General features: G+C 59.4%; 54 protein-coding genes and 4 tRNA genes (2 of these 58 running past the window's edge). 20 read left to right on the top strand and 38 right to left on the bottom strand.

What is annotated here, in order from left to right:
* Positions 1 to 509: the 5' portion of a 23S rRNA pseudouridine(955/2504/2580) synthase RluC gene (gene rluC / locus ACZRJ6_RS12805; protein ID WP_149413507.1), read on the bottom strand. The gene continues 451 nt to the left of window position 1, outside the view; 509 of the gene's 960 nt are visible here — the first part of the coding sequence; its start codon is at positions 507 to 509; the stop codon falls past the left edge of the window.
* 758 nt (positions 510 to 1,267) lie between these two features.
* Here rluC and rne point away from each other — a divergent pair.
* The gene (gene rne, locus ACZRJ6_RS12800) at positions 1,268 to 4,432 is read left to right on the top strand and encodes a ribonuclease E (protein WP_463968394.1); all 3,165 of its coding nucleotides are present in this window, start codon (positions 1,268 to 1,270) and stop codon (positions 4,430 to 4,432) included.
* Positions 4,433 to 4,497: 65 nt separating this feature from the next.
* On the opposite strand, the gene ACZRJ6_RS12795 is transcribed toward rne, so the two are convergent.
* The 12 genes from ACZRJ6_RS12795 to ACZRJ6_RS12740 form a co-directional block, all read right to left on the bottom strand.
* Positions 4,498 to 5,082 (bottom strand): nucleotidyltransferase family protein, encoded by a 585-nt coding sequence (locus ACZRJ6_RS12795; RefSeq protein ID WP_463968393.1) that lies wholly within the window; start codon positions 5,080 to 5,082, stop codon positions 4,498 to 4,500.
* On the bottom strand, positions 5,079 to 6,065 hold the full coding sequence (locus ACZRJ6_RS12790) for an XdhC family protein (RefSeq protein ID WP_463968392.1): 987 nt from the start codon (positions 6,063 to 6,065) through the stop codon (positions 5,079 to 5,081). The genes ACZRJ6_RS12795 and ACZRJ6_RS12790 overlap by 4 nt, the downstream gene beginning before the upstream one ends.
* Complete coding sequence (locus tag ACZRJ6_RS12785) at positions 6,065 to 8,389, bottom strand: xanthine dehydrogenase family protein molybdopterin-binding subunit (protein WP_463968391.1); 2,325 nt, start codon at positions 8,387 to 8,389, stop codon at positions 6,065 to 6,067. Before ACZRJ6_RS12785 ends, ACZRJ6_RS12790 begins: the two co-directional genes overlap by 1 nt.
* On the bottom strand, positions 8,386 to 8,856 hold the full coding sequence (locus ACZRJ6_RS12780) for a (2Fe-2S)-binding protein (protein ID WP_149413512.1): 471 nt from the start codon (positions 8,854 to 8,856) through the stop codon (positions 8,386 to 8,388). Before ACZRJ6_RS12780 ends, ACZRJ6_RS12785 begins: the two co-directional genes overlap by 4 nt.
* 261 nt (positions 8,857 to 9,117) lie before the next feature.
* Positions 9,118 to 10,137, bottom strand: a complete 1,020-nt coding sequence (gene murB, locus ACZRJ6_RS12775) for a UDP-N-acetylmuramate dehydrogenase (protein ID WP_463968390.1) — start codon at positions 10,135 to 10,137, stop codon at positions 9,118 to 9,120.
* The gene (locus ACZRJ6_RS12770; RefSeq protein ID WP_463968389.1) at positions 10,134 to 10,598 is read right to left on the bottom strand and encodes a low molecular weight protein-tyrosine-phosphatase; all 465 of its coding nucleotides are present in this window, start codon (positions 10,596 to 10,598) and stop codon (positions 10,134 to 10,136) included. Before ACZRJ6_RS12770 ends, murB begins: the two co-directional genes overlap by 4 nt.
* Positions 10,598 to 11,362 (bottom strand): 3-deoxy-manno-octulosonate cytidylyltransferase, encoded by a 765-nt coding sequence (kdsB, locus tag ACZRJ6_RS12765; RefSeq protein ID WP_463968388.1) that lies wholly within the window; start codon positions 11,360 to 11,362, stop codon positions 10,598 to 10,600. The genes ACZRJ6_RS12770 and kdsB overlap by 1 nt, the downstream gene beginning before the upstream one ends.
* On the bottom strand, positions 11,359 to 11,544 hold the full coding sequence (locus ACZRJ6_RS12760) for a Trm112 family protein (protein ID WP_003174668.1): 186 nt from the start codon (positions 11,542 to 11,544) through the stop codon (positions 11,359 to 11,361). Before ACZRJ6_RS12760 ends, kdsB begins: the two co-directional genes overlap by 4 nt.
* A 24-nt stretch (positions 11,545 to 11,568) precedes the next feature.
* Positions 11,569 to 12,579 carry a tetraacyldisaccharide 4'-kinase gene (lpxK, locus tag ACZRJ6_RS12755; protein ID WP_149413516.1) on the bottom strand — a complete coding sequence of 337 codons (1,011 nt, stop codon included), beginning with the start codon at positions 12,577 to 12,579 and terminating at the stop codon, positions 11,569 to 11,571.
* Positions 12,579 to 13,007 (bottom strand): ExbD/TolR family protein, encoded by a 429-nt coding sequence (locus ACZRJ6_RS12750; protein WP_463968387.1) that lies wholly within the window; start codon positions 13,005 to 13,007, stop codon positions 12,579 to 12,581. Before ACZRJ6_RS12750 ends, lpxK begins: the two co-directional genes overlap by 1 nt.
* Positions 13,004 to 13,639, bottom strand: a complete 636-nt coding sequence (locus tag ACZRJ6_RS12745; protein WP_178114498.1) for a MotA/TolQ/ExbB proton channel family protein — start codon at positions 13,637 to 13,639, stop codon at positions 13,004 to 13,006. Before ACZRJ6_RS12745 ends, ACZRJ6_RS12750 begins: the two co-directional genes overlap by 4 nt.
* 75 nt (positions 13,640 to 13,714) lie before the next feature.
* Positions 13,715 to 15,985 carry a DNA internalization-related competence protein ComEC/Rec2 gene (locus ACZRJ6_RS12740; RefSeq protein ID WP_463968386.1) on the bottom strand — a complete coding sequence of 757 codons (2,271 nt, stop codon included), beginning with the start codon at positions 15,983 to 15,985 and terminating at the stop codon, positions 13,715 to 13,717.
* Between the two features lie 135 nt (positions 15,986 to 16,120).
* Here ACZRJ6_RS12740 and ACZRJ6_RS12735 point away from each other — a divergent pair, with 135 nt between their 5' ends.
* The 5 genes from ACZRJ6_RS12735 to ACZRJ6_RS12715 all read left to right on the top strand — a co-directional run bounded on the left by ACZRJ6_RS12735 (position 16,121) and on the right by ACZRJ6_RS12715 (position 21,505).
* Positions 16,121 to 16,636 carry a DUF2062 domain-containing protein gene (locus ACZRJ6_RS12735; protein WP_463968385.1) on the top strand — a complete coding sequence of 172 codons (516 nt, stop codon included), beginning with the start codon at positions 16,121 to 16,123 and terminating at the stop codon, positions 16,634 to 16,636.
* A 199-nt stretch (positions 16,637 to 16,835) separates the two neighbouring features.
* Positions 16,836 to 19,577: a response regulator gene (locus ACZRJ6_RS12730; protein ID WP_463968430.1), complete on the top strand. Its 2,742-nt coding sequence runs from the start codon at positions 16,836 to 16,838 to the stop codon at positions 19,575 to 19,577.
* 25 nt (positions 19,578 to 19,602) lie between these two features.
* Positions 19,603 to 20,592, top strand: coding sequence for a 2-hydroxyacid dehydrogenase (locus ACZRJ6_RS12725; protein ID WP_463968384.1), 990 nt, complete (start codon positions 19,603 to 19,605; stop codon positions 20,590 to 20,592).
* 71 nt (positions 20,593 to 20,663) lie between these two features.
* Positions 20,664 to 21,104 carry a hypothetical protein gene (locus ACZRJ6_RS12720; protein ID WP_463968383.1) on the top strand — a complete coding sequence of 147 codons (441 nt, stop codon included), beginning with the start codon at positions 20,664 to 20,666 and terminating at the stop codon, positions 21,102 to 21,104.
* Positions 21,101 to 21,505, top strand: a complete 405-nt coding sequence (locus tag ACZRJ6_RS12715; protein WP_463968382.1) for an META domain-containing protein — start codon at positions 21,101 to 21,103, stop codon at positions 21,503 to 21,505. Before ACZRJ6_RS12720 ends, ACZRJ6_RS12715 begins: the two co-directional genes overlap by 4 nt.
* 38 nt (positions 21,506 to 21,543) lie before the next feature.
* On the opposite strand, the gene ACZRJ6_RS12710 is transcribed toward ACZRJ6_RS12715, so the two are convergent.
* Positions 21,544 to 22,005 carry a TlpA disulfide reductase family protein gene (locus ACZRJ6_RS12710; protein ID WP_149413523.1) on the bottom strand — a complete coding sequence of 154 codons (462 nt, stop codon included), beginning with the start codon at positions 22,003 to 22,005 and terminating at the stop codon, positions 21,544 to 21,546.
* A 113-nt stretch (positions 22,006 to 22,118) separates the two neighbouring features.
* Between ACZRJ6_RS12710 and arsC the strand changes: the two genes are divergently transcribed.
* From arsC to ACZRJ6_RS12695, 3 genes are read left to right on the top strand one after another with little or no spacing between them, the layout of a single operon-like run.
* Positions 22,119 to 22,472 carry an arsenate reductase (glutaredoxin) gene (gene arsC, locus ACZRJ6_RS12705; RefSeq protein WP_463968381.1) on the top strand — a complete coding sequence of 118 codons (354 nt, stop codon included), beginning with the start codon at positions 22,119 to 22,121 and terminating at the stop codon, positions 22,470 to 22,472.
* The gene (wrbA, locus tag ACZRJ6_RS12700; RefSeq protein ID WP_463968380.1) at positions 22,469 to 23,083 is read left to right on the top strand and encodes an NAD(P)H:quinone oxidoreductase; all 615 of its coding nucleotides are present in this window, start codon (positions 22,469 to 22,471) and stop codon (positions 23,081 to 23,083) included. Before arsC ends, wrbA begins: the two co-directional genes overlap by 4 nt.
* Positions 23,067 to 23,486 carry a DUF2069 domain-containing protein gene (locus tag ACZRJ6_RS12695; RefSeq protein WP_463968379.1) on the top strand — a complete coding sequence of 140 codons (420 nt, stop codon included), beginning with the start codon at positions 23,067 to 23,069 and terminating at the stop codon, positions 23,484 to 23,486. The genes wrbA and ACZRJ6_RS12695 overlap by 17 nt, the downstream gene beginning before the upstream one ends.
* A 60-nt stretch (positions 23,487 to 23,546) precedes the next feature.
* Here ACZRJ6_RS12695 and ACZRJ6_RS12690 read toward each other — a convergent pair whose 3' ends face one another.
* Positions 23,547 to 24,218: a DNA-3-methyladenine glycosylase I gene (locus ACZRJ6_RS12690; RefSeq protein WP_463968378.1), complete on the bottom strand. Its 672-nt coding sequence runs from the start codon at positions 24,216 to 24,218 to the stop codon at positions 23,547 to 23,549.
* A 67-nt stretch (positions 24,219 to 24,285) separates the two neighbouring features.
* Positions 24,286 to 25,110 carry a tRNA 2-thiocytidine(32) synthetase TtcA gene (ttcA, locus tag ACZRJ6_RS12685; RefSeq protein ID WP_463968377.1) on the bottom strand — a complete coding sequence of 275 codons (825 nt, stop codon included), beginning with the start codon at positions 25,108 to 25,110 and terminating at the stop codon, positions 24,286 to 24,288.
* Positions 25,111 to 25,391: 281 nt separating this feature from the next.
* Here ttcA and ACZRJ6_RS12680 point away from each other — a divergent pair, with 281 nt between their 5' ends.
* Entirely contained in the window at positions 25,392 to 25,994 is a 603-nt protein-coding gene (locus ACZRJ6_RS12680; protein WP_463968376.1) for a Yip1 family protein, read from the top strand.
* Between the two features lie 129 nt (positions 25,995 to 26,123).
* On the top strand, positions 26,124 to 26,618 hold the full coding sequence (locus ACZRJ6_RS12675) for a SprT family zinc-dependent metalloprotease (RefSeq protein WP_133099214.1): 495 nt from the start codon (positions 26,124 to 26,126) through the stop codon (positions 26,616 to 26,618).
* A gap of 120 nt (positions 26,619 to 26,738) precedes the next feature.
* Here the strand turns inward: ACZRJ6_RS12675 and ACZRJ6_RS12670 are convergent, their stop codons facing one another.
* Together ACZRJ6_RS12670 and ACZRJ6_RS12665 are read right to left on the bottom strand one after the other, a co-directional pair.
* The gene (locus tag ACZRJ6_RS12670; protein ID WP_463968375.1) at positions 26,739 to 27,920 is read right to left on the bottom strand and encodes a CaiB/BaiF CoA transferase family protein; all 1,182 of its coding nucleotides are present in this window, start codon (positions 27,918 to 27,920) and stop codon (positions 26,739 to 26,741) included.
* 187 nt (positions 27,921 to 28,107) lie between these two features.
* Positions 28,108 to 29,442, bottom strand: a complete 1,335-nt coding sequence (locus ACZRJ6_RS12665) for a dicarboxylate/amino acid:cation symporter (protein WP_463968374.1) — start codon at positions 29,440 to 29,442, stop codon at positions 28,108 to 28,110.
* Between the two features lie 332 nt (positions 29,443 to 29,774).
* On the opposite strand from ACZRJ6_RS12665, the gene ACZRJ6_RS12660 reads away from it, so the two are divergent.
* Positions 29,775 to 30,773 carry an AraC family transcriptional regulator gene (locus ACZRJ6_RS12660; protein WP_463968373.1) on the top strand — a complete coding sequence of 333 codons (999 nt, stop codon included), beginning with the start codon at positions 29,775 to 29,777 and terminating at the stop codon, positions 30,771 to 30,773.
* Between the two features lie 88 nt (positions 30,774 to 30,861).
* On the opposite strand, the gene ACZRJ6_RS12655 is transcribed toward ACZRJ6_RS12660, so the two are convergent.
* The 3 genes from ACZRJ6_RS12655 to ACZRJ6_RS12645 are packed head-to-tail and all read right to left on the bottom strand — an operon-like array spanning position 30,862 to position 33,205.
* Complete coding sequence (locus tag ACZRJ6_RS12655; RefSeq protein WP_463968372.1) at positions 30,862 to 32,208, bottom strand: ATP-binding protein; 1,347 nt, start codon at positions 32,206 to 32,208, stop codon at positions 30,862 to 30,864.
* On the bottom strand, positions 32,205 to 32,882 hold the full coding sequence (locus tag ACZRJ6_RS12650; RefSeq protein WP_016973689.1) for a response regulator transcription factor: 678 nt from the start codon (positions 32,880 to 32,882) through the stop codon (positions 32,205 to 32,207). Before ACZRJ6_RS12650 ends, ACZRJ6_RS12655 begins: the two co-directional genes overlap by 4 nt.
* Entirely contained in the window at positions 32,879 to 33,205 is a 327-nt protein-coding gene (locus ACZRJ6_RS12645; RefSeq protein WP_463968371.1) for a hypothetical protein, read from the bottom strand. Before ACZRJ6_RS12645 ends, ACZRJ6_RS12650 begins: the two co-directional genes overlap by 4 nt.
* A gap of 182 nt (positions 33,206 to 33,387) precedes the next feature.
* Between ACZRJ6_RS12645 and ACZRJ6_RS12640 the strand changes: the two genes are divergently transcribed.
* Entirely contained in the window at positions 33,388 to 34,104 is a 717-nt protein-coding gene (locus tag ACZRJ6_RS12640) for a 4'-phosphopantetheinyl transferase family protein (RefSeq protein ID WP_463968370.1), read from the top strand.
* Positions 34,105 to 34,147: 43 nt separating this feature from the next.
* Here the strand turns inward: ACZRJ6_RS12640 and ACZRJ6_RS12635 are convergent, their stop codons facing one another.
* Both ACZRJ6_RS12635 and ACZRJ6_RS12630 read right to left on the bottom strand, forming a co-directional pair.
* A complete protein-coding gene (locus ACZRJ6_RS12635; protein WP_463968369.1) occupies positions 34,148 to 35,758 on the bottom strand; it encodes an ATP-binding protein in 1,611 nt (536 codons plus the stop codon).
* Positions 35,755 to 36,480: a response regulator gene (locus ACZRJ6_RS12630; RefSeq protein WP_463968368.1), complete on the bottom strand. Its 726-nt coding sequence runs from the start codon at positions 36,478 to 36,480 to the stop codon at positions 35,755 to 35,757. Before ACZRJ6_RS12630 ends, ACZRJ6_RS12635 begins: the two co-directional genes overlap by 4 nt.
* 725 nt (positions 36,481 to 37,205) lie before the next feature.
* On the opposite strand from ACZRJ6_RS12630, the gene ACZRJ6_RS12625 reads away from it, so the two are divergent.
* A complete protein-coding gene (locus ACZRJ6_RS12625; protein ID WP_133099226.1) occupies positions 37,206 to 40,097 on the top strand; it encodes a ribonucleoside-diphosphate reductase subunit alpha in 2,892 nt (963 codons plus the stop codon).
* 267 nt (positions 40,098 to 40,364) lie between these two features.
* On the opposite strand, the gene flgE is transcribed toward ACZRJ6_RS12625, so the two are convergent.
* The 6 genes from flgE to ACZRJ6_RS12595 all read right to left on the bottom strand — a co-directional run bounded on the left by flgE (position 40,365) and on the right by ACZRJ6_RS12595 (position 45,357).
* The gene (gene flgE / locus ACZRJ6_RS12620) at positions 40,365 to 41,681 is read right to left on the bottom strand and encodes a flagellar hook protein FlgE (protein ID WP_463968367.1); all 1,317 of its coding nucleotides are present in this window, start codon (positions 41,679 to 41,681) and stop codon (positions 40,365 to 40,367) included.
* Positions 41,682 to 41,712: 31 nt separating this feature from the next.
* The gene (gene flgD / locus ACZRJ6_RS12615; RefSeq protein ID WP_463968366.1) at positions 41,713 to 42,444 is read right to left on the bottom strand and encodes a flagellar hook assembly protein FlgD; all 732 of its coding nucleotides are present in this window, start codon (positions 42,442 to 42,444) and stop codon (positions 41,713 to 41,715) included.
* Between the two features lie 16 nt (positions 42,445 to 42,460).
* Entirely contained in the window at positions 42,461 to 42,904 is a 444-nt protein-coding gene (gene flgC / locus ACZRJ6_RS12610) for a flagellar basal body rod protein FlgC (protein ID WP_133099232.1), read from the bottom strand.
* Positions 42,905 to 42,907: 3 nt separating this feature from the next.
* A complete protein-coding gene (gene flgB / locus ACZRJ6_RS12605) occupies positions 42,908 to 43,315 on the bottom strand; it encodes a flagellar basal body rod protein FlgB (RefSeq protein WP_463968365.1) in 408 nt (135 codons plus the stop codon).
* Positions 43,316 to 43,553: 238 nt separating this feature from the next.
* Positions 43,554 to 44,381 (bottom strand): protein-glutamate O-methyltransferase CheR, encoded by an 828-nt coding sequence (gene cheR / locus ACZRJ6_RS12600; protein WP_463993538.1) that lies wholly within the window; start codon positions 44,379 to 44,381, stop codon positions 43,554 to 43,556.
* A gap of 43 nt (positions 44,382 to 44,424) precedes the next feature.
* Complete coding sequence (locus tag ACZRJ6_RS12595; protein WP_463968363.1) at positions 44,425 to 45,357, bottom strand: chemotaxis protein CheV; 933 nt, start codon at positions 45,355 to 45,357, stop codon at positions 44,425 to 44,427.
* A gap of 82 nt (positions 45,358 to 45,439) precedes the next feature.
* On the opposite strand from ACZRJ6_RS12595, the gene flgA reads away from it, so the two are divergent.
* The 4 genes from flgA (at position 45,440) to ACZRJ6_RS12575 (ending at position 48,044) form a co-directional block, all read left to right on the top strand.
* Entirely contained in the window at positions 45,440 to 46,216 is a 777-nt protein-coding gene (gene flgA, locus ACZRJ6_RS12590) for a flagellar basal body P-ring formation chaperone FlgA (RefSeq protein ID WP_463968362.1), read from the top strand.
* A gap of 140 nt (positions 46,217 to 46,356) precedes the next feature.
* Positions 46,357 to 46,683 (top strand): flagellar biosynthesis anti-sigma factor FlgM, encoded by a 327-nt coding sequence (gene flgM / locus ACZRJ6_RS12585; RefSeq protein WP_463968429.1) that lies wholly within the window; start codon positions 46,357 to 46,359, stop codon positions 46,681 to 46,683.
* Between the two features lie 48 nt (positions 46,684 to 46,731).
* Positions 46,732 to 47,199 (top strand): flagella synthesis protein FlgN, encoded by a 468-nt coding sequence (locus tag ACZRJ6_RS12580; protein ID WP_463968361.1) that lies wholly within the window; start codon positions 46,732 to 46,734, stop codon positions 47,197 to 47,199.
* Positions 47,200 to 47,294: 95 nt separating this feature from the next.
* Positions 47,295 to 48,044, top strand: a complete 750-nt coding sequence (locus ACZRJ6_RS12575; RefSeq protein WP_463968360.1) for a flagellar brake protein — start codon at positions 47,295 to 47,297, stop codon at positions 48,042 to 48,044.
* 59 nt (positions 48,045 to 48,103) lie between these two features.
* Here ACZRJ6_RS12575 and ACZRJ6_RS12570 read toward each other — a convergent pair whose 3' ends face one another.
* Positions 48,104 to 49,510: an MFS transporter gene (locus ACZRJ6_RS12570; protein ID WP_463968359.1), complete on the bottom strand. Its 1,407-nt coding sequence runs from the start codon at positions 49,508 to 49,510 to the stop codon at positions 48,104 to 48,106.
* 366 nt (positions 49,511 to 49,876) lie between these two features.
* Positions 49,877 to 49,953 (bottom strand) — tRNA-Arg (locus ACZRJ6_RS12565).
* A gap of 337 nt (positions 49,954 to 50,290) precedes the next feature.
* On the opposite strand from ACZRJ6_RS12565, the gene ACZRJ6_RS12560 reads away from it, so the two are divergent.
* Positions 50,291 to 50,527, top strand: a complete 237-nt coding sequence (locus ACZRJ6_RS12560; protein ID WP_149413547.1) for a hypothetical protein — start codon at positions 50,291 to 50,293, stop codon at positions 50,525 to 50,527.
* 463 nt (positions 50,528 to 50,990) lie between these two features.
* Positions 50,991 to 51,317 (top strand): Arc family DNA-binding protein, encoded by a 327-nt coding sequence (locus tag ACZRJ6_RS12555; RefSeq protein WP_133099243.1) that lies wholly within the window; start codon positions 50,991 to 50,993, stop codon positions 51,315 to 51,317.
* A 94-nt stretch (positions 51,318 to 51,411) separates the two neighbouring features.
* On the opposite strand, the gene mgtE is transcribed toward ACZRJ6_RS12555, so the two are convergent.
* From mgtE to alaS, 7 genes are all read right to left on the bottom strand, one after another.
* Positions 51,412 to 52,854, bottom strand: a complete 1,443-nt coding sequence (gene mgtE / locus ACZRJ6_RS12550; protein WP_463968358.1) for a magnesium transporter — start codon at positions 52,852 to 52,854, stop codon at positions 51,412 to 51,414.
* 369 nt (positions 52,855 to 53,223) lie between these two features.
* Positions 53,224 to 53,300, bottom strand: a tRNA-Arg gene (locus tag ACZRJ6_RS12545).
* Positions 53,301 to 53,372: 72 nt separating this feature from the next.
* Positions 53,373 to 53,449, bottom strand: a tRNA-Arg gene (locus tag ACZRJ6_RS12540).
* Positions 53,450 to 53,558: 109 nt separating this feature from the next.
* Positions 53,559 to 53,649: transfer RNA gene (locus tag ACZRJ6_RS12535), tRNA-Ser, on the bottom strand.
* 62 nt (positions 53,650 to 53,711) lie between these two features.
* Complete coding sequence (gene csrA / locus ACZRJ6_RS12530) at positions 53,712 to 53,900, bottom strand: carbon storage regulator CsrA (protein ID WP_133099245.1); 189 nt, start codon at positions 53,898 to 53,900, stop codon at positions 53,712 to 53,714.
* Between the two features lie 185 nt (positions 53,901 to 54,085).
* Positions 54,086 to 55,327: an aspartate kinase gene (locus ACZRJ6_RS12525; protein ID WP_463968357.1), complete on the bottom strand. Its 1,242-nt coding sequence runs from the start codon at positions 55,325 to 55,327 to the stop codon at positions 54,086 to 54,088.
* Positions 55,328 to 55,420: 93 nt separating this feature from the next.
* Positions 55,421 to 56,142: the 3' end of an alanine--tRNA ligase gene (alaS, locus tag ACZRJ6_RS12520; RefSeq protein ID WP_463968356.1), read on the bottom strand. 1,897 nt of this gene lie beyond the right edge of the window; 722 of the gene's 2,619 nt are visible here — the last part of the coding sequence; its start codon lies beyond the right edge, outside the window — the gene reads right to left on this strand; its stop codon occupies positions 55,421 to 55,423.

Raw genomic sequence — 56,142 nt, 5'->3', positions numbered from 1 at the left:
CGCAGGGCGGCGTGCAGATGGCGCAACATGCTGCGCTTTTTCGCGATCATCAGCAGGCCGGAGGTATCACGGTCCAGGCGATGGACCAACTCCAGCTCCTTGGTATCAGGGCGCAACTGACGGAAGGCTTCGATCACCCCGTAGTTGAGGCCGCTGCCCCCGTGCACGGCAATGCCGGCAGGCTTGTTGATCACGATCAGCGCCTTATCTTCGAAGATAATCGACGCCTCAAGGCGCTGCAACAGACCCTGAGCCAGGGGAACGGGCTCGTCGCGCTCAGGCACCCGTACCGGGGGCACACGGATAATATCGCCCGCCTGCAACTTGTACTCGGGCTTGATCCGGCCCTTGTTCACGCGCACTTCGCCCTTACGCAAAATGCGATAAATCAAGGTCTTGGGCACGCCTTTGAGCCTGGCAAGAAGAAAGTTGTCGATGCGTTGGCCGGCATATTCCGGCGAGACCTCAAGCAGCTGGACGCTGGGGGTCTGGGGGGCGGTAGTCGTCATGGCGGGAATGATAACAATTTTTTATGGAATTGAAGCACTTAATCATTGCTGCTATAGTCGCGAACGTCGCCAAAAGCGGCCTGGACAGAGGACTAACGGTAAACAGCCGGCCCTGACCATCGCAATTCATCAGGACGCGAGGCCGTCCTACGGGGCTTTCGCCACCTTGGAAGGCTCAAGATTGTAACAAGCGCAGGTGACATGAGGCCTGAAGCGAGTGCAAAGAGCAGAGCAATTACTCGCCTTTTGCGCCGATATTTACGGCCAGTTCACAAAGTGCAGTCAGTCTTGAACCAGACCACGGCGAATGCTTCGGAAACAACGCCTGTTACGAGCTGAGTGAGAGCACAGTTGCCCACACCCGGTCTTGTTTAGCCATGAGCGTGGTCTCCCCATTGGAGAACACGGTAAATGCCAACCCGCTGCGGATTCTGCGCGCGGCAGCACCCGAATTATCAGGGATACGTGTAGGGTGGAGATGCACAACCGTCGGACTGTGTAGCACTAGGCTTATATTTAGACGCTTCATCTCGTCCACAGTCGCCGGTTGATTCCTCCTCCTGACCTTAGCTTTTGTTTAAGTGGTGCGTTAGTCACCACAGCAAACAAGCAGGACGCGTCCGTCGCGACTTTGTCCCATTGGACAGATGTCGCTGGACACTGGAGTGGCCAACCACTCTTGACGCACCTGACACCGACCGTGAGAAGTCGTGTGTGCCGAACGCCGTTTCCGGCAGCCCGGAAACCGACGGTATAACATGAAAAGAATGCTGATTAACGCAACTCAACCCGAAGAGTTGCGTGTTGCACTGGTAGACGGCCAACGCCTCTACGACCTGGATATTGAGTCCGGTGCACGCGAGCAAAAGAAGGCCAACATCTATAAAGGCCGGATTACTCGTATCGAACCAAGCCTTGAGGCTGCCTTTGTCGATTTCGGCTCCGAGCGCCACGGTTTTCTGCCCCTCAAAGAAATCTCCCGCGAATACTTCAAGAAAGCTCCTGAAGGCCGCGTGAACATCAAGGACGTCCTGAGCGAAGGCCAGGAAGTCATCGTTCAGGTGGAAAAAGAAGAACGTGGCAACAAGGGCGCCGCCCTGACCACCTTCATCAGCCTGGCTGGCCGCTATCTGGTTCTGATGCCGAACAACCCACGTGCCGGTGGTATTTCCCGCCGCATCGAAGGTGAAGAGCGCAACGAACTGCGTGAAGCGCTGAACGGCTTGATCGCTCCTGCCGACATGGGCTTGATCGTGCGCACTGCCGGCCTGGGCCGCAGCAGCGAAGAAATGCAGTGGGACCTCGATTACCTGCTGCAACTGTGGACCGCTATCAAAGAAGCGTCCCTGGATCGTTCCGCGCCTTTCCTGATCTATCAGGAAAGCAACGTGATCATCCGCGCCATCCGCGATTACCTGCGCCAGGATATCGGCGAAGTGCTGATCGACAGCGTTGAAGCCCAGGACGAAGCCCTGACCTTCATCCGCCAGGTGATGCCGCAGTACGCCAGCAAGATCAAGCTGTACGAAGACAGCGTCCCGCTGTTCAACCGTTTCCAGATCGAAAGCCAGATCGAGACCGCTTTTCAGCGCGTCGTTGAACTGCCTTCCGGTGGCTCCATCGTTATCGATCCGACCGAAGCCCTGGTGTCCATCGACATCAACTCGGCGCGCGCCACTAAAGGCAGCGACATCGAAGAAACCGCACTGCAGACCAACCTTGAAGCCGCCGAAGAAATCGCCCGTCAGTTGCGCCTGCGCGACATCGGCGGCCTGATCGTCATCGACTTCATCGACATGACCCCTGCCAAGAACCAGCGCGCCGTGGAAGAGAAAGTCCGCGAATGCCTGGAAGCCGACCGTGCCCGCGTACAGGTTGGCCGCATCTCGCGCTTCGGCCTGCTGGAAATGTCCCGTCAGCGCCTGCGTCCTTCGCTCGGCGAAAGCAGCGGCATCGTTTGCCCACGCTGCAACGGCACCGGCATCATCCGTGACGTTGAATCGCTCTCCCTGGCGATCCTGCGCCTGATCGAAGAAGAAGCCCTGAAAGACCGCACCGCCGAAGTCCGCGCCCAGGTGCCGATTCCGGTTGCAGCCTTCCTGCTCAACGAAAAACGCAACTCGATCACCAAGATCGAACTGCGCACCCGTGCCCGTATCGTCATCCTGCCGAACGATCACCTCGAAACGCCGCACTTCGAAGTGCAGCGCCTGCGTGATGACAGCCCGGAAGCCCACGTCAATCTGTCCAGCTACGAAATCGCTGCTGCCGCTGCCGAAGTGGAAGAAGTCCAGCCAGCCGCCGCGACCCGCACCCTGGTTCGTCAGGAAGCGGCCGTCAAGACCGCACCGGCCCGTGCCAACGCACCGGTTCCGGTTGAAGATGTCGCCCCGGTTGCAGCACCTGCCGCCCTGCCGGAGCCAAGCCTGTTCAAGGGTCTGGTGAAGTCGCTGGTCAGCCTGTTCGCCACCAAGGAAGAGCCTGCTGCTCCAGTTGTCGTCGAGAAGCCAGCCACCGAACGCCCTGCTCGCAATGAAGAGCGTCGCAACGGTCGCCAGCAGAGCCGCAACCGTAACGGTCGCCGTGACGAAGAGCGCAAGCCGCGCGAAGAACGTGCTCCGCGTGAAGAACGCGCACCACGTGAAGAGCGCCAGCCACGTGAAGCCCGCGAAGAAACTCCGGTCGTAGCCCGCGAAGAACGTGCGCCTCGTGAAGAACGTGCACCACGCGCACCTCGTGCACCTCGTGAAGACCGCAAGCCTCGTGGCGAGCGTGAAGAGCGTGTGCGTGAACTGCGCGAACCGCTGGATGCCGCTCCGACCGTCGCCGCTGTTGCTTCGACCGAAGAACGCCCAGCTCGCCAGCCGCGTGAAGAACGTGCTCCACGTGCACCGCGTGAAGAGCGTCAACCTCACGCCGAACAGGCTGCTACCGCCAGCGAAGAAGAAGAACTGCTGTCCAACGAAGAGCAACTGCAGGAAGACGGTCAGGACAACGCCGAAGGCGATCGTCCACGCCGCCGCTCCCGTGGCCAGCGTCGTCGCAGCAACCGTCGCGAGCGTCAACGTGATGCCAACGGCAACGTGATCGAAGGCTCCGAAGAGACCGGCGAAGCCAACGACGACGACAGCGAACCAACCAGTGCCGAACTGGCCGCTGGCCTGGCCGTTACCGCTGCCGTTGCCCGCTCGGTCATCAGCGCACCCGCTGAAGCCCAAGCCAACGAGCAGGCTGAACGCGCCACTGCTGCTATACAGGAAAACGCTGTAGTTGAGACGCCAGTTGTTGAAGCCTCGACGCCAGCAACTACTGAAGTGGAAGTTGCGCCAATTCGCGAAGTTCGCGAAGTTCGCGAGCCTCAGCCTGTAGCCGAAGTGGTATCCGAGCCTACCGTTGTTGTTGAACAACAGCCGGCCGTTGAAGCCGCTGTCGAAACGCCAGTGGTCGAAGCAACCCCAGAAGTGCGTGAAGTTCGCGAAGAACAGACTGCCTTCCAATGGACTGCCGAACCCGCCGCCGCTTTCGAAGCACCAGCGCCTGCCCCGGTAGAAGAAACTCCAGCGCCAGTAGCTGAAGTCATCGCCGCCGAGCCAGTAGTTGTTGCAGCTCCGGTCGTCGAAGAAGCGCCAGTGGTTGCCGAAGTTGCCGCTCCGGTAATTGAAGCTCCGGCCAGCGCCCTGACCGAAAATGGCCGCGCACCAAACGACCCGCGTGAAGTGCGTCGTCGCCGCAAGGAAGCCGAACTGGCTGCCGCTGCTGCTCCAGTAGCTGCTCCGGTTGTCGCTGAAGTGGTCGAGGCTCCTGCCCCGGCAGCCGAAGCCGTGGTTGAGCACACTGCCCCCGCCATCGACGAGAACCTGCGTTCCGCTGAGGAAGTGGTAGAAGCCCTGGAAGAAGAGCACGAGCCTAAACCCCTCGCCTGATTCCATCGGCCACTAAAAAGCCCCGCCTGAGTGATCAGGCGGGGCTTTTTTATGTCTGACGATTGTTACCGGAAATGCAGCAACCCTGGCACATCTACATCCCACAATACCCCAGGATCATCGACTGGCACTTCTCGCACTAATGCCTGGGCAAACAGCGGCTTCGCCCCACGATCGCCAGTCAATGCCATTAATGCAGGGCCAAAGGAGAGACCAAAGCCAACCGGGTGACCGTACTCACCGCCCTGAACGGGAACGCTGATGCCATCTTGCCCAAGTCCCGCAACCACCTGCTCGATGCTCGACGGCAGGATAAACGGCATATCCCCCAACACCACCAGCCAGCCAGTGGCTGAAGCACTGGCCGACACCGCCGCTGCGATGCTGTCGCCCATTCCTGCTGATCGCAAAAGGAGCACCTCACAACCATAAGCCTGTGCCAGACGAATAACCTCGCTTCGATCCGGCGACGTCACCACCCAACGCTTTGCAACGCTGGGCGGTAGATTTACCAGCACCTGCTCAATCATCGGTCGCATCACCCCATCACGACCCACGCAAGGCGCCAGCAACTTGTCCTGATCCGCCACAGCCCGAAATCGGCTGCCTTGTCCTGCTGCCAGGACAATGGCTGTGATTGAGCCCGTCAACTGACTGCCACCTGCAACGGTTTCTTTTGCAACAAATCAATCCCGTTCTTGATGGAGACGACCTCCGCCATCAACGACAAAGCGATCTCCGCCGGGGTATGGCTACCGATATGCAAACCGATAGGGCCATGCAGGCGAGCGATCGCATCCGTCGTCAACCCCAGGGCTGCCAAGTTGTCCCGACGTTTTTGAGTGTTGACCCGCGAACCCAAAGCACCAATGTAGAACGCCCTGGAGTTCAGCGCCGTGAGCAGCGCCATATCGTCCAGGCGCGGATCGTGGGTCAACGCGACAATAGCCGTGCGCTCGTCAGTCTGGATATTGAGCACCGCGTCATCGGGCATACCCGGCACGAAGCGCCCGTGCTGTTCTTCCCAACCGTAGACGAATTCCTTGCGCGGATCGCAGATCAGCACTTCGAAATCCAGCAACCGAGCCATTTCTGCCACGTAGCGCGACAACTGACCGGCACCGATCAACAGCAAGCGCCAGCGAGGACCGTAAATGGCCCGCAGGCGCTCACCGTCAAAACTCACGGTGTCGGTCTTGTCTGCGGGGCTCAAGATGACTTCGCCGGTCGCCAGGTCCAACTCTCTGGCGACGACCTCATGGGCCTCACAGCGTGCCAGCAACTCGGCCACCCAACCCGCATCGGTCACCCTTTCCTCCGTGAGACGCAAGGTTCCGCCACAAGGCAAACCAAAACGCGCCGCGTCATCTCGCGTGACGCCATACGTCACCAGTTGCACTGGCGGCCCATCGTCGGGCAAGCGTCCGTCCTGCAAACGGGCGATCAAGTCGTCTTCAATGCACCCGCCAGAGACCGAACCAATCACCACCCCATCGCCCCGCAAGGCCAACATGGCCCCCGGTGGGCGCGGCGCACTGCCCCAGGTCTGGACCACGCTGTACAGCACCACCTGCTGCCCAGCCCGGCGCCACTCCAGCACACTGCGCAAGACGTTCAGATCAACACTGTCCATCAGCCCTTCGCCTCCTGCTGCCAACCCTGCAATTGATAACGGACCGGCAAATTACGGATACGCTTGCCCGTAGCGGCGAAGATTGCATTGCACAGCGCCGGTGCAATCGGCGGCACACCCGGCTCACCGACACCGCCCAACGGTACATCGCCTTTTGGCGTGACCAGGTGCACGGCGATTTCCTTGGGCGCCAGGGACATCCGAGCCACTTCGTACATATGGAAGTTGTCCTGCTGGACCTTGCCGTCCTTGAAGCTGATTTCTCCCAGCACCGCATTGCCCAGCCCCATCACGCAAGCACCCTCGAACTGCGAACGGATGCGCTCCGGATTGATCTGCGGGCCGCAGTCAACGGCAATGTCCGCCTTGTGCACGATCAGGGTGCCGTCGTCTTTGACTTCCACCTCGATCACCGCTGCCACGTAGGTGACAAAACTGTAGTGCACCGCCAGACCCAGCCCACGACCCTTGGGCAGCTTGCGGCCCCAACCAGCGGCTTTGGCAGCGGTTTCCAGTACGCCACGCAAGCGTGCGGTGTCGATGGGATAGCGCTCTGGCGATTCGCCATAGTTCCACTCATCGCTCAAGGTCTTGGGATCGATCTGACGATCCGGGCCCAGCAATTTCAGCTGGTACTTCAACGGGTCTTGACCTGCCTTGTGGGCCAATTCATCTACAAAGCTCTGAATTGCAAAGCCGTGGGGAATATTCGATACCGAGCGGTACCAGCCAACCCGGGTATGGGCCACCGCTTCAGGGTTTTCCAGGCGCACATTGGGAATCGCGTAGGCCATGTTGGTAAATCCCATGCCCAGCTCGAATGCGGCCTCATGGTTCATGCCGGGGGCAAACAGCGCGGTGATGCTCGGCGCCACCGTGCGGTGCAGCCAGCCCGACGGCATGCCGTCCTTGTTCAGGCCGGCCTGGAGGTACTCAGCGGACACGGTATGGAAGTAGGAATTGTGGATATCGTCCTCACGCGTCCACTGCACGCGCACCGCCTTGCCAGGAAACGCCTTGGCCAGGATTGCCGCTTCGACGATGAAGTCGGGTTTGGACTTGCGACCAAAACCGCCGCCCAACAGCGTGACGTTCAACGTGACGTTATCGAAAGGCAGCCCTAGCCGCTCAGCGATTCGCTCACGACTGACTTGCGGTGCCTGGCTTGGCGCCCAGGCTTCGCACTGCCCGTTGTCAAATCGGGCGATGGCCACCATCGGCTCCATCGGCGACTGAGCCAGGTGCGGCAAGTAGTAAGCTGCTTCGAAGGTGCTGTCGGCGTCGCTCAGGGTCTGGTCGATACTGCCGGTGTTACGCACCACTTTGCCGGGCTTCAACGCGGCAGCTTCCAGCTCCTTACGGTAGTCGATGGAGTTGTAGCCGGCGTTGATGCCGTCATCCCAAACAATCTGCAAGGCTTCGCGACCCTTGATCGCCGCCCAGGTATTGCTGGCGACAACTGCTACGCCGCCCAAAGGCTGGAATTCCGACGGCAAAGACCGGCTTTCGATTTCCAGCACGTTGAGCACACCCGGGATCTTCAATGCCGCGCTGGCATCGAAGGATTTGACCTTGCCGCCATAGACCTTCGGACGGGCAATGGTGGCGAACAACATGCCATCAAAATGCACGTCGGCGCCATACACCGCGCGGCCGTTGACGATGTCGGCACCGTCGATGGCTTTGGTGCCTTCCTTGCCAATGTAGCGAAACTCCGACGGCTGCTTGAGCCGCAAACCGTCGCGAGCCGGCACCGCCAGCGCACCGGCGGCAGCGGCCAGGGCGCCATAGCCCAGTTCGCGGCCGCTGGGCTGGTGAATGACTTTATGCAATTGCGCGCGGCACTCGCCCACCGGGACTTTCCACTGCTCGGCAGCGGCCTGCTCCAGCATGGTCCGCACGGCAGCACCGCACCGACGCATCGGCTCATACCAGTGACGCATGCTGCGTGAGCCATCGGTGTCCTGGTTGCCGAAACGCACTTCGTCACCCGGGGCCTGCTGAACCTTTACGAGCGCCCAATCGGCATCCAATTCATCGGCCACTACCAGGGTCAGGCTGGTGCGCACGCCCTGGCCCATTTCCGAGCGGTTACAGATCACGGTAACGGTGCCGTTGGTGGCAATACTGACGTAGACCTTGGGATCGTCGATCACGCCATTGGGCATGGCGTCGCCGCCGTATTTCTTCACCGCGTCTTCGGCAAATGCGTCGGGCAAACCCCAACTGGCGGCGATAACCAGAGCACCGGTAACGCCAACGCCTGCGAGGAAGCCACGGCGGCTGAGGTTGTTCAGTTTGAAATCACTGGGCAACTGGCTCATGCCTTGGCCCCCTGCAGGTGCGTGGCGGCCTGACGGATCGCGGTCTTGATCCGGTTGTAAGTGCCACAACGGCAGATATTGCCGACCATCGCCTCTTCAATCTGCTCGTCGCTGGGATTGGGGTTGGTTTTCAGCAACGCGGTGGCGGACATGATTTGGCCGCCCTGGCAGTAGCCGCATTGGGCCACGGCGGTGTCCAACCAGGCTTGTTGAACCACTTGGCCGACAGGGTCAGTGTGCAGGTTATCGATGGTGCTGATGTTCTGGCCCTTGACCGCGCCAATCGGGGTGATGCAACTGCGGGCGGGCGAGCCGTCAATATGAATGGTACACGCGCCACACAGGCCCATGCCGCAGCCAAACTTGGTGCCGTTGTAACCAGCCACATCGCGGATGGCCCACAGCAGCGGCATATCCTCGGTGACGTCCAGTTGATGGTCTTGACCGTTGAGCTTCAGGGTAATCATGGGCACGCCCGCATATTTATGGGTTATGGGGTCGAGCAATCTGCCGCCAGGGGTAGAGTAGAGTTGGTACACGCAGATTGACTCAGGCTAGTCGGGCTCTCTTGTGAAGACGGATCTTCACCGGGCCTTTGATAAACAGCGTCTATAGAACGATAAACAAACATCGTTAGCCAGCTAAGTTAACCCAGCAAGCAGAGCGGTGTGAAGAGTAAAAAAAAGCCCTGCAATGCAGGGCTTGATTCATTCTTGAAGAAGCGTAGCTCAATAGCGATTGGGCTCCATTTCCAGATCAACCTGGAAGCGCTGGGCAATGTCCTGCTGGATTCGTTGCGCCAGATTGGAAATTTCCAGGCCCGTTGCCGCGCCGTAATTGACCAGCACCAGGGCCTGCAAGCGATGCACGCCGGCATCGCCGTCGCGAAAGCCTTTCCAACCGGCCTTATCAATCAACCAGCCAGCTGCCAACTTCATCTTCCCGCCCGCCTGAGGGTAGGCCACCAGATCCGGGTACAGTGCCTGCAGCCGGGCAGCCAAGGCCTGGGAAACCAAGGGGTTCTTGAAAAAGCTGCCGGCATTGCCCAGCACCGCCGGGTCAGGCAGTTTCTCGCTGCGAATGCTGCAAATCGCCCGACTGACATCGCTTGGCGTCGCTTGGGTAATCCCCTGCTCGGCCAAACGCTGTTGCACCGGACCATATTCGAGCTTCAAGTGCACAGCGCGACTCAAGGCAAAACGCACCCGTAAGATCAACCAGCGCCCGACTTCATGTTTGAACAAGCTATCGCGGTAGGCAAAGTTACATTCGTCCAGGCTGAAATCCCGCAGCTCGCCGGTCTGGCGATCCAGCGCGGTGAGGCCGGCAAACATGTCCTTGATCTCCACACCGTAGGCGCCAATGTTCTGCATCGGCGCCGCGCCGACCGTACCGGGAATCAGGCTGAGGTTTTCCAGGCCGGAAAAACCGTGCTCCAGGGTCCACAACACAAACGGATGCCAGGCTTCGCCAGCTTCGGCTTCGACAACCACATGAACGCCATCATCGTGCACCACCCGAATACCCTGGGTAGCCATGCGCAACACCATGGCCTTAATGTCCTGGGTCAGCAGCAGGTTGCTGCCGCCGCCAATCACCAGCAACGGCAATTGTTGCCCGGCAGCGTAGGCCAGGGCTTCACGAACATCGGCATCACTGCGGGCCTCGGCAAACAACTGGGCACGCACATCGATACCAAAGCTGTTGAATGCCTTGAGCGAAACCTGCGCCTGCACTTGCAAGGTCATAACCGCCCCTTCAATTCAATCACCAACAAATCACAGGCGTGCTCGATCAGGTCCAGGACCCGTTCGAAGCCTTGCTCGCCCTCGTAGTACGGGTCTGGCACCTCGTCCACCGCCGAGTCGTAACGGCGCAGAAACAGGTCCAGATCCGCCTTGCCTTGAGCAGGCTGCATGGCCTTGAGGTTACGCAGGTTGCTCTCGTCCATGGCGAGGATCAGGTCATAGCGGGCAAAATCGGCACGCGACACCTGCTGCGCGCGCTGGGCCGACAGGTCGTAGCCCCGCTGTAGCGCCGCGCGCTGGCTGCGCTTGTCCGGCGCCTTGCCAATGTGCCATTCGCCAGTGCCAGCCGAGGCGACTTCAACCTGCCCAGCCAGCCCGGCTTCGCGCAATTTGTGGCGCAGTACACCTTCTGCGGTGGGCGAGCGGCAGATATTGCCCAGGCAGACGAACAAAACCTCCATCAGGCCCCCAGCAGGCGACGGACGCGCTCAAGGTCTTCAAAGGTATCGACACCGGCCGGCGGCGCTTCCAGGGCATCACCCACGTGAATACGCACGCCGTGCCATAGTGCACGCAGCTGCTCCAGGGATTCGGTGTTCTCCAGCCAGCATGGGCCCCAACTGACGAAGTCATGGAGGAAACCGGCGCGGTAAGCGTAGATACCGATATGGCGGCGATACGGCACGCCCGCCGGCAATACGTCACGGCGTTTGGCGAAATCATCGCGCGCCCACGGCAAGATGGCACGACTGAACGTCAGCGCCAGGCCATTAATGTCGCTGACCACTTTCACCACGTTCGGGTTGAACAGCGTTTCAATGTCTTCGATCGGCTCGGCCAAGGTCGCCATACGTGCTTCAGCGTGGGCCGCCAGGTTGGCCGCCACCTGATCGATGACACCAGGGGGAATCAACGGCTCGTCACCTTGCACGTTGACCACAATGGCGTCAGGCGCCAGCCCCAGGTGCGTGGCCACTTCGGCCAAGCGGTCAGTGCCGGAGTTGTGATCTTCACGGGTCAGCACCGCTTCAGCGCCAAACGCTTTGCAAGCTTCAATGATGCGCACGTCATCAGTGGCCACCACCACCCGTTCGGCGCTGCTTTTGCAGGCCTGTTCCCAGACAAGCTGGATCATCGGCTTGCTGCCGATCATCTGCAGCGGCTTGCCCGGCAGACGGGTGGAGGAGTAACGGGACGGTATGACAACGGTGAAGGCGGTGGTCATTTATCCAGGCGCTCGTCGGTGGTCAAGGTGCGGGCTTCGCTTTCCAGCATCACCGGGATGCCATCACGGATCGGGTAAGCCAGGCCGGCACCCTTGCTGATCAGCTCGGTTTTGTCGGCGCTGAGCTTGAGCGGGCCTTTGCAGATCGGGCAAGCGAGGATGTCGAGCAGTTTGGTGTCCATGAATGTTTCCTGGATAAAAGCGTTTTAAGGCAAAAGGCGAGCAGGCAGCAGACGCATCAATTGCGTATTGAACCAGGCGACGAACGCCGGTGACGGTGCCGCATCCACCGCAAGGTACCACCAGTGGGCTTGCGCAAAGGCGCGGCACTTCACCGCGTCCTTCTCGGTCATGACCAGCGGCAGTGACGGCGTGAAACTCAGAACCTCGGCGCTGTAGGGCGCATGGTCAGCAAAAGCATGGGGTATCGGCAGCCAGTGTAGCGTTTCAAGGGTATTGAAGAAACGTTGCGGGTTACCAATGCCAGCGACAGCGTGGACGCGCTGGCCCAGCGGAAAATGATCCAGAGGCTTGCGCTCGCCGGTTTGCAAATTGACCAACGCGGTGGGCAGCAGACGGAAGGCAAAACCATCATCACGATCCGAGCCTGCACCGTTATAAAGAAGCGCATCGACGCTTTGCAAGCGTTCCACCGGCTCGCGCAACGGCCCCGCCGGCAGGCACCGGCGATTGCCCAGGCCTCGGGCCGCGTCGATCAGCACCAGTTCCAGGTCACGGGCCAATCGGTAGTGCTGCAGACCATCGTCGGAAAGAATCAGGTCCAGTGTTTCGCTGGCCAACAGCGCCTGCACGGCGCGACTACGGTCGGGGTCGATCATCAGAGGGACGCCGCTGCGCTGCACGATCAACAGTGGTTCGTCGCCCGAGACCTCGGCGCTGTGGCTAGCTTCAACCCGCCAGGGTAACTGCGGCGGCTTGGCGCCGTAACCGCGGCTGACCACGCCGACCCGCAAACCGCTGCGTTGGCAGTGGTCGATCAACCAGAGAATCAACGGCGTCTTGCCCGTGCCACCGACGGTGATATTACCGACCACCACCAGCGGCACCGGCGACTGATAGATCTCGCCCTCGCCCGCCAGGAAGCGTTCACGCTTGCGCCGCACAACCCGGCGATACAGCCATTCCAGCGGCTGCAAGAGCTTGAGGGCGGGATGGCCGGTGTACCAGGCGCGCAGCAAACGATCAGACATGCTCATCAGGGTTGGCCCGCCGCCTCGACGGTGGTCATGCGCAAATGGCTGAAGCCAAGCTTGCCGGCGGCGTCCATCGCGGTGATCACGGCCTGGTGCTGGGTCTTGCCATCAGCGCTGATGGACAGCGGCAGCTGCGTATCACCGCCGGACTCTTTCTGGAGTGCATCCATCAGGCTGGCCAGATCGTTTTTCTCCAGCAATTGGTTATTCACCGAAAACACTCCATCGACGCTAATGGCTATGTCCAGTTGCTTGGCCTGCGAGTCTGGCGCCGGCGAGCCGCTGACGGCTTCCGGCAGATCGACCCGCAGTTGGGTTTCCCGGGTAAAGGTGGTGGTCACGACAAAAAACAGCAGCAGGATGAACACCACGTCGATCAACGACGCCAGGTTGATATCGACGTTTTCCCGTTGCTTGCGGCGAAATTTCACGCTTTGCCCTCAACCAGATCGACATCACGGTCGCCCTGCACCACTTCCACCAGCTTGATGGCCTCCTGCTCCATGCCCACCACCAGCTCATCGATCCGGCGTTGCAGGAATCGGTGAAAGAACACTGCCGGAATACCGACCATCAGGCCTGCGGCCGTGGTGATCAAGGCCTTGGAGATACCCCCGGCCAGCACAGCGGCGTTGGTGGTCATGCCAGAGCCCATAAAGGAACTGAAGATATCGATCATCCCCAGCACCGTGCCGAGCAACCCAAGCAGCGGCGCCATGGCGGCGATGGTGCCCAAGGCATTGATGTAGCGCTCCAGTTCATGGATGACCCGGGCAGCAGCTTCTTCGATGCATTCCTTCATGATCTCGCGGCCATGCTTGGAGTTGGCCAGCCCCGCGGCCAGGATCTCGCCCAAGGGGGAGTTGGCCCGCAGCTCCTTGAGCTTGTCCTTGCCCAGTTGCTTGTCCCTGATCCAGCGCCAGACCTGCCCCAGCAGATGGGGCGGGGTCACGCGGCTGGCGCGCAGGGTCCACAAGCGTTCGGCGATGATACCGAGTGCGGCGATGGAGCTCATAATGATCGGCAACATCATCCAGCCGCCGGACTTGACCAATTCCCACACAGTGAACGCCCCTTCGAAAAAGTGCGCCACTTTAGCATATAGGGTTGCGCGCAAGGGCCTACCTGCCCGCGGCCATCATGTCGCAGGCGCCGGTCTTTGGTTACGGTCGATTACCGCTGGCATTGTCGGAACCTCTCGCCAGAACCGGCGCTGGCCGCGAGCGGCTACTGGCTTCTGAAAAGTGCCCAATTGCAGGCGCAGGGCGCCCATTTCGGCACTGTCATAAATGACACTGCCCAAGGCCCGGTAACGCTCCAGCACCTGAGGGTGCGGATGGCCAAACGCGTTGCCGCGACCACGAGAGATCAGTACGGCCTTGGGCACGAGTCGCTGCAATAGAGGCCATGAAGAGGAGCTGCGACTACCATGATGAGGTGCTTGCAGCCAGTCAGTACTGACCGCCAGTGACGTGGCCAGCAGCGCCCTCTCTGCCTCGCGATCGATATCTCCGGTCAGCAGCAGTCTCTCGCCGTTGGCCACTACCCGCAGGACACAGGATTTCTGGTTGCCGCTGCGGGCATCCGGCCACTGCCATAACTCGAACCTCACCCCGTCCCATTCCCATTGCTCACCGCTGACACAAGGTTGAGTACCCAGGAAAGCGGGCAGCCCGTTGGTTTCTCCGCCTACCACACGCTTGACGGGTAACCCCTGAGCAACGGCCGCCGCGCCACCGGCGTGATCAACATCGGCATGACTGAGCAGCATCAAGTCCAACTGCGATACACCCATCTTGCGCAGGGAAGGCAGCACTACGCGTGCGCCAAGGTCGAACTCGCCAAACCGAGGCCCGGCGTCATACAGCAAGGCGTGGTTTCGGGTACGCAGTACGATCGCCAACCCCTGCCCGACATCCAGTTGCACCACATCAACCTGCCCGCTGGGGATCGATTCACGGGGTGGGAACACCGCCAACAGCAGCATCGGCCAGCCCAGCAGGCGAAACGGAACGCCTTTGGGCATCAATAACAGCACCGCCCCTACCAGGCTCACCAGCCAATACCCGAAAGGCACCTCGACAGGGACCCAGGCCGCAAAATGCTCCGCCAACAGCGCCAGGGCCCTGAATAGCCAATCAAGGGCGCCGCCCGCCAGCCACAAGAGGGATTCGCCAATATAAGGCACTGGCAACAAGACCGTACCCAGTAGTGCCAGGGGTAACACCACCACGCTGATCCACGGCACCGCAAACAGATTAGCCAGGGGCGCAGTCAAGCTGATGGGTAAGCCGAGTATCAGCAACAATGGGAACAGGCCGATAGCAATCAACCACTGGGCGCGGGTCCAGGCCTGCCAGGCTCGCCAGGGACCCAGCCGCCCGCTGAACGCCAGAACCAGCACCGCCACGGCGGCAAAGGATAACCAGAACCCCGGTTGCAGGCTCGCCAATGGTTCCAGGATCAAGACAGCGTTGAGCGCCAGCAACAGCGGCCACCAGATGCCCAGGTGACGAAACCGCAGGCGCCACAACAATACCAACCCGACCATCACACAGGCCCGCTGCACCGGCACTTCAAAACCCGCCAGCAAGCCATAAGCCAGTGCTGCGGCGAACGCCAGGACACAAGCCCAGGGCAACCACGGCAATCGTCTCGGCCAACAACCGTAACGGGCCAGCCCGGCGACCAGTCCATAGATCAATCCCGATAACAGCCCGATGTGCTGGCCGGAGATCACCAGCAAATGCACAGTGCCGGTGTCTTGCAATATGCGCCAATCCTCGGGCGCCAACCCGGAACCATCCCCCAGCACCAGTGCAACCAGTCCTGCTGCACGGCCTTGGGCATCCACGGCCAACAGGCGCTGGCGAATCGTATCGCGCCAGGCATGCCGGGCGGGCACCAGGCGCTGGCCATCCTTGACCGAACCCGTGGCACCGATGCGCTGGGCCAATAGCCAGGCTTCATAGTCAAAACCATGGGCATTGAGCAAGCCGGACGGACGCTTGAGGGTGACAGCCAGGCGCCAACGCTCGCCACTGTGAACCGGAGGACCTCCATGCCAGGCCACGCGGATGAGCTTGGGCAGCGTGTCCTTACGCGACCGGCTATCGCTCAGTTCAAAGCGCACTACGTCGCCATTTTGTTGCGGCAGCCCGGTGACGCGACCTTCCAGCCAACGAGTCTGGCCATCCAGTTCCTGTGCAAGCCGGTCATTCAGCGCCCACTGTGCGCTGAAGCTGGCCCAACTCAACCCCAGCAGAAAAAAAGCCAATGGATACGCGCGAAATGGCAGTAGCATCAACGCCAGGACCAGCAGGGCCAGCAGCCAACCAATCGGCGGCAATGCCGGCAAGAACCGCAAGGCAAGTAGCCCCAACGCGAGCGCGAACATCCCTGTGCGCATGAGTCATTCCTTGAAAGTGACCCATTGAGTCTTAGCCGAGCCGGCTACGCAGAGTATGATCTTTTGTCACAAAGTCTGAATTTCCCGTTCATGGAATACGGGCATACTTGCCCCTCGAACTGACCTGGACCCCTTATGCCACGGCGCTTATTCAAACGGTACATGCCCGATCCGACCAGCATCAGGGAACACAAATCCTTACGCTTTCTTGGCACGCTGCTGCATGACCCAAACCTTTGGCACCTCAATCGGCACTCTGTAGCCCGGGCCATGGCCGTGGGCCTGTTTGCCGCATTTATCCCCATTCCCTTGCAGATGTTGCTGGCCGCGGTCCTGTCCATTGCCGTGCGCGGCAATATGCCGCTCGCCGTTAGTCTTGTTTGGCTGACCAACCCGATTACTATGCCGGTGGTGTTCTTCTGCACCTACATGACCGGTACTTGGCTGATGAACGTACCGCCGCGCGGCCTTCCCGACGAGTTGACCTGGGAATGGATCAGCGGGCAGTTATCGACGCTTTGGCAACCGTTTCTGCTGGGCTCGGTGGTGTTGGGGTTGGTACTGGGAGCGTTGGCCTATTGTTTGACCATGGTCTATTGGCGGTGGTGGGTTGGCCGGCAGTGGAAAAAGCGCAAACAGCGCAACCTGTAGCCAGGCAACGATCTCTCCTCGATTCGCTCGCAACCCCTGCACCGTCATCGAGTTTCAATGGCTCGTTCTTCGTCTCGCATATTCATTTTGCAAGATTCCCGGCCCTGCGAATGGCTACACTGCGCAAGTGTCGCGAGCCGGACGCCCGCGAAGAATTTCGATCACAATGTGGTAGCAGGAGAGTGGCGTGTTTAGACGAATGGGGATAAAAGGCCGCGTACTGTTGCTGACATTATTACCTACCAGCTTGATGGCATTACTGCTGGGTGGTTATTTCACCTGGATGCAACTGTCGGAGCTGCAAACCCAGCTGCTCAATCGCGGCGAGATGATTGCCGAGCAACTAGCGCCATTGGTGGCACCGGCGTTGGGTAACAAGAACACCGACTTGCTGGAGCGCATTGCCACCCATTCCCTGGAGCAACCCGACGTACGAGCCGTGTCTTTCCTGGCGCCGGACCGCTCGCCCCTGGCCCATGCTGGCCCGACCATGCTCAATCAGCCGCCCACCGGTAACAGTTCCCACCTGCTACAGCGTACCGGCAATGACGCTACCCGTTATCTGCTGCCGGTCTTTGGCCGCCATCGCAACCTCGCCGGTGAGCTGATCCCTGATGAATCCGATCGCCTGCTGGGCTGGGTCGAGTTGGAGCTGTCCCACAACGGTATGCTGCTACGTGGCTATCGCAGCCTGTTCGCCAGCCTGCTGCTGATCGCCATTGGCCTGATCTGCACCACCTCGTTGGCCCTGCGCATAAGCCGCACGATCAACTCGCCCATCGGCCAGATCAAGCAAGCGGTGGCGCAACTCAAGGATGGCAACCTGGAAGCCCGCTTGCCACCTTTGGGCAGCCAGGAGCTGGACCAACTGGCGTCGGGCATCAACCGCATGGCCGAGACCCTGCAAAACGCCCAGGAAGAACTGCAGCACAGTATCGACCAGGCCACTGAAGACGTGCGGCAGAACCTGGAAACCATCGAAATCCAGAACATCGAACTCGACCTGGCCCGCAAGGAAGCCCTGGAAGCCAGCCGCATCAAGTCGGAATTCCTCGCCAACATGAGCCATGAAATCCGCACGCCACTCAACGGCATTCTCGGCTTCACCCACCTGCTGCAGAAAAGCGAGCTATCGCCCCGTCAGCTGGACTATTTGGGCACCATCGAAAAATCCGCCGACAACCTGCTGGGCATCATCAACGAAATTCTCGACTTCTCGAAAATCGAAGCCGGCAAGCTGGTGCTCGACAGCATCCCCTTCAACCTGCGAGACCTGATGCAGGACACCTTGACCATCCTCGCCCCGGCCGCCCACGCCAAGCAGCTGGAACTGGTAAGCCTGGTCTATCGCGATACGCCGCTATCCCTGTTGGGCGACCCGCTGCGCCTCAAACAGATCCTCACCAACCTGGTGAGCAACGCCATCAAGTTCACTCGCGAAGGCACCATCGTCGCCCGCGCCATGCTTGAAGACGAACAGGAGGACAGCGTGCAACTGCGCATCAGCGTCCAGGACACCGGAATCGGCTTGTCCAGCCAGGACGTACGGGCGCTGTTCCAGGCGTTCAGCCAGGCCGACAACTCACTGTCACGACAGCCGGGCGGCACCGGTCTGGGGTTGGTGATTTCCAAGCGCCTGATCGAACAGATGGGCGGCGAGATTGGCGTCGACAGCACGCCAGGCGAAGGCTCGGATTTCTGGATCAGCCTGAACCTGCCAAAAACCCGCGACGATGTCGAAGACCTGCCCTCTGCGCCTTTGCTGGGCCGCCGTGTCGCGGTACTGGAAAATCACGAACTGGCACGCCAGGCCCTGCAACACCAGCTGGAAGACTGCGGCCTGGAAGTCACGCCGTTCAACACCCTGGAGAGCCTGACCAACGGCATCACCAGCGCCCACCAAACTGAGCAGGCGATTGACTTGGCGGTATTGGGCGTCACCGCCAATGACATTCCGCCGGAGCGCCTGAACCAGCACCTCTGGGACCTCGAACACCTGGGCTGCAAAGTGCTGGTGCTGTGCCCGACCACCGAGCAGATGCTGTTCAACCTGTCGGTGCCCAACCCTAACAGTCAGTTGCAGGCCAAACCGGCCTGCACCCGCAAGCTGCGTCGTGCCCTGTCCGACCTGATCAGCCCGCGTCCTTTACGCAGCGAACCCGGCGAGCCGTTGTCCAGCCGTGCCCCAAGGGTGCTGTGTGTCGACGACAACCCGGCGAACCTGTTGCTGGTGCAGACACTGCTGGAGGATATGGGCGCAAAGGTCCAGGCAGTGGACAGCGGTTATACCGCCATCGATGCGGTAAAAAAGGAAACCTTCGACCTGGTGCTGATGGACGTGCAGATGCCAGGCATGGACGGGCGCCAGAGCACCGAGGCGATTCGACAATGGGAAAGCGAGCGCCACGGCACGCCGCTGCCGATCGTCGCCCTTACCGCCCACGCCATGGCCAACGAAAAACGCGCCTTGCTGCAAAGCGGCATGGATGACTACCTGACCAAGCCCATCAGCGAACGGCAACTGGCCCAGGTGGTGTTGAAGTGGACCGGCCTGGCCTTGCGCAATCAAGGCCAGGAACGGAGCAGCGACGGTATCGGCCAGGCCGTGCAACTGCTGGTTCTGGACCACGAGGAAGGCTTACGCCTGGCGGCCGGCAAGGCGGACCTGGCGGCGGATATGCTCGCCATGTTGCTCGCGTCCCTGGAGGCCGACCGCGAAGCCATTCGTATCGCCCGTGATGCCAACGACAACCATGCCCTGATCGAACGCGTCCACCGTCTGCACGGCGCGACCCGCTACTGCGGCGTACCGCAATTGCGGGCGACCTGCCAACGGGCCGAGACCCTGCTTAAGCAGGGCGACGCCAAGGCCATGGCGGCTCTAGATGAGCTGGACATGGCGATTGCACGGCTGGCCAGTGAGGCCCGGGTCAGCACCTAAACCCTATCAATAAAGGAACAATTTGATGCGCGTCATCCTCTTCAGCAGCCAGACCTACGACCGCGAAAGTTTTCTTGGCGCGTCGTTGCCGGCAGGCATGGAGCTGCAATTTCAGCCCGCTCGATTAAACCTCGACACCGTGGCTCTGGCCGACAACCACGAAGTGGTCTGTGCCTTCATCAACGACGATCTCAGTGCCCCGGTGCTGGAACATCTGGCCGCAGGCGGTACGCGACTGATTGCCCTGCGCTCGGCCGGTTACAACCATGTCGACCTGACTGCCGCCAAACGTCTGGGCCTGACCATCGTGCGGGTACCTGCCTACTCGCCCCATGCGGTGGCCGAACATGCCGTCGCCCTGATCCTGGCCCTCAACCGCTGCCTGCACCGCGCCTACAACCGTACCCGCGACGGCGATTTCAGTTTGCATGGCCTGACCGGCTTCGACCTGGTGGGCAAGACCGTCGGCGTGGTCGGCACCGGGCAGATCGGCGCCACCTTCGCCAAAATCATGAACGGCTTCGGCTGCACGCTATTGGCCTACGACCCGTACCCCAACCCACAGGTCGAAGCCCTCGGCGCCCGTTACATGAGCCTTCAGGAGTTGCTGGCCCAGGCACAAATCATCAGCCTGCATTGCCCGCTGACCAGTGAAAGCAAACACCTGATCAATGTGCAGTCCCTGGCCCATATGCAGCCCGGCGCTATGCTGATCAACACCGGACGCGGTGGGCTAGTAGACACACCGGCGCTGATCGAAGCCCTCAAGGATGGGCAATTGGGTTACCTGGGGCTGGATGTTTACGAAGAAGAGGCGCAGCTGTTTTTCGAAGACCGTTCGGACTTGCCGCTGCAAGACGATGTGCTGGCGCGCTTGTTGACCTTCCCCAACGTGATCATCACCGCTCACCAGGCGTTCCTGACCCAGGAAGCACTGGCATCGATTGCCGGAACCACCCTGGCCAATATCATGGCGTGGGCGGACGATCGGCCGCAAAACCAGGTGCAAGGCTGATCAGCGGTCACATACCGGGTCCATGATGGGCTGCGGCCCGTGATAGGATGCCGCGCCTATTTGGAGGATCCATGGCCGAACACGATTTCCGCTTCAGCTTGCTGAGCCCGCAACACACCCTGATCGAATGCCGCGCCCTGGTGCCGGGCCGTTATCAAGTCACCGGCAACGGCGGCTCGATCAAGAACGGCGATGTCCTGATCGTCACCCTGCGCGGCAGTAAAACCTTGTCGATGCGCCTGACTGTCGAAGGTGACGCCCGCTACTCCATCAGTCCGGCCGGCCAATGGGTCGCCATGGCCCAGGGCCCGAAGTTTGGCGAACTGGAGATCCACACCTGGAAAGCCAACTGCGACAGCTGCGACACGGTGTTGGAGTTTGAGTTCGCGGTAGAAACCAAGCTGACCAAAGCGCCGCTGCAACCGGCCGCCAACGCGCGGATCACCGAGTTGGGCTGGACCACTGACGGCGACAAACACCGCTGCCCGAAATGCCAGAAGGCCGTTCAATGAAGGCCTTGCTTGTGCTCGCCGTCCTGGGTGCAGGCCTCGCGGGCTGCGCCGGTGAACCCGTCAAGCTCAAGCAGGACCACAGCTACGTGCTGGAGTGGATCGGCGAACGGCCGCTGATGGATTACGCACATCTAACCGTAACCCTCGGCTCTGACGGCCGGGCCTACGGTAATGGCGGCTGCAACCATTGGTTTGCGCCCTACACCCTGGACGGTGACAAGCTCAGCTTCGGCAAGGTTGGCAGCACACGCAAGCTGTGCCCTGAAGCATTGATGGAGCAGGAACACCGCTTCTTCAATGCCCTGGAAACCGTCGAGCGCTGGGATGTTTCGCCCATCGAGCAAACCCGTTTCTGGCCAGCTGAAGGCAAACCTTTGCGGTTATGGCTGGAAGAAGGCTGAAAGACCTGCAGGAGCCGGTTAACCGGCTCCGACATTAATCAGCCACGCAACGCCTTCAACTTCGCCAACACCCCTTCTGCCGTCTGCTCACCCATCAACTGTTCACGCACCTTGCCCTTGTCATCGATGATGTAGGTCACCGGCAAGGCTTCGCTGCGCGGAATGTCGAATATCCCGTCCGGGTTCTGCGCCAGCACGGTGAACTTGATGCCCAGTTTGTCACTGGCGCTCTTGAGTTCTTCGCCCTGCACATTATCGAAGTTGACCCCGAACACCCCCGCCGACTGGCCTTTGAGCTGCTCGGCCAAGGCATTCAGCTCGGGAATCTCGGTGCGGCACGGGCCACACCATTCTGCCCAGTAGTTGATGACCAGCCATTGCTTGTCCAAGCGCTCGGACGCCACTTTCTGGCCGTATTGGTCAACGCCATAGTCATTGCCGCAGCCGCTGAGCAGCAGGGTTGTGATGATCGCCAATGCACCGATCAGTCGCCTTGTCATGGGTAATCCTTCGCAAAAGTGAACGTTGGCTGCGGCCTATCGCCTCTCAAGGTTCAGGACTGGGCGCAGCGCGGGTAGAATACCCGCCACCTTACGCAAGATGCGACCCGCACATGACCGATCTGACGCTTTATCACAATCCGCGCTGCTCGAAATCCCGCGGTGCGCTCGAACTGCTGCAAGCCCGCGGCCTGACGCCGACCGTAGTGCGCTACCTGGAAACTCCGCTGGACGCCTCGCAATTGCAGGCATTGCTGGGCAAGCTGGGCATCCGCGCCCGGCAACTGCTGCGCACCGGCGAAGATGAGTACAAGGCCCTCAACCTGGCTGACGCCAGCCTCAGCGAAGCCCAGTTGATTGCCGCCATCGCGGCTCATCCCAAGCTGATGGAACGGCCGATCCTGGAAACCGCAGACAAGGCTGTGATCGGCCGTCCGCCGGAAAAAATCCTGGAGATTCTGCCGTGAGCGCGCCCTACGTACTGGTGCTGTATTACAGCCGCAACGGCTCGGTCAGTGAAATGGCCCGGCAGATTGCCCGGGGCATCGAGCAAGGTGGGCTGGAAGCGCGGTTGCGCACCGTGCCGGCAATCTCCACCGAATGCGAAGCCGTGGTGCCGAGCATTCCGGCCGAAGGCGCGTTGTACGCCAGCCTCGATGACCTGAAAAACTGCTCGGGCCTGGCCCTGGGCAGCCCGACCCGCTTTGGCAACATGGCGGCACCGCTGAAGTACTTTCTCGATGGCACCAGCAACCTGTGGCTGACCGGTGCCCTCGTCGGCAAACCGGCTGGCGTCTTCACCTCCACCGCCAGCCTGCACGGCGGCCAGGAAACCACGCTGATGTCGATGCTGTTGCCGCTGTTGCACCACGGCATGCTGATCACCGGCCTGCCCTACAGCGAACAGGCATTGCTCGACACCCAGGGCGGCGGCACCCCTTACGGCGCCAGCCATCATTCCGGTGCCGACGGCAAGCGTGCCCTCGATCAACATGAGATCGCCCTGTGCCGAGCCCTTGGCCTGCGCCTGGCGAAAACCGCCTTGAAACTGGAGAGTGGCCGTGGCCAAGAAGCCTAAAGTCCTGCCGCCCCAAGCCTGGCTGGAACCTCGGGTCAGAGTGACGCGGGTACTGAGCCTGTTGAGTTTCCTCGGCCTGACCGGCTTGCTGTGCGCCTATTATCTGGTGTTTGCCGACCTTCACGGCGCCCGGCCCTGGGTGATACTGCTGATCGAACTGGTGCCGTTGCTGTTGCTGGCGCCGGGCATGATCGTAGGCAGCGCTCGCGGGCATTCGTGGATGTGTTTTGTGGTGAACCTGTATTTCATCAAAGGCGCATTGGCCGCCTACGATCCGAACCGGCATTGGTTCGGTGTGCTGGAAATGCTGGCGAGCCTGGCGGTGTTCTGCACGGCGCTGCTGTATGTGCGCTGGCGATTCCAGCTGGATCGGCGGTTGTCGGGGGAAGGTCAGCCGGCCTGATGGAATTGTCGGGCTGAAGAGGCTTTTTGTGGCGAGGGGGCTTGCACCCTCGCCACAGTGTCAGTGGTTGACTGTGTAGGCCAACATCATCGACAACTGACACATCGGCCGCCCACTCTCCGCGTGCCACTGGTTGAACGCGTCCTGCACCGTTGCCAGGTCTCGCAGGCTGGTGGGCACCTTGTCGACGATCTTCTGCGCACTCAACGCTGCCACCACGTCATAGCTCGGCACGAAGGTGTCCTTGCCGACCATGCGCAAAAAGCGCGGTGCCGACAGCCCGCCCAACTGGTGGCCGTGCTTGCTCAAGTACTTCCACAGGGCAACGATATCGGTCACTGGCCACTCGGCGATCAACTCGCCAAAGCTGCCCTTCTCTTTCTCGATATCCAGGATCATCTGCGCATTGCGCGGCACGCTCTTGAGTTTGCCCAGGTGGCGGATGATTCGCGTGTCCTGCATCAGCCGCTCAAGGTGCTCGGCCCCCATCAGCACCACTTTTTCCGGGTCGAAACCAAAGAACACCTGCTCGAACGCTGGCCACTTGGCGTCCACTACGCTGTGCTTGAGCCCGGCGCGGAACACCCGCAGCGACAAGGTCGACAGGTAGCGGTCATCGCTGATCTCGCGCAATTGCGACGGGGTCTTCGGGACAGGCAGATGGGCTTCCAGTTCGGCCGCCGAACCGAAACGGTTCAGACAGTATTCGTGCAGCCACTTGTAATCGCGCATGCCCTCTCCTAAGAATTGAAATGAAAACGGCGCCCGCAAGCGCCGTCAATCAGAGCGTTGAAAATGCTCAGAGATTCACTACGTTGACGAAGCGTGGAGCGGCGCTTTCGTCGATCCGCAGGCTGGTGAAGTCGAACAGGTTGCGGTCGGCCAGTTGCGACGGCTGCACGTTCTGCAAACTGCGGAAGATGCTATCAATGCGCCCCGGCGTCTTACGCTCCCAATCCTGAAGCATGTCCTTGACCACCTGGCGTTGCAGGTTTTCCTGGGAGCCGCAGAGGTTGCAGGGAATGATCGGGAATTGCTTGAAGTCGGAGTAAGCCTGGATGTCCATCTCGTTGCAATACGCCAGCGGGCGAATCACCACGTTGCGCCCGTCATCGGCCCGCAGCTTGGGCGGCATGGCCTTGAGGGAACCGTTGAAGAACATGTTGAGAAAGAAGGTTTCGACGATGTCATCACGGTGATGACCGAGGGCCATCTTGGTCGCGCCTATCTCGTCGGCAAAGGTGTAGAGCGTGCCACGGCGCAGGCGTGAACACAGTGAACAGGTGGTCTTGCCTTCCGGGATCAGTTCCTTGACCAGCGAATAGGTGTCTTTCTCAACGATGTGGTACTCGACCCCCAGTGTCTTGAAGTAGGCCGGCAGCACTTCCTCGGGAAAACCAGGCTGTTTCTGGTCCATGTTCACGGCAACGATGTCGAACGTGATCGGTGCGACCTTTTGCAGGTGCAGCAACACGTCGAGCAGGGTGTAGCTGTCCTTGCCACCGGACAGGCAGACCATGACCTTGTCGCCCTCCTCGATCATGTTGAAATCGGCGACTGCTTCACCGACCTGGCGACGCAGGCGTTTTTGCAGTTTGTTCTGGTTGACCGTAAGAGTGCCCATGGCGCTTGGACCCGTTAAAGGTGTGTGACGAAAAGCGGGGTATTTTACGCAAAAATCCAGACACAGTGGCGAGCGGGCTTGTGTGGCGAGCCATTTACAGAAGTCATTGCGATTAACCCCTGTGTTTACAGCGCGATTTGCTCTAAAGCCTCACACTTTTTCCGGTCATCACTTCCTATACTCCGACATAAGGTCGCGCACATATATCCAGACCTTTCAGGCCAATTGGCCCGTGGGCGCTCCGCTGGGGGGCGATGGTAATAACAACAGGAGTGACTGGCATGATCCATCACGTCGTGGGACTTTTCACCCACCCCGATAAGGAATGGCGGGAAATTCGTGGCGATAAAGAAGAAAGCATCAGCCACATGTACCTCACTCACACGCTGATTCTCGCGGCGATCCCCGCCGTAGCAGCCTTTATCGGTACCACCCAGGTCGGCTGGGTCATCGGCAATCGGTCCCCGGTCATGCTGACCCAGGAAAGCGCGCTGTGGATGACCATCATGTCGTACCTGGCGATGCTCGGCGGCGTTGCGGTGATGGGCGCCTTCATTCATTGGATGGCGCGCACCTACGACGCCAACCCGAGCATGGCGCGCTGCGTGGCGTTTGCCACCTACACCGCGACACCGCTGTTTGTCGGCGGGCTGGCGGCGCTCTACCCGCATATGTGGCTGGGGATGGTCGTCGGCACGACCGCCATCAGCTACACGGTGTACCTGCTGTATGTCGGGTTGCCGACCTTCATGAACATCAACCCGGACGAAGGCTTTCTGTTCTCCAGCTCGGTGCTGGCCGTGGGCCTGGTGGTGCTGGTGGCGATCATGGCCTTTACCGTGATCGTCTGGGGCCTGGGCGTCGGCCCGATCTACACCAGCTAGCCCACTCCAAATCGCAGGAAAAGCCACCGCAAGGTGGCTTTGTGCGTTCTGCCTGACCATTCGGCGCCTGACAGATTCGGAAACACCCAGGTTTGCGGCATACTGGGCGTCTCTGGAGATATGTACAGCATGCCCGAGCAACTCAATACCCGCGTCGAAGATTGTTTCCAACAAGCCGAATCCTTTTTCAAACGAAGCTTCAAACGCCCCCACGTCAGCCTCAAGCTGCGTGGCCAGAAGGCCGGTGTCGCGCATTTGCACGAGAACCTGTTGCGCTTCAACCCGCAGCTGTACCGGGAAAATAGCGAAGACTTCCTCAAGCAGACCGTCGCCCATGAAGTGGCGCACCTGATTGCCCACCAATTATTCGGCGAGCGCATCCAGCCCCATGGCGAGGAATGGCAGTTGATCATGCGCGGGGTCTACGAACTGCCGCCCAACCGCTGCCACACCTATGAGATCCAGCGGCGCCGGGTAACCCGGTATATCTACCGCTGCCCTTGTGCGGGCAGTGATTTCCCGTTTTCGTCCCAGCGCCATGGGCTGGTGAGTCAGGGGCGGCGGTATTTGTGCCGGCGGTGTCGGGAGACGTTGGTGTTTACCGGGGAAACTCGGGTGGAGTGAGGTGCCTGCGATGACCATAGGTATCTACATATCTTTTGAGGTTGCTGATGGCTGGGGGGGCAGGTTCTAGGGGGCGATGAGTACATATCCGTTGCTGCGGTAATGGCGGCAGACCAGCCCCTAACCCACCACCTTGGCACCCCGCAATTGTGCAATCCGCGCGGCGCTGAACCCCAACTCCCCCAACACCTCATCACTGTGGGCTCCAAGCGCTACCCCAATATGCCTGGGCGCCGGCAACCCTTCTGAAAACTTCAACGGACAGGCCATTTGCGCCTGACTGGAACCATCCCCCCATGGCACTTGACTGACCAGATCCCGAGCCTTGAGCTGTGGATGTTTCAAAGCTTCACCAAGGCTGAGAACCGGTTCGACACAAGCATCCACCCCCGCAAACAACCCACACAACTCCTCAAAGCTGCGCTTCTCAAACTCGACCTGCAGTGCCTGCTTAAGCGCTTTCTGCTGCTCAGGCTTGGGCGACAACCCCTGGGGCGCCAGTTCCGGACACCCGAGGGCCGCACACAACTGCTGCATAAAACCTGGCTCCAGACTGCCCACCGACAGCCAGCGCCCGTCCCGCGAGCGATAGTAATCGTAAAAACTGCCGCCATTGAGCATCTGGTCTTCTCGCGCAGGCTCCACACCACAAGCCAGGTAACCGGCACCGGCCATGGCGTTAAGGCTGAAGGCGCAGTCGGTCATGCTCACGTCCAGGTACTGACCCACCCCGCTCTGCTGCCTGGCGATGACCGCCGCCAGCAGCCCGATCACCGCGTGCAATGAGCCGCCACCGACGTCCGCCAGTTGAACGCCCAACGGCAACGGCCCACTGTCCTGGCGCCCGGTGTAGCTGGCAACCCCAGCCAGGGCGAGGTAGTTGATGTCGTGGCCGGCGCGATCCTTGTAGGGGCCGGTCTGGCCGTAGCCGGTGATGGAAACGTAGATCAGCTTCGGATTGATGGCCTTCAAGGCCTCGTACCCCAGGCCCAGACGGTCCATGACGCCAGGGCGAAACTGCTCCAGAACGATGTCGTAGTCCTTCACCAACTGCCGGACGATCTCCAGCGCCTCGGCCTGCTTGAGGTCCAGGGCCAGGCTGCGTTTGTTGCGATTGAGGTAGGCGTGGCTGGCCGATACTCCCCGATCATGGGGCGGCAACACCCGCAGCAAATCCATACGCGTGGGGGATTCGATACGCAGCACTTCGGCGCCCATGTCCGCCAGCAGCAATGAGGCAAACGGGCCAGGCAGCAAGGTGGAGAAATCCAGCACTTTAAGGGACGCCAAGGGACCTGACATGGGAACTCCGATTCCGATTCGATTGGGCACAGAGTAGGCAGGCTTGGGGGTAAGCGGCAATTACATAAACCATCATCGACAGTGACCGTTGTGATTTCAGGGACTGCTGCGCAGCCCAACGGGAGCAAGCTCCCTCTCCACAAAAAAAAACCCATCCGAAGATGGGTTTTTCATGAGCGGTGCAGTGTTACTTGACGCCAGATGGTGTCGGGCCTTCAGCCACACCCAGGTCGTCTTCTTCGCGGGTGTCGGAGATGCCGCGACCACCGGAAGCCAACTCGGTTTGCAGGGTGTCTTCGTCCAGTTCCTTGACCCACTTGGCAACTACCAGGGTAGCTACGGCGTTACCGACCAGGTTGGTCAGTGCGCGGGCTTCGGACATGAAGCGGTCGATACCCAGGATCAGCGCCAGGCCGGCAACCGGCAGGTGACCAACAGCCGACAGGGTGGCGGCCAGTACGATGAAACCACTACCAGTCACGCCTGCAGCGCCCTTGGAGGACAGCAGCAACACCAGCAACAGAGTGATCTGGTGGGTGATGTCCATGTGGGTGTCAGTCGCCTGGGCGATGAACACGGCAGCCATGGTCAGGTAGATCGAAGTACCGTCGAGGTTGAAGGAGTAGCCAGTCGGGATAACCAGACCTACTACCGACTTCTTCGCACCCAGGCGTTCCATCTTGATCAGCATGCGTGGCAGGGCCGATTCCGAGGAGGAAGTACCCAGTACGATCAGCAGTTCTTCACGGATGTAGCGGATCAGCTTCAGTACGCTGAAACCGTGGGCGCGGCAGATACCGCCCAATACCACCAGGACGAACAGCAGGCAGGTGATGTAGAAACAGATCATCAACTGGCCCAACTGCACCAGCGAACCTACGCCGTAGGCACCGATGGTGAACGCCATGGCGCCCAGGGCACCGATTGGCGCGAGCTTCATGATCATGTTGATGATGTTGAACATCACGTGGGCGAAGCGATCAATGAAGTCCAGGACCGGCTTGCCGTAGGCACCCAGGCGATGCAGGGCGAAACCGAAGATCACCGAGAACATCAGCACTTGCAGGATATCGCCGTTGGCGAAGGCGCCGACGATGGTGTTCGGAATGACGTTGAGGATAAAGCCGACGATGCTCTGGTCTTTACCGGCAGTGACGTAGGCCGCCACTTTGGAAGCGTCCAGGGTCGCTACGTCGATGTGCATGCCGGCGCCCGGTTGCACGACGTTGACCACGATCAGGCCGATCAGCAGGGCGATGGTGGAAACGACTTCGAAGTACAGCAGCGCGTAGCCGCCGGTTTTGCCGACCGATTTCATGTTCTGCATGCCAGCGATACCGCTGACGACTGTACAGAAAATGATCGGGGCGATGACCATTTTGATCAGTTTGATAAAGCCGTCACCCAGTGGCTTGAGGGCCACACCGGTCTGCGGGTAGAAGTGACCTAGCAGGATGCCGATAACGATGGCAACGATCACCTGGAAATACAGGCTTTTATAGAACGGCTGACGAGTCGTCATTGCAAAGTTTCCTCAAGAGCCTCGTGTGGCAAATATCCGCCATTGCCCACGACACTTGAATTGCGAACCCTCCTGCACTGGAGGGATTTGTTTTGGCGAGCTGCGCTGGGCAGATCTGCGTTTCCTATCGCAAACGCCATGCCACTTTGCTAAAAACCGCTAAAGGCCTTTAGGCATCAGGCTCTGTGGTTTTCGGGCTCCATTCAAACGTTGGTACAGGTGGCGGATTTCCGCCCACTGCCCGAGCCTCGTCCTACAATTTGGCGGATATCCGCCTTGTCGCTTCTCTGTACGATGGCTACCATCCGCCACTTAATGGACGAGGCCCCTTCATGCGTGAACGTACCATTGCCAGTCACTATGCCCGTGCCGCCTTGGGTGGTGCGCACCGGGCCGGCTACGATTACTCGGGGTTGTTGCAGCAACTGGGCATCACCCCCGAACTACTTAGCGAACCTCGCGCCCGTATCGCGCCGGAACAGTTCACCCGGCTGTTGCAGATGCTGTGGCTGGCGCTGGACGACGAATACCTGGGCTTCGCCGATGGTCCGAGCAAACGCGGCACCTTCGCCATGATGTGCCATGCGCTGATCCACTGCCGCACCCTGGAGAAGGCTCTGGAACGCGGCTTGTTATTTTATGGCCTATTCCCGCAGGGGCCGCGCTGGCACCTGACACGGGAAGGCGATATGGCCCGCTTGAGCCTGGACGACTCTCAACTGTGGGACCCGGATCACTTTTTGAGTGAGTGCCTACTGGTGATCTGGCATCGCCTCGGCAGTTGGCTGATCGGCCAGCGTATTCGCCTGGAGCAGGCAACGTTCAGCTACCCGATGCCGGCCCACAGTGGCGAATACGATTTGCTGTTCCCCTGCCCCCACGTATTTGCCGCACCTGTCAGCAGCCTGGTGTTCCACAGCCGCTACCTGAGCCTGCCGCTGTTGCAGGACGAGCGCACCCTCAAGTATTTCCTGGAGCGTTCACCCGCCGACCTGCTGTCACGCCCGGACGAAGGCGACAGCTTGAGCAGCCAGTTGCGCCGTTTGTTGAGTCGCGACCGCACGCCCTGGCCGGACCTGGAAGCGGTCGCCCAGCATTTGCATATCAGCCCGCAAACACTGCGCCGGCATTTACGCGAAGAAGGCACCAGCTTTCAGGCGCTCAAGGATGAACTGCGCCGAGATATTGCGATTTTTCATCTGGGTCGAGCGGATTTATCACTGCAGGAGATCGCCGAGCAACTGGGGTTTTCCGAGCCGTCGGCGTTTCATCGGGCGTTCAAAAAGTGGACGGGGCTGACGCCGGGCGCTTATAGAGCGCAAGAAAGCTAAGGCCGAACACTGTCCTGAGATAATAGTGATTAATGTGGCGAGGGAGCTTGCTCCCTCACCACAGAAAACTCACTGACCATAGAAGTATTTAGACTGCCGGAAAGTGGATCTTGAACGCCGCCCCTCCCAAGGGTGAATCCCCCAGGGTCAGCCGCGCGCCGTAGCTTTCGATGATGTCCTTGACCACTGCCAACCCGATCCCCTGCCCCGGATGCTGACGGTCCAGCCGCTCGCCCCTTTGCAGAATCCGCGCACGCTGGTCCGGCGGTACTCCGGGGCCGTCGTCTTCAATGCACAACTGGGTGCCTTCGAGGCTTTCATACAGGGTGATGCGCACTTCGCTCAGGCACAGGCGGTAGGCGTTTTCCAGCAGGTTGCCGAGTAATTCGAGTAGGGCGCCCTGCTCGATGGGCACGTCGCATTCGTCCGGCAGGTCAAAGGACACCCGCACGCGCTTGTCGCGGTAGACCTTGTCCAGGGTGTCGCACAGGCTTTGCAGCACCGGCCGCAACCGTACCTGATGGCGCACCAGGCCGCTTTTGCGCAGGCTGGCGCGCTGCAACTGGTAGCTGATTTGCTGGCTCATGCGCTCGATCTGCGATTGCAGCACCCAGGCTTGCTCGCGGTCCTCTGGGCGCTGGGCCATGTCTTCGCTCACGCCCTGCAACACCGCCAGCGGGGTTTTCAGGCTGTGGGCCAGGTCGTCGAGGGAGTCGCGGTAACGGGTGCGCTGCTCACGCTCGCTGTGGAGCAAACGGTTGAGGGAGCCGGTCAGCCGAAGCAGCTCCCGCGGGTGTTGTTCACTGAGGCTTTCGCGGGTGCCGCCTTCGATCTCGTCCAGTTCCTGGCTCAGGCGGCGCAGGGCTTGTAGGCCCCAGGTCAGGCCTAGCCAGAGCAGGGTCAGCAGCACCAGCAAGGCGGCACCGAAGCCCAAGTAGAGGTTTTCCCGCAGGCCTTCGAGGGTCAGTTGGTATTCGCGCACCGGTTGCAGGGCGACAATACTGAATGCCGCGCTCTTGCCCCCCAGCAGCTTGACCTCGACGTCATAGACAAAAAATTCCTGGCCGTTGGCCTCGCGAATTTTCGCGAACTCGTTGCCGCGCCCGTCGTAGCGCGGCGTGTAGTTGATGTTTTCTTCCTGGGTCGCCCGCGAGCGCCAGACCAGGTGGCCTTCACGGTCATAGATGTAGCCCAGCAGGCGGCTGTCGGTGAGGTTGAAGCGCTCGTCCGGCAATTGCGCCGGCATCTGCAGGCGGTTGTTTTCGACCCGCGCCGCAGAGATCAGCGTCGTCACGTCTGACGCCAGGCGCTGTTCGATAGCATCCTGCAAGGCCAGGCTGAACGCACCCTGCATGGCCGGTAGCAACGCCAGCATAAACAGGACGGCCAGGGTAGCGGCCGCCAGCATCAGGCGCACACGTAACGAGCGAATCAACGGCAGCGCTCGTTAAACAGGTAGCCCAGGCCTCGCACGGTGTCGATCGGCTTGAATCCCGCTGGCCCTTCCAGCTTGCGGCGCAGGCGGCCCACCAGCACTTCGATCACGTTTGGATCGCGCTCGTCGTCATCGGGGTAGAGCTGCTCCATCAAGCGGTCCTTGGCCACCACTTGTTGATGGTGACGCATCAGGTATTCGAGGATTCGGTACTCATAGGCGGTCAGCGCCAGGGGTTGTTCGTCGAGGGAAGCCTGTTTGCGATTGAGGTCCAGCAGCAAAGGGCCCGCGACAATGGTCGACTGGGTAAACCCGCTGGAACGACGCAACAATGCATTCATCCGTGCTTCCAGCTCTTCGAACTGGAACGGCTTGACCACGTAGTCGTCGGCGCCGGCTGCCAGGCCTTCGACCTTGTCCTGCCAGTTGCCGCGCGCGGTGAGAATCAGGATCGGGAAGGTCTTGGCCTGGGTGCGCAACTGGCGGATCAGGTCCAGGCCGCCCATGCCCGGCAGGCCCAGGTCGATGATCGCCAGGTCATGGTTGAATTGCCCGGTCTGGTACAACGCTTCTTCGGCATTGGCCACGGCTTCAACCACGTGACCGCTGTCGGTGAGTCGGGTCAGCAAGTGATGACGCAGCAGCGCCTCATCTTCGACAACCAGCAGTTTCATAAAGCTCTCCAAGGCAAATCAACGTTCCAGCCAGGTACATCATAGCGGCCCTGCAAGTCTTGCTGGCGCAGTTTAACGCCGTTAAAACGGGCAGATATGTTTTCGTAGCCCGCGCGGGAGAGGGACGGTGAATTCTGTCGGCCAAGCGGCTGTCCCCATGTAGAGCCCTGGCCATCGTTGTCATTGAGACTGACGGGGCTGAGGCTTCCGGCTTTTTTGATCCTCTCGCCGCCCAGGGTCATCAGGCTACCCTCAGAGGCCTGGCCTGCTGCGCTGGCACTGAGCAGGGTAAGCGCCAACATGAGTTTCTTGAACGCCGTCATGGTGCTACCTCGTACGCGTTAGGCTTTGGGTGCAGGCCCCAGACTACGCAGGCGCCCCTGAACTGCTCCTGAACACTCTCTGAATCTGGGCTGAACCGGATCGCCCAGTCTGTAACACGTCGGTTAAGTCGAGCCTGCTCCAGGCTACCCATGCTCGCGGTAACCGGTGCAAAATACCCGGTATGAATCCGCTCCCCGCCTGCTGCACCCCACTCGACGCCCATTGGCCGCTGCCCGTCCCCTTGCCGGGCACGGTATTTCTGAGCACCCGCTTCGATCCGACATTGCTGGTCGCCGGCGACTTCCAGCGCTGCGCCGTGCCGCCCCCGGCCAGCATCCAGCGTTCGGTAGCCAAGCGTCAGGCCGAGTTTCTCGCCGGGCGGCTATGTGCCCGTGCTGCCTTGCAACAGCTTGAAGGGCTGGACTGCATTCCAGCCATTGGCGAAGATCGAGCACCGGTATGGCCGAGCCATATCAGTGGCTCGATCACTCACAGCACCGGCCACGCGGCGGCCATCGTCGCGCATAAGGCGCAGTGGCGCGGGCTGGGGATGGATCTGGAGAATGTGCTGGCGCTGGAGCGAGCCGAACGCCTGGCAGGGGAAATCCTCACGCCAAATGAGTTGCAGCGCATGGCCGCAGGGCCTCGGGAACAGATTGCGCAACTGGTGACCCTGACCTTTTCGGCCAAGGAGAGCTTGTTCAAGGCGCTCTACCCCATCGTGCAAAAGCGCTTCTACTTTGAACATGCCGAGCTTTTGGATTGGTCTGAGACAGGGCATGCGCGATTGCGGTTGCTGACGGACCTGTCCAGCGAGTGGCGTCACGGCAGCGAGTTGGATGCGCAGTTTGCCGTGCATGAGGGGCAGTTGTTGAGCCTGGTGGCGATCAACGCCTGACAGATCCCTGTGGCAAGCGGGCTTGTCGGATAGCCACAAGGTCTCAAGGTTTCTCTTGATCCCTCGGCCAACTCAAGCTGAAACAGGCCCCGCCCAGGTTGTTGCTCTTGCTGATCAACGCCCGCCCGCCGTGCCAATTGATAATCCTGCGCACAATCGAAAGCCCCAGGCCATGCCCACCCGACGCCCGGGTACGGCTGTCGTCCAGGCGCAGGAACGGGGTGAAGACCCGCTCCCAGGCATTTTCCGGCACGCCGGGGCCATCGTCTTCGACGTCGATGCGACAACGTACCTGGCCCACCTGATAACTGATCAACACCTGTGACTGCGCGTGACGCATGGCATTGCTCACCAAGTTTTGCAGGGCCCGGTGCAGGTAGCGCGGCTCAGCCTCGACCCAGGCGTCATCCAAGTGGGCCGATGACAGGCAAATCCCTCGCGCCACATTGATTGCCGGTCGCAGCGGCGCTAACTCACCAATGACCTGATCGAGCAAGGCATTGAGGTCGACCCGCTGGAAGTTCAGTGCCGGCGAACCCTGCTCCAGCCGCGCGTAGGTGAGCATCTCGTCCACCAGGCCATCGAGGTCCTGGATATCGCTGTCCATGCCTTCCATGTATTTACGCCGGGCTTCAGGGGTGGCGGCGTCGCCGATCATCTCCAGGCCAAAACGCAGGCGCGCCACCGGGGTGCGCAGCTCGTGGGACACCGCTCGCACCAATTCGCGCTGGATCGCCTGCAACCGCTGCAGGTGCTCGGCCATGCCGTTGAAGGCCGCCGCCAGGCGCCCTACCGAGTCAGCACCGCGCGCCGGCACCCGCGCCTCCAGGTTGCCTTTGGCGATGCGCGTGGCGGCGGATTCAAGGCCGTGCAGGCGACGCTCCAGTTGCCGCACCAGCAGGTAGACAATCAAGCCGATCAGGGTCAGGCCGATCAGCGCAATCAATATCAGCCATTGCGCCGGATAAGGATTCATCTGGTACAGCGGGCCGATTTCCAGGACCCACGGCGTGCCAACCATGCCGGCAAACACGCGGATCGAATCACCCCCCTTGCCCAGTGCCATCACCGTATCGCCCTCCGCCACTCGGCGGCGCTGGTCTTCGTCCATATCGGCCTGGTCGAGGGTAATCAGGTGCAGTTCGAAGCCAAAGCCCTTGGCGTCTTTAAGGTCCGCCAGGCGTTTTGACTGCTCGGCCACCGGGTAGCGCACCAGTTCATCGGCCAGCAGGTAGATAGTCGCCCGGGCCAGTTGTTCGCTGATTTGCTGCACTTCCCCGGTGAGCAACAATTGCTCTTTTTCACTGACCAGTCGCAGGACCTTGGCGGCATGGGGTCCGGTCTGCTCTACCAACACCTGACCCCGTTGCAGGCGATTACGCTGGCCCAAGTCGAGCTGGGCATCGGCCACGGCCTGCAATTGCAGGGGTATCCCCAGCAAGCGCTCCCACACCGCCAGTGCTCGGCGGCGCTCGATGGCGCTCATCGGTTGCAAGCTGTCGCCCATCAGGGCAAAGGTGCCGTGGGCCAGGCGCTCGCGGTACTGGTCACTGCGCACCTCGTTGAGCAGGTGCAATGCCAGAACGCCGAGCAGCGCCACCAGGATCAGCGCCGCACACATGCCGCCGTAGATGCGCAGGAAGATCGAGTTCACGACTGCAGGTCGGCAGCAGCTTCGGGGACGAACAAATAACCTTTGCTGCGGATGGTCTTGATCAGGCGCGGATGGATCGGGTCATCGCCGATTTTCGGACGTATCCGCGAGATGCGCACGTCGATGGAGCGGTCCTGACCGTCATAGCCGATACCGCGCAAGGCGGTGAAGATTTCTTCCCGAGACAGGATGCGCCCGGCATTGGCGACCAGCAGCCACAACAGGTCGAATTCGGCGCTGGTCAGTTCGATGCCACCGTCGTGCAGCCAAGCTTCGCGCAGGGCGTTGTCCACCACTAACGGGCCAAATTGCAGGCGTCGTTGTTTTTCGGGGATCGCCGGCTCGACGCTTTCGCTGCGCCGCAGCAAGGCCTGGATTCGCGCCAGCAACAGCCGCGGGCGCACCGGCTTGCAGACGTAGTCGTCAGCACCCATGTCCAGGCCCAGCACTTGGTCCATGTCGTCGGTGCGGGCGGTCAGCATCAGGATCACCCCATCGTAGCGCTCACGCACCTTGCGGCAGATGCTCAGGCCGTCTTCGCCAGGCAGCATCAGGTCGAGAATCACCAGGTCGGGCTGCTCGGCGATGATCCGTGCCGCCGCCAGGGCACCGTTGCCTTCTATCGACACCCGCAGGCCGTTGCCTTCCAGATAATCACGGGTCAATTCAGCCAGACGCTGGTCGTCCTCGACAATCAATACCTGCCAGGCTTCATGCTCCACGGGTGACCTCTATTATCAGCTATTAAAAGAAGATGCCCCGCTCTTTTTGTCATGTTGCGGGTGCATAACACAGCGTGTATCCAAGCCGATTGTAGCAACGGGCCAGCCCTCGAACACAAGCCTGGAAATGCATTCGGTAATCGCATTTTTTTGTGATAGGGTTCGCGCCCTCAAAAAACCAACCGGGTGTTTTCACCTTGGAATATTCGGTGACAAGCGGTGTAATGCCGCAGTACTGCGGCCTACACGGCGATTCGCTCTTTCATACACATTTTACCCACAACGTTATCCACAGGTAGTGCGTTGCTAAGCCCCCCAAAACGCATTATCTTGTAGCTCGTCGCCAAAAAAACCCTACATGTAGGGTTTTCGGCAAAAAGACCAAACACAAATCAGACAAGAAACTCAAGCCCTTTCTTGCTCCTGTTTGGTTGAACTTAAGACGTTTTCAGAAGACCAAACCGCGCACGCGGATGGCAGCCGTTTCAGCCCACACAGGGAGAAGCGGTACGGGTGTTGCAGTACGAAACTGTCACCCATCAGGAATACGGTTTAGAGCCAAGGCTCTGCACCGAAGACTTCGGCATGGAAGCGGCGCGATCAGCTCCCTTCCTCCTGTCCCGAAGTTGTTATGCCAGGCCCAGGCCTGCTGTAAGTGCTTCAGGACGGAACGGTGGGCACCGTGATGGTGCCCAAATAAATATAGAATGTGGAGACAACCCCCCATGCAAACCGACACAACTCGCGAGAACCCGCAGGGCTCCGTGCAGCAGGCCGCCGATTCGAATCTGGATCTGTCCGCCACCGCACCCGGCCAATTGCGCGTGATCAAGCGTAACGGCACTGTCGTTCCTTACACCGATGACAAAATCACCGTCGCCATCACCAAAGCGTTTCTCGCAGTTGAAGGCGGCACCGCTGCTGCCTCGTCGCGAATCCACGACACCGTTGCCCGCCTGACCGAACAAGTCACTGCAACCTTCAAGCGTCGCATGCCATCGGGCGGCACCATCCACATCGAAGAAATCCAGGACCAGGTCGAACTGGCCCTGATGCGTGCCGGCGAGCAGAAAGTGGCTCGCGACTACGTGATCTACCGCGACGGTCGCTCCAAGGAACGTGCGACCCGCGCTCCGACCGAGGAAGCGGTAAACGCTCACCCGTCGATCCGTATCACCCTCGCCGACGGCACCTTCGCGCCGCTGGACATGGGCCGCCTGAACACCATCGTCACCGAGGCCTGTGAAGGCCTGGAAGAAGTCGACGGCGACCTGATCCAGCGCGAAACCCTGAAGAACCTGTACGACGGCGTGGCCCTGAGCGACGTCAACACCGCCCTGGTGATGACTGCCCGTACCCTGGTCGAGCGTGAGCCGAACTACTCGTTCGTCACCGCCCGCCTGTTGATGGACACCCTGCGCGCCGAAGGCCTGAGTTTCCTGGAAGTCGCCGACAGCGCGACCCACCACGAAATGGTCGACCTGTACGCCAAGGCCCTGCCTTCGTACATCGCCAAGGGTATCAAATACGAATTGTTGAACCCGATCCTGGCCACCTTCGACCTGGAAAAACTCGGCAAGGCGATCAACCACGAGCGTGACCAGCAGTTCACCTACCTGGGCCTGCAAACCCTGTACGACCGTTACTTCATTCACAAGGACGGTATCCGCTTCGAACTGCCGCAGATCTTCTTCATGCGCGTAGCCATGGGCCTGGCGATCGAAGAGAAGAACAAGGAAGACCGTGCGATCGAGTTCTACAACCTGTTGTCGTCCTTCGACTACATGTCCTCGACGCCAACCCTGTTCAACGCCGGCACTCTGCGTCCACAGCTGTCGAGCTGCTACCTGACCACCGTGCCGGATGACCTCTCGGGCATCTACCACGCGATCCACGACAACGCCATGCTGTCCAAATTCGCAGGCGGCCTGGGCAACGACTGGACGCCAGTGCGCGCCTTGGGTTCGTACATCAAGGGCACCAACGGCAAGTCCCAGGGCGTCGTCCCGTTCCTCAAAGTCGTGAACGACACCGCCGTAGCGGTCAACCAGGGTGGCAAGCGCAAAGGCGCTGTCTGTGCCTACCTGGAAACCTGGCACATGGACATTGAAGAGTTCATCGAGCTGCGCAAGAACACCGGTGATGACCGTCGTCGTACCCACGACATGAACACCGCCAACTGGATCCCTGACCTGTTCATGAAGCGCGTCTTCGATGACGGCCAGTGGACCCTGTTCTCGCCGTCCGAAGTACCGGACCTGCACGACCTGACCGGCAAGGCCTTCGAAGAGCGTTACGAGTACTACGAAGCCCTGTCCCAGTACCCGGGCAAGATCAAGCTGTTCAAGACCATCCAGGCCAAAGACCTGTGGCGCAAAATGCTCTCCATGCTGTTTGAAACCGGCCACCCATGGCTGACCTTCAAAGACCCGTGCAACCTGCGCAGCCCGCAGCAGCACGTGGGCGTGGTCCACAGCTCGAACCTGTGCACCGAGATCACCTTGAACACCAACAAGGACGAGATCGCCGTTTGCAACCTGGGTTCGATCAACCTGCCGAACCACATCAAGGACGGCAAGCTGGACACCGCCAAGCTGGAACGCACCGTCAACACCGCAGTACGCATGCTCGATAACGTTATCGACATCAACTACTACTCGGTGCCACAGGCGCAGAACTCCAACTTCAAGCACCGTCCGGTCGGACTGGGCATCATGGGCTTCCAGGACGCTTTGTACCTGCAGCACATTCCTTACGGCTCCGACGCAGCCGTCGAGTTCGCCGACAAGTCCATGGAGGCGGTCAGCTACTACGCGATCCAGGCTTCCTGCGACCTGGCTGACGAGCGCGGCGCCTACGAGACGTTCCAGGGTTCGCTGTGGTCCAAAGGCATCCTGCCGCTGGATTCGCAACAGATCCTGATTGAGCAACGTGGCCAGAAGTACATCGACGTTGACCTGAACGAATCCCTGGACTGGGCGCCGGTACGTGCCCGTGTGCAGAAAGGCATTCGTAACTCCAACATCATGGCCATCGCACCGACCGCCACCATCGCCAACATCACTGGCGTGTCGCAGTCGATCGAACCGACTTACCAGAACCTGTATGTGAAATCGAACCTGTCGGGCGAATTCACCGTGATCAACCCGTACCTGGTTCGCGACCTGAAAGCCCGCGACCTGTGGGACTCGGTGATGATCAACGACCTGAAGTACTACGACGGTTCGGTGCAACAGATCGAGCGCATCCCGCAAGAACTCAAAGAGCTCTACGCGACTGCCTTCGAAGTGGACACCAAGTGGATCGTTGACGCCGCCAGCCGTCGCCAGAAGTGGATCGACCAGGCTCAGTCGCTGAACCTGTACATCGCCAGCGCTTCGGGCAAGAAGCTGGACGTGACCTACCGCATGGCTTGGTACCGTGGACTGAAAACCACTTACTACCTCCGTGCTCTGGCTGCGACCAGCACCGAGAAGTCGACCATCAATACCGGTAAGCTGAACGCTGTATCCAGCGGCAACCACGGTGATGATTCGGTTCTCGCGGCTCCGGCCGGCCCTGCACCAGTGCCAAAAGCCTGTGCGATTGACGAGCCGGATTGCGAAGCTTGCCAATAAGCTGAGCAGGTCCTGGGCTTAATCACCCAGGACTGAAAAGCCCCCGATAGACCCTGGCTGCAGTTGGGTTTATCGGGGGCTTTTTCATATGGGCTTCGCGGAGCAAATGACGTCCGCCAGGCCTGACTCAACACATTTCCCCTCCAGTCAGTGCAGAGCAGCCTCGGCCACTCAAAACGAAAGGCAGGAAGCACCCCGCTTGCCGAATAGCGCGCAAAAAAAGCCCCTCATTGAGGGGCTTTCGGTGCAGGCGCTAAATCGACAACATCAGGTCATCTGAATAATGGTCTGCATGATGGTGCTTTCGGTGGAGATGGTCTTGGAGTTCGCCTGGAAGTTGCTCTGAGCCTTGATCAGCTCCACCAACTCGCTGGTCAGGTTGACGTTGGAGTTCTCCAGGGAGTTGGCGATGATCGAACCCAAAGTGCCGGACTCTGGCGAGTCATAACCTGGTTGGCCGGACGCAAAGGTCTCCTTCCAGGTAGTGCCGCCGTACGGCTGCAGGCCCTGTTCATTGTTGAAGCTGGCCAAGGAGATCTGGCCGATCGCCTTGCTCTGCTCGTTACTGAACGTGGCAAACATGACACCGCTGCTGTCAATTTTCAGCCCGGTGATTTCGCCAGTAGCGTAACCATCAGTGACCGGCGGGTTGCGATAACTGGCAGAGTTGTACTGGGTGATACTGGCCATATTGATGGCAATACCAGTCGGGTTGGCCGCTGCGCCGTTATCTACCCACACGCCATTGTTCATGACGCCCGGCTTCCAGTCGGCAATCGTCAGGGTGGTGTTGGACACCGCGCTTGGCGGCGTGACGATCCCTTTGAGCGTACCAGCGGTATCGAAGGTCACGGTCGACGCCACAGGCGCGACGGCACCGGCGCCACTGATAGGCGTACCGTTGGGGTTACGGCCGTCGATCAGGGTGTAGGACTTCCAGGTATTGGAGTCGGTCTTCACCATATACTGCACCATAGGGTGCGAGTTGCCCTGGGTGTCGTACAACATGGTGGTGTACTGGGTGGTAAAGCTGCCCGATTTGGTCGGATCGAACGGGTTGAGCGCCTGGTCGATCACTGGCTCCGAGGACTTCAGGTTGCTGGTGGAGTCCACCTTGGTGGACGCCTTGGGTGACAGGTTCGACTGATCGATGCGCAGGTCTATCAGGCCACCCTTGATGATCTTGCCGTTTTCGTCTGCCGCGTAACCTTGCAGGCGCGAGGTGCCGGTGGAGTTGGTGACGTAGCCATCCTTGTCCGGCTTGAAAGTACCGGAGCGGGTGTATTCCAGGGAACCGTCGCTGCCCTTCTGCACGAAGAAGCCGCCGCCCTTGATCGCCATGTCCAGCAAACCACCAGTGCCGGTGATTTCGCCTTGGCTGAATTGCTGGGAAACCGCTGCCAGGCTCACACCGCTACCAATAGCGTTGTGGCCGCTGCCCAGTTTGGAGGCGGCGTAGACGTCGGCGAATTCAGCACGGGACGACTTGAAGCCGGTGGTCGCGACGTTGGCGATGTTGTTGCCAGTCACGTCCAGCTGTTTGTTGGCCGCATAGAGGCCGCTAAGGCCGATATTAAAAGACATGTTTCTCTCCTCTTGCCGTATTTAGGCGGCTCTATGTACCGATAGTCTGAATTTGGGACAGCTTGATGCTGCCCATGCCGCCAGAAAGATTGAGCAGCATTTCGCCGCCCGTCTGGCTCAAAGTCACGCTAGTGACCGTGGCTGGTAGCGAGGTCTTCAACGCTATCGCATCACCGGCATCGTTCTTGGTGGTGGCAGCGAAGGTGTAGTTGCCGGAGTCGACTTTCTCGCCGGCTTCGTTTTTGCCGTCCCAGATAAAGTCCGACTTGCCGGCTGCCTGAGCGCCCAAGTCGATGGTCTTGACCAGCTTGCCGTCCTTGTCAGAGACCTTGATGGTGACGTTGCCCACCGACGAGGTGACTGCCACGGAACCAGTGAAGCTCTTGCTGGTGTCGACCATGGCCTTGTCGGTCTCGATGATCACCGAACGACCCACCAGCGACGACGCTTGCAGCGCTTGCGACGACTTGTAGTTGCTGGAGATTGCATTCACCGAGTCGTTCAGGGTGTTGATGCCTTCCAGGCTGCTGAACTGCGCCAGTTGCGCGACAAACGCGCCGTTATCCTGGGGCGACAGCGGGTTCTGGTTTTTCAGCTGGGTGACCAGCAACTGCAGGAACGCATCCTTGCCCAGGGCCTGGCTGCCAGAAGCCTCTTTGGTAGCACCCGCCAGGCTATCCTGGTTGGCCGCGGCATCCTTGACCTTGTTGTTGAACAAGTCCTGGATCGTCGAGTTACTCGACACATCGTTGGTAACGGACATTCTTTGGCGCCCCTTATCACTGACCCAGGGTCAGGACCTTCTGCATCATGGTTTTGGCGGTGTTCATCATTTCCGCGTTGGTCTGGAACGAGCGACTGGCGGAAATCATGTCAGCCATTTCCTCGACCACATTGACGTTGGGGTAGAACACATAACCCTTGGCGTCGGCGGCAGGATGGTTCGGCTCGTAGCGCGCGTCGAGGTTGCTCTGGTCTTCGACCACACCCAGCACCTGAACGCCCTGGCCCGCAGCATCCTGGTCCTGGAACAGCGAATCGCTGCCGCCACTCTGGCCGCCCTGGAACATGGTGGCGAACACCGGGTGACGGGCGCGGTAGGTCTGGTCAATGCTCGACGACACGGTCTCGGCGTTGGCGATGTTACTGGCGACGGTGTTCAGACGGGTGGTCTGAGCGCTCATGCCACTACCGGCAATATTGAAAACACTGGATAGAGACATGACTTACTCTCCGCGCAGGGCTGACATCAGCCCTTTGAATTTGCTGTTGAGCAGGGTGAAGCTGGCCTGAAAGTTCACCGAGTTCTCGGCGTAGTTCGATTGCTCCAGCTGCGCGTCGACGGTGTTCTGGTCGATCGATGGCTGCATCGGCGTGCGGTACATCAGCGACTCGTCGCCATTGCCCATGCCTTGCGCTTCGATATGACGGTTATTGGTCATGTTCAAGGCGAAGGAGCCGTTCTTGGTCTTGTCCTGCTGTGCGGCGAGCACGGCGGAAAAGTCCAAGTCCCGAGCCTTGTAGTTCGGGGTGTCGGCGTTGGCGATGTTGTTAGCCAGGACTTCGGCACGCTGGGCGCGAAAGCCCAGGGCTTGTTCGTGGATACCGAGCGCTTTATCGAAGCTGATGCTCATGGCGGAAACCTTTAGGGGCTGACCTGCTTTTCGTAATCTGGATACAGCAAGTGGCATGCCAAGTCATCGAAGCCCTGTAAATCAAGGGTTTGCCGGGAGATTGCCGGTGGCAATGCCAGAAAAGCGGCAAGGGGTTTCCGCCAACCGCCAGTAAAGCGGCAATGAGCGTTGCCGCTTTGCGCCCATAAAAAACGGGAGGCCTTTGCAGGACCTCCCGTTTTTATGCGACGCCTATCTATCACTTGGCCTGGTAAATAATCCCAGGACTGCACTGCACCATCTGGTAATGATCCGGCAACCCGTTCAACGCTTCAGAAGCGCCGAGAAACAGATACCCACCGCGTTTGAGCGTGCTGTGGATGCGTAACAGGATGTCCTTCTTCACTTCGGCCGAGAAGTAGATCAGTACGTTGCGGCAAAACACGATATCGAACTTACCCAGGCTAGCGTAGCTGTCCAGCAGGTTGAACGAACGAAACTCCACCCGGCTCTTGATTGGCGCCTTGACTGCCCAACGACCAGCGCCCTTGGGGTCGAAGAAACGCTGCAAGCGTTCCGGAGACAGGCCGCGCCCCAGGGCCAGGCTGTCGTACTCACCCGTCTTGCAGTTGGTGAGCATGGTGCCGGACAAGTCGGTGGCAACAATCTGCACCCCGGCCTTCAACTGGCCCAAATTGGTCCGCTCGAACTCGTCGATAGACATCGACAGCGAGTACGGTTCCTGCCCCGAAGAGCAGGCCGCCGACCAGATGCGCAGGCGCTGGCCGGGGCTGGCCTTGATCGATTCTGGCAGGACCTTGTTCTTGAGCACTTCAAAGGGATAGGTGTCACGAAACCACAGGGTTTCGTTGGTGGTCATGGCATCGACCACCATTGCCTTGAGCCCGCTGCGTGGCTGGCTCTGTATCCGCTGAACGAGTTCGCCGAGGGACTTGATCCCTTGCTGCTCCATCAGTTTATTGAGACGGCTTGATACCAGGTACTGCTTGTTTTCACCGAGCAATATGCCACAGGCTTTTTCCAGGAAGACCCGGAACTGTTCAAAATCCAAATTACCCGTAGACAATGGTACCGCCTCTTAAATCGTGTGACCGCCAGGGAAAAAGCCCCTAGCCGTGATCTGCTGCCTTGATCCGGTCGACTACCCGGGATGCCAGGTCATCAGGACGGAATTTGGCCAGGAAGTCATCGGCACCGACCTTCTTGACCATCGCCTGATTGAATACACCGGACAATGAAGTATGCAGGATGATATGTAATTTTTGCATGCGTGGATCGTTGCGTATCTCGGCCGTGAGGGTGTAACCGTCCATTTCCGGCATCTCGATGTCGGAAATCATCATCAAGAATTCTTCTTCCGGTTTCTTGCCTTCATCCACCAGTTTGCGCAGGTAATCCAGGGCCTGGCGGCCATCGTTGAGGGCCACCACTTCGACGCCAACGGTCTGCAGGCAACGGGAGACCTGCTTGCGCGCTACCGAGGAGTCATCCACCGTCAGCACCCGCAGGGAAATCGCCTTGTGCGCCGTCTCAGCGTCTACTACGCCCACCGAAATAGCTTCCGAAGTCGGCGCCACTTCCGCGAGGATTTTCTCCACGTCGATGATTTCCACCAACTGGTTGTCGACCCGCGTCACTGCCGTCAGGTAGTGATCGCGACCGGTGCCCTTGGGCGGCGGATGGATCTCTTCCCAGTTCATGTTGACGATGCGCTCCACCGAGCGCACCAGGAAACCCTGGGTCTTGGTGTTGTACTCGGTGATGATCACGAACGGACTCTCGCGATCCTGCAAGCCGGACGAGCCCGTAGCCATCGCCAAGTCAAGAATCGGAATGGTCGAGCCGCGAATGTTGGCCACGCCACACACCACAGGGCTGGACTTGGGCAATACGGTCAGCTTGGGACATTGCAGTACCTCCCGCACCTTGAAGACGTTGATGCCGTAAAGCTGTTTGCCATCCAAACGAAACAGCAGCAACTCAAGGCGATTCTGCCCTACCAGCTGCGTGCGCTGGTTCACTGAATCCATTACTCCCGCCATGCCCAGACTCCTACACTACAAAACCTACGGGTACGACGCGTACCCAACACTAAACGGCACGAGCTTTGCTTTTTTATTGGCCATGGACATCAAAACGACAGTTTCCCGACGCTTTCTCCCCCTGCCGTACTTTAAACAGTACCGCAGATTGCTCTGCGTCTTGCTAACGATGCTTGCCTTGGCTGCAGGCCAACAGGCCCGTGCCGACAACATCACCTTGCCTGATCTACTTATCGGCGTCACTCAAGGCTTTCTTGAGTTTACTGTAGAAGATTATCTGGCCACTACTCAGACACCAGGACGCTATGAAATCCAGGTCAACCAATTGGACCCACGCCTGCGCCTGCCCATGTGTGACAAGGAATTGACAGCCACCCTGGAAAGCCCCGCACAACCCATCGGCCGTGTGACCGTGCGCGTGCGCTGCGACGGCGCCTCGCCCTGGACAGTGTTCGTACCGGCTCAAGTCCGCCTGTTTCGCGAAGTGGTCGCCGTCACTCGCCCGCTGAAACGCACGGGCATTATCGGCTTTGAGGACGTTGCCCTACGCGAGCGGGACATCGGCCAGATCAGTCAGGGATACCTTACTTCCGTGGATCAAGCGATCGGGCAGAAACTTACCCGACCAATGGTCACAGATCAGGTCATCACCCTGGCTCACATGGAACAGGCGGAAGTCATACGCAAGGGTGATCAAGTGGTGATTTCCGCCAGCAGCGGCGGCCTGAATGTAAAAATGCCGGGAGAGGCTCTGTCCAATGGCGGCATGAGCGAACAGATTCGGGTCAAGAACCTCAACTCCAAGCGGGTGATCAGGGCGCGAGTGACTGCACCCGGCCAGGTCGAGGTAGCGTTATAGATCACTGGCGCGGGAGGCCAGCTTTTCCTACACTGTGCGCAAGACGTCATCACGTATAGGTTTATTGTCAATCGAGCCTAAAGTTTGTCCGGGTATGGCCGAAAACATGGCAAGCGTCCAAATACCCAGAGGTTTTCATGATGGTCATTGATTTTAGTCGATTAAATAACGCCCCCTCACAGCTCGTCAGCACCCGCGCCAACGGTGCCAAAGACAGCGTTGAGGCCGGCAAGTCCCAGCCACTGCCCGTCAAGGCAGACCAGGCCGGCGCCAGCCAGAGCGGGGAATCGGTACATTTGAGCAATGAGGCTCAACAGTTGCAAAAGGTCACTGATTCGCTGCGCGATCAACCGGTTGTCAATAAAGCCCGTGTGGCCGAATTGAAACAGGCGATTGCCGATGGCAGCTACAAAGTCGACAGCAACCGTGTAGCCAGCAAACTGCTTAACTTCGAAGCCGAGCGCTAGGCAAAGGCCTGCGCCAGGCTTTTGGACGCTTAAAACCCAAGGCCAGCCATGCACGACGAAAATTTACTGCAACTGATCATTGAAGACCTGGCTCCAGCGCAGCATCTGCTTGGACTGCTTCAGGAAGAGTCGATCGCCCTGCACGGCCGAGACATGCGCCTGCTGGAAGATATTCTGGCGCGCAAGCAATCGCTGATCATCCTGCTGGAACAGCATGGCAAGAAACGCAGCCAGATTCTTGTCAGCCTGGGACTGCCTGCCGATCACGACGGCCTGGAGCAACTGGCGAGCCACTCGTCGGTAGGCGACCAGTTACGGACCCAGAGCCAGGAGCTCAACCAGCTGCTGATCACTTGCCAGGAAGCCAACACGCTCAACGGCCAGTCGATCCAGCTTCAGCAAGCCACTACCGCCAACCAGCTGCGCATCCTTCACGGCGGAGAACCTCCGACGCTCTATAACGCCCAGGGCTCCACCTCGCGACTGGTCAAGCCCAGCACCATCAGCCAAGCCTGACGCCGGTTTACTGCGCGCCCTATCAAGGCGCGTAACATACTGGCAAAATGCCGGTTCTTGCGTGTAGTCGTATTTTGTCTGGAGATGGAAGAACCGTGTTCAACGCCCTCAACGCGGAAGATGCTCCGCAGCCACCCAAGGTCCTCACTACGCCTCTGGAAATTGCCGGCACCTTGCGGTTGCTGCAAGAGAGCCACGATCCTCTGATCATTACCTTCCATGAGCGCAACCAGCGCTTTCAAAGCTATCTGGTGGAAGTCGACCGGGACAGCAAGACGCTGAGCCTGGACGAAATGATCCCACGGGAAGGCGAACGCTACCTTGAGAATGGCGAAGCCTTCCGTATCGAAGGCTTCCACGACGGCGTGCGGGTGGCCTGGGAGAGTAACGGCAGCCTGACCATCAGCGAAAAGGACGGCCACCGCATCTATCGGGGCGGCATGCCTGACGAGGTGGTTTACCATCAGCGGCGCAACGCCTTTCGCGCAGCACTGAAATTGGCGCAACTGGTCAATGTCGACATGGGCGGAGAGAAACTCAAGTCGCCCATTGGCGGCAAACTACTGGATATTTCCGCCACTGGTTGCAAGCTGCGCTTTGACGGTGATATCTCCCAGCGCCTGCAACTGGGCCAGGTCTACGATCGCTTTATTGCCGCCCTGCCCTTCGGCAACATGAGCACCGCCGTAGAACTGCGTTACCTGCACTTCGAAGAAAGGATCGACACCACCTTTGCAGGCGTGCGTTTTCACAATATGAGCGGGTTGGTGCAGCGCCAGGTTGAACGCTTTGTCTACCAGCTGCAGCGCGAGGCGCGGCGGTTTGACAAGGATGATGATCTTTAAGCGGTAACAATCTGCATAAAAAACGGGCAGCCTCTCATGGGACTGCCCGTTTTTTTGTTTCAGGGGCGCGCCCTGCTCAGGTCGTGGGGATGATCATCCGGGTCCGGATGCTCTGGCGGCTCTGGAGGCTCTGGAGGCTCTTCTGCAGGCGCCTGCTCCACCGAATCAGGATCGGCTTCAGACTCTGGGTCCGGCTCGGGAACCGGCGTCTGCATCTGATCCTGAACCACCTGTTCATCCACCCGTGGGTCAAGGGCGGCCACCAGCGGCGAGCTGGACATGCTGTCAGGTACCGCCACGTGATGCAGCGGTGCATCGTCCACCTGGTGCAGATTGGTCACGGCTTTGGGACGGATGCGCCAAACCAGGATCACCGCGCATAAACTGAAAAATGCATAGAGCATCTGGCTACCAAACAGCTTCATCAGCACACCGGCCAGCAGCGGCCCGATACTGGCGCCGACGCCGTAAGTCACCAGCAGCATGGCTGTCAGCGATACGCGGCGATCCCCCTCAACGTGGTCATTGGAAAACGCCACCGCCAACGGGTAAAGACAGAACTGCACCAGGGAGCAGAAGAACCCGACCACAAACAGCACTTCCAACGGCACCTGGGTCATGATCGCCAACGGCAGCGCCGTCACCGCAAGGCACAAGGCGAAGCAGCGGATCAACAGTGCCCGGTCATACCGATCCGAGAGCCAGCCCAAAGGCCACTGCACCACCAGCCCGGCGAAAATGCAGCTACCCATGAACAGACCGACCTGTTCGGTGCTCAGCCCTTGCTGAGAGGCGTAAAGCGGCGCCAGACCGTAGAACGAACCAACAATCAACCCGGCGCCCAGCACGGTACTGAGGGACTGCGGTACTCGCTTGATAAAAAAGCGCGGCTCCATCGGCGCCGGATGCAACGGTGCCGGGTGAATACGTCGAGTCATCGCCACCGGCACCAGGCACAGGGCAAAGCACAGCGCAACCAGCATCAGCAGCTCAAGGCCCAACTGCGGATGCATGACCAGAATAAGCTGGCCCAATACCAGGCCCAGATAAGAAGCGATCATGTAGCCACTGAAGACCAAGCCCCGCTGCTTGGCGTCCGCCTGCTCGTTGAGCCAGCTCTCGATGACCATGTACTGGCACATCATGCCGAGGCCGACGATTATCCGCAGTACGATCCAGGCCGACAGCCAGTCGATCAAACCATGGCCCAGCACCGCCGCACCGACGATACCGGCGCAGGTGGCATAGGCGCGAATATGGCCGACTCGGGCTATCAAGCGGTGACCGATCTTGCCACCCAACACCAGACCAAAGTAGTTGGCAGCCATCAACGCACCGACCCACAGGCTGTCGACATTATCGGCTGCCAGGCGCAAAGCCAGGTACGTACTGAGCAGACCGGAACCGATCAGCATCATCAAAGAGGCGAAATAAAGGGCTCGAAAAGATTTCCAGATTTGGCGCATCGGCGTTCCGAGCGGCTCCTTGCAGTGGGTGTCAGGCTATCAGCATGATAGTCCGGCGGCGTCAGGTCCGGACAGCCAAAACGCGCTGTACCAGGGGATTATTTTCATCAAGCCAATTGGCTACCTCTCAGACGCTCGACGACGGCATACAAGGTACAAGGCTGTGACAAAAACTCGCGCCCCAACCGCTCACTCCCCTGTGAACCTCAAACTCCGGCAAGGTTCGCAATACAATCAAAAAGACCTGCCCCCCCAGACGCATCCCATCCTCTGCGGCCAACGCCAGCCCACAAAAAAGCCCCGCCAGAGTGTTCTGAACAGGGCTTTTGCGTATCGCGGCTCTTTTAAAGGAGCACAACTCTAATGTGGTGTCCCAGGGCCGGTTCGAACGGCCAACCTTCCCCTTAGGAGGGGGATGCTCTATCCAATTGAGCTACTGGGACAAATGACAACCATCGGGCCGAAGGCACAGCGGCGGACGGCGTGCATGTTAACGGCCAAGGTGCGTTTTGTCATGTCGTCCGTAGGCTTTTTGAGTGTAGGCCGAGCCTTGCAATGCCTAGTCGTGTTTTGGGCAACAAACAAGGGCTCTCCATGACTGTCGTGCAAAATGCACTACCCCAAAATGCCATCATTGCAAATTGCAACAAGCCGGCCTGCCGATCAGTCTTTAAGACTTTGATTTAAAAAGGATTTAATCAAAAAATAGACTGGCACGACACCTGCAATCCTTTATCCTACAAATTCAGTCTGGCCACGCCACCTGCGGAGAATATGCCCATGAACAGCACGCCTCTACTAGTAGCCCTCAATGCTGTGGCATTGGCCACGCTGGTGATGTTCCATTTTCAATCCGCTACCGGTGATGATGTGGCACAAGCCAGCCAAGCTGTTCCCCATCATTTGCAACACCAACAGCGTCCACAGCTGGCGGTCATGACGGCCGATGCGCAATCGCCGATTCAACTGACCCAAGGCAACCAAGCCGCACACTCTTCTGAACACTGGGTTTTCTGAACCAAACACAGGAGTATTCAATGACCAAGTTTGCGTGGATCTTCCTGACCCCGGCAGCCTGTTTGTGCTCCGAGCCCGGCTGTCCTGCCGCCCTACCTTACGTCGCCCTACCCTAGTAAATCGGCAGTTTGCCACTAGTCTTAAAGTTAAGGGCAAAAGGCCACACCACTATAGGATGTGCGCCCAAAAACCCTTTTCGCACTGGGTTTGCGGGTAGAACACTCGCATGGATGCCTTGCAGAAAAGTTTTCCAACCAGTCCGCAAATTTGAAAATGAGTGCTGGCATAAAGCCTGTAGCCAGTTCAATATTTGTCACAGAATTGACGCCAAGGAACTGGCAAGTTTGAGGCATGATGCGGCCTCTTTGCAATTCAGGTTGAACATTTGGCTGCAGACCTTGTCCTAACACACATCTTGCGGCCAATTCCAAAAACCGCTCCCCTGAACTAACCGGTTAAATATATGCGCCCATTGAAACAGGCAATTTATTCCAGCCGTACGGCTGACAAGTTCGTCGTACGTCTGCCAGACGGAATGCGGGAACGCATTGCCGAGGTGGCTCGCAACCATCACCGCAGCATGAACTCCGAAATCATCGCGCGCCTGGAACAGAGCCTTATTCAGGAAGGTGCGTTGGGTGAAGCGTTGAGCATGCGCCTGGACAGCCCTGAGCTGTCACTGCACGAACGCGAACTGCTGCAGCGTTTTCGTCAGCTCTCCCACCGCCAGCAAAACGCTCTTGTCTCACTTATTGCTCATGATGTTGAGGCAGCCGCCGAAGCCAACTGATTGGCGACTGAAAGCCGAAGCCAGCTGCATGCTGGCTTTTTTTTGCCTGTAATTTGGTTAAAGGCCCGGCGGTATCTGCCTCGGGAGAAGGCAATCAGAGTAGGAAGATGGTCGCCAGCCCCAGGAAGATGAAAAAGCCACCACTGTCAGTCATGGCTGTGATCATCACACTGGCGCCCATGGCAGGGTCGCGACCAAGGCGCACCAAGGTCATAGGGATCAATACTCCCATCAGCGCAGCCAATAGCAGGTTAAGGGTCATGGCGGCGGTCATCACTACCCCCAGGGACCAACTGCCATAGAGCAAGTAAGCCACCACGCCAATCACGCCACCCCACACCAGACCATTGATCAGGCCCACTGCCAGCTCCTTGCGCATCAGCCGCGAGGTGTTGCCAGTGCTCACCTGATCCAGGGCCATGGCCCGCACGATCATTGTGATGGTCTGGTTACCGGAGTTACCACCAATCCCGGCCACGATAGGCATAAGAGCCGCCAGCGCCACCAGCTTCTCGATGGAGCCTTCAAACAGGCCGATCACCCGAGAGGCAATAAACGCGGTAATCAGGTTGACGGCCAACCAGGCCCAACGGTTACGCAGAGATTTCCAGACTGACGCAAAGATATCTTCCTCTTCACGCAGACCCGCCATGTTGAGGACTTCGTTTTCACTCTCTTCACGAATCAGGTCGACCATCTCATCGATGGTCAAGCGGCCGATCAGCTTGCCTTTCTTGTCGACCACCGGGGCCGAGATCAAGTCATAACGCTCGAATGCCTGGGCGGCGTCGTAGGCGTCTTCGTCAGGATGAAAGCTGACCGGGTCGCTGGCCATGACGTCCGCGACCTTCTTGTCCGGGTCATTGACCAGCAGACGCTTGATCGGCAGCACGCCCTTGAGAATGCCCTCGTAGTCGACCACAAACAGTTTGTCAGTGTGGCCTGGCAGCTCTTTTAGCCGGCGCAAGTAACGCAACACCACTTCCAGGCTGACGTCTTCGCGAATAGTCACCATCTCGAAGTCCATCAGCGCGCCGACCTGCTCCTCGTCGTAGGACAACGCGGAGCGCACACGCTCACGCTGTTGGCCGTCGAGGGTCTCCATCAGCTCATGGACGACGTCACGCGGCAGCTCGGAGGCCAGGTCAGCGAGTTCGTCGGCGTCCATGTCCTTGGTCGCAGCCAGGAGCTCATGATCGTCCATGGCGGCGATCAGGGTTTCACGAACCGAATCGGATACTTCGAGGAGGATGTCGCCGTCACGATCAGCCTTGACCAGTTGCCAGAGGGTCAGGCGATCACCCAAGGGCAAAGCTTCAAGGATGTAGGCTACGTCGGCGGAGTGCAGGTCATCGAGCTTGCGTTGCAACTCGACGAGGTTTTGCCGGTGGACCAGGCTCTCTACCCGGTCATGATTCGGGCCTTCCTGACGGTGAGTCAGGTCTTCGACCACGCGCTGGCGCTGCAGCAGCTCAACAACTTGAGCGAGGCGATCCTGCAGGCTTTCTTGTGTTTTCTTTACTTCAACTTCGGTCATAGGCGAACTCCACTCCCAGCAGCGGGGCACGCCGGAAGGATCAATCAGTCAATTCATGATTGGTAAAACGGGGTACTGAGTTACTACTGGGTAAGTCCATGGAGGTATTCCACAAGCCCCGGCGGGGCTGACGGGCGCAATGATACACCGCCCAGCCGCTTAAAACGTTAAAAAACTGGCAAGAACAAGCGCTTGCGAGACAAAGCCGAGTATCGGGCACACTCATGAAACTGCGACGACACAGGCAGAAAAGAAAACACATGGGGGCAGGTAGAAAAGCCCGGAGGGCGATTACACCCGTGGCAACAGACAAGAAAAATAAAAACCCCAGACGGCAAAAAGCCCGCACTAGGCGGGCTTTTTGTTGTTTGGTGCACTCGACAGGATTCGAACCTGTGACCGCTCGGTTCGTAGCCGAGTACTCTATCCAGCTGAGCTACGAGTGCAGATTGTGTTTTTAGACCAGATCACAACTGGTTGGAGCCAAGTTACCTGCATTGCTGCAACTAACTCTTAAATGGTGCACTCGACAGGATTCGAACCTGTGACCGCTCGGTTCGTAGCCGAGTACTCTATCCAGCTGAGCTACGAGTGCATTTGTTGCCGCGCATTATAGCCCGTTCAATCTCTATGTAAAGCGATTTTTTCTAGTGATTTCAACAACTTACCGAAAAAATCCAGATTGCAACGTACTAAGCAAATAATGGCGGAGAACGGGGGATTCGAACCCCCGACACCCTTTTGAGGTGTACTCCCTTAGCAGGGGAGCGCCTTCGGCCACTCGGCCAGCTCTCCGCAACACGGGGCGTATATTAACCAGCTTCATCCCCGTTTGCAAACATAAAAAACGATAAAAATTAATGGCTTGGTTCTTCGTCCTTCTCTTTCTTGATCCGCAGGTAGATTTCCTCACGGTGGACAGCCACCTCTTTCGGGGCATCAACCCCAATCCGTACTTGATTGCCTTTGACGCCGAGCACGGTCACGGTGATTTCGCCATCACCAATAATCAGGCTTTCTGCGCATCGACGAGTCAGAATCAACATACCTTTCTCCTCACGCATTTCAGTTCAGGGATAACAGTCTGCAAAAAAAAGGCATTCGACCTACAACCCAACGGCCATAGCCCTACCCGCCTAAGTATTGTCGGGCACACGCAAAAGAACAGCTCTCCACAGGCGCCAGACAGAAAAATGAAAGGCGCGGATCAACCGCGCCCTCCAGTCACGCATCACTCGCCCTGTCGGGCCGGAGCGTCCAGCTCAAATGCGGTATGCAGTGCGCGTACAGCCAGCTCCAGGTACTTCTCTTCGATGACCACCGACACTTTGATTTCCGAGGTGGAGATCATCTGGATGTTGATGGTCTCCTTGGCCAGGGCCTCAAACATGCGGCTGGCAACTCCGGCATGGGAACGCATGCCCACACCAACGATCGACACCTTGGCAATCTTGGTATCGCCGACCACTTCACGGGCGCCAATCTCGCTTGCCGTTTTCAGCAGGACTTTCTCTGCTGCGTCGTAGTCATTGCGGTGCACGGTGAAGGTGAAGTCGGTAGTGTTATCGTGCGCAACGTTCTGCACGATCATGTCGACTTCAATGTTTGCGCCACTGATCGGCCCGAGAATCTTGAAGGCCACGCCCGGGGTGTCTGGCACACCACGGATGGTCAGCTTGGCTTCATCGCGGTTAAAAGCGATGCCGGAAATGATCGGCTGTTCCATGGATTCCTCTTCATCAATAGTAATGAGGGTGCCCGGACCCTCCTTGAAGCTGTGCAGTACGCGCAGCGGAACGTTGTACTTGCCGGCGAATTCCACCGCACGGATCTGCAACACCTTGGACCCGAGGCTGGCCATTTCCAGCATCTCTTCGAAGGTGATCTTGTCCAGGCGCTGAGCCACGGGCACAACGCGCGGATCGGTAGTGTAGACGCCGTCCACATCGGTGTAGATCTGGCATTCGTCAGCCTTCAGGGCTGCCGCCAGGGCCACACCGGTGGTATCGGAACCGCCACGACCGAGGGTGGTGATGTTGCCGTGTTCGTCGACGCCCTGGAAACCAGCGACGACTACCACGCGACCCGCCTTCAGATCACCGCGAATTTTCTGATCATCGATCTGCAATATGCGCGCTTTATTGTGCGCGCTATCCGTCAGGATTCGTACCTGGGTGCCGGTGTACGACACTGCCGGCACGCCACGCTTGATCAGCGCCATGGCCAACAGCGCAATAGTCACTTGCTCACCAGTGGAAACGATCACATCCAGCTCACGGGGAACCGGCTGTTGATCACCACTGATTTGTTTGGCCAACTCGATCAGACGATTGGTCTCGCCGCTCATGGCCGACAGCACCACCACCAGGTCATCGCCGGCATCGCGGAACTTCTTAACCTTGTCGGCGACCTGCTCGATTCGTTCAACGGAACCGACCGAGGTGCCTCCAAATTTCTGTACGATCAAAGCCATTTCTAAGCCGCCTCAGCCCGTAAAGGGGCGCCCATTAATCAATCAAACTGCGCTGCCCGGGCAGGTGACTAGACCACACACCCAGGCAGCGTCTTAGATACCCGCCTCGACAAACGGTACGGTCAGGGCAAGGGCCGCGTCCAAAGCACCAGCGTCGATACCGCCGCCTTGCGCCATGTCCGGACGACCACCGCCCTTCCCGCCCACTGCCGCAGCGGCTTGTTTCATCAAATCACCGGCCTTGAGTTGGCCAGTCAGGTCTTTGGTTACACCGGCAACCAGAACGACCTTTTCCTCATGGACACTGCCGAGCAGGATCACTGCGCGACCGAGCTTGTTCTTCAACTGATCCACCAGCGCCAACAGAGCCTTGCCGTCCTGACCGTCCAGGCGCACGGCCAGGACTTTCACGCCTTTGACGTCCAGGGCAGAAGCCGACAGATCGTCGCCCGCCGCACTGGCGGCCTTGGCCTGCAACTGCTCCAGCTGTTTCTCCAGCAGACGGTTGCGCTCCAGCACTGCCGAGAGCTTGTCGATCAGGTTGTCGCGACTGCCCTTGACCAGGCTGGCCGCTTCCTTGAGTTGTTCTTCGCCAGCATTGAGGTAAGCCAGGGCCGCAGCACCGGTGACCGCCTCAATACGACGCACGCCGGACGCCACACCGCCTTCGCTGATGATCTTCAGCAGGCCAATGTCGCCGGTACGCTTGGCGTGGATACCGCCGCACAACTCCACCGAGAAGCTGCCGCCCATGCTCAGCACGCGCACGTTGTCGCCGTACTTCTCGCCGAACAGCGCCATGGCGCCTTTGGCCT

The organism is Pseudomonas sp. C321 (assembly GCF_055407105.1).
Note: the sequence above shows the minus strand (reverse complement) of the source record. Positions and strands in the feature narration are given on the sequence as shown.

Coding starts and splice junctions, on each gene's coding strand:
- rne (WP_463968394.1), top strand. CDS start 1,268: ATGAAAAGAATGCTGATTAACGCAACTCAACCCGAAGAGTTGCGTGTT.
- ACZRJ6_RS12790 (WP_463968392.1), bottom strand. CDS start 6,065: ATGGACAGTGTTGATCTGAACGTCTTGCGCAGTGTGCTGGAGTGGCGC.
- ACZRJ6_RS12785 (WP_463968391.1), bottom strand. CDS start 8,389: ATGAGCCAGTTGCCCAGTGATTTCAAACTGAACAACCTCAGCCGCCGT.
- ACZRJ6_RS12780 (WP_149413512.1), bottom strand. CDS start 8,856: ATGATTACCCTGAAGCTCAACGGTCAAGACCATCAACTGGACGTCACC.
- murB (WP_463968390.1), bottom strand. CDS start 10,137: ATGACCTTGCAAGTGCAGGCGCAGGTTTCGCTCAAGGCATTCAACAGC.
- ACZRJ6_RS12770 (WP_463968389.1), bottom strand. CDS start 10,598: ATGGAGGTTTTGTTCGTCTGCCTGGGCAATATCTGCCGCTCGCCCACC.
- kdsB (WP_463968388.1), bottom strand. CDS start 11,362: ATGACCACCGCCTTCACCGTTGTCATACCGTCCCGTTACTCCTCCACC.
- ACZRJ6_RS12760 (WP_003174668.1), bottom strand. CDS start 11,544: ATGGACACCAAACTGCTCGACATCCTCGCTTGCCCGATCTGCAAAGGC.
- lpxK (WP_149413516.1), bottom strand. CDS start 12,579: ATGAGCATGTCTGATCGTTTGCTGCGCGCCTGGTACACCGGCCATCCC.
- ACZRJ6_RS12740 (WP_463968386.1), bottom strand. CDS start 15,985: ATGCGCACAGGGATGTTCGCGCTCGCGTTGGGGCTACTTGCCTTGCGG.
- ACZRJ6_RS12735 (WP_463968385.1), top strand. CDS start 16,121: ATGCCACGGCGCTTATTCAAACGGTACATGCCCGATCCGACCAGCATC.
- ACZRJ6_RS12730 (WP_463968430.1), top strand. CDS start 16,836: ATGGGGATAAAAGGCCGCGTACTGTTGCTGACATTATTACCTACCAGC.
- ACZRJ6_RS12725 (WP_463968384.1), top strand. CDS start 19,603: ATGCGCGTCATCCTCTTCAGCAGCCAGACCTACGACCGCGAAAGTTTT.
- ACZRJ6_RS12720 (WP_463968383.1), top strand. CDS start 20,664: ATGGCCGAACACGATTTCCGCTTCAGCTTGCTGAGCCCGCAACACACC.
- ACZRJ6_RS12715 (WP_463968382.1), top strand. CDS start 21,101: ATGAAGGCCTTGCTTGTGCTCGCCGTCCTGGGTGCAGGCCTCGCGGGC.
- ACZRJ6_RS12710 (WP_149413523.1), bottom strand. CDS start 22,005: ATGACAAGGCGACTGATCGGTGCATTGGCGATCATCACAACCCTGCTG.
- arsC (WP_463968381.1), top strand. CDS start 22,119: ATGACCGATCTGACGCTTTATCACAATCCGCGCTGCTCGAAATCCCGC.
- ACZRJ6_RS12690 (WP_463968378.1), bottom strand. CDS start 24,218: ATGCGCGATTACAAGTGGCTGCACGAATACTGTCTGAACCGTTTCGGT.
- ttcA (WP_463968377.1), bottom strand. CDS start 25,110: ATGGGCACTCTTACGGTCAACCAGAACAAACTGCAAAAACGCCTGCGT.
- ACZRJ6_RS12680 (WP_463968376.1), top strand. CDS start 25,392: ATGATCCATCACGTCGTGGGACTTTTCACCCACCCCGATAAGGAATGG.
- ACZRJ6_RS12675 (WP_133099214.1), top strand. CDS start 26,124: ATGCCCGAGCAACTCAATACCCGCGTCGAAGATTGTTTCCAACAAGCC.
- ACZRJ6_RS12670 (WP_463968375.1), bottom strand. CDS start 27,920: ATGTCAGGTCCCTTGGCGTCCCTTAAAGTGCTGGATTTCTCCACCTTG.
- ACZRJ6_RS12665 (WP_463968374.1), bottom strand. CDS start 29,442: ATGACGACTCGTCAGCCGTTCTATAAAAGCCTGTATTTCCAGGTGATC.
- ACZRJ6_RS12660 (WP_463968373.1), top strand. CDS start 29,775: ATGCGTGAACGTACCATTGCCAGTCACTATGCCCGTGCCGCCTTGGGT.
- ACZRJ6_RS12650 (WP_016973689.1), bottom strand. CDS start 32,882: ATGAAACTGCTGGTTGTCGAAGATGAGGCGCTGCTGCGTCATCACTTG.
- ACZRJ6_RS12645 (WP_463968371.1), bottom strand. CDS start 33,205: ATGACGGCGTTCAAGAAACTCATGTTGGCGCTTACCCTGCTCAGTGCC.
- ACZRJ6_RS12640 (WP_463968370.1), top strand. CDS start 33,388: ATGAATCCGCTCCCCGCCTGCTGCACCCCACTCGACGCCCATTGGCCG.
- ACZRJ6_RS12625 (WP_133099226.1), top strand. CDS start 37,206: ATGCAAACCGACACAACTCGCGAGAACCCGCAGGGCTCCGTGCAGCAG.
- flgE (WP_463968367.1), bottom strand. CDS start 41,681: ATGTCTTTTAATATCGGCCTTAGCGGCCTCTATGCGGCCAACAAACAG.
- flgD (WP_463968366.1), bottom strand. CDS start 42,444: ATGTCCGTTACCAACGATGTGTCGAGTAACTCGACGATCCAGGACTTG.
- flgC (WP_133099232.1), bottom strand. CDS start 42,904: ATGTCTCTATCCAGTGTTTTCAATATTGCCGGTAGTGGCATGAGCGCT.
- flgB (WP_463968365.1), bottom strand. CDS start 43,315: ATGAGCATCAGCTTCGATAAAGCGCTCGGTATCCACGAACAAGCCCTG.
- ACZRJ6_RS12595 (WP_463968363.1), bottom strand. CDS start 45,357: ATGGCGGGAGTAATGGATTCAGTGAACCAGCGCACGCAGCTGGTAGGG.
- flgA (WP_463968362.1), top strand. CDS start 45,440: ATGGACATCAAAACGACAGTTTCCCGACGCTTTCTCCCCCTGCCGTAC.
- flgM (WP_463968429.1), top strand. CDS start 46,357: ATGGTCATTGATTTTAGTCGATTAAATAACGCCCCCTCACAGCTCGTC.
- ACZRJ6_RS12580 (WP_463968361.1), top strand. CDS start 46,732: ATGCACGACGAAAATTTACTGCAACTGATCATTGAAGACCTGGCTCCA.
- ACZRJ6_RS12570 (WP_463968359.1), bottom strand. CDS start 49,510: ATGCGCCAAATCTGGAAATCTTTTCGAGCCCTTTATTTCGCCTCTTTG.
- ACZRJ6_RS12560 (WP_149413547.1), top strand. CDS start 50,291: ATGAACAGCACGCCTCTACTAGTAGCCCTCAATGCTGTGGCATTGGCC.
- ACZRJ6_RS12555 (WP_133099243.1), top strand. CDS start 50,991: ATGCGCCCATTGAAACAGGCAATTTATTCCAGCCGTACGGCTGACAAG.
- mgtE (WP_463968358.1), bottom strand. CDS start 52,854: ATGACCGAAGTTGAAGTAAAGAAAACACAAGAAAGCCTGCAGGATCGC.
- csrA (WP_133099245.1), bottom strand. CDS start 53,900: ATGTTGATTCTGACTCGTCGATGCGCAGAAAGCCTGATTATTGGTGAT.
- ACZRJ6_RS12525 (WP_463968357.1), bottom strand. CDS start 55,327: ATGGCTTTGATCGTACAGAAATTTGGAGGCACCTCGGTCGGTTCCGTT.